We start from the raw sequence: 40,923 nt of genomic DNA, 5'->3' as shown, positions 1-40,923 counted from the left end.
CATCTTGTCTGAAAGACTAGATTAGTAGAGGTAGATAGCCATCGGCCGGATTCGGATATCTGGGTATCCGATCTTGAAGTCCGATTCATCGACATCTTTCTCTAATAGTTCGGACGCACCAGAGGTTATCTGCCTCAGGAATCGCCGCCTCTGTTGTCGCGATTCTCTATCGTTGCCGGGCATCAAGTCAATGATATCTATCAACCACTCTTCCTCATTCTCTTCGAATATATATTCTACTCTACCAAGAACGTAATATTCTGTATAGGAGGTGGTGAAGTCGTCTAATTCGTCGTTCGAGGAAAATATAATATCTGAATCAATTTCATCAGAGGCGTTCATCCGGTAGATATCTTCTCCTGCACCTAGTTGATCAAGGAATTCCTGTATTTCAGATAGCGTAAATTCTTCCCCATCTTGTTCAAATGACGAATCGAGATCAAGCATCTCAAAATATGGAAGGAAATCATCTATCTTATTTTGCAACTCGGAAATTGGCGTAGAGGTTATCTTATTTCTAGTCTGGATGAATTCTCCCTCTGAGAGGTCATCGCGCTCTTCAAGTGAGAGCTGATCGAATTCTATTACCTCATCATCGTCTTGTAGAATCCGATGGAGGATAGCAAATTTACCGATTGAATCTAGCTCGCGAATCAGCTCTTGCTCCTCTTCATCTGAGGATGTGCTGGAGTAGCGTAGTTGAAGGATCTTGTCAATCCCACCGCCCTTCTCGGTGCCTTCTGAATCCAGCGTTCGCTCAACGACTTCCTGTATTTGTCCCTCGTTCAGGTAAGAGAATAAGCGATCAATTAGCTCATCATTCGTGTATACGACCTCGGGAACTTCTGACAGTGATACCATATGACTACATTCGCACATGCACTGATAAAGGATAGCTAAGCGTAGTGAAAGTGAAAGTGGCGTCCCTGCAGCCCAGATATCGCTGATTTGATTGAGCCGCGATTCATTCATTCCACCATCATCTCTCCTACCAGAATATTCTCTCTGAAGAGGTTAGAGTCGATACTTGCCGATTTGAGCCGCGTTGACTGCTTTTCGATCATCCCCGTTGCTCCGGGGGGCGAATACTCATCTCCGCTGCGCTCAGTTCGCCTGAGAGCAAATCAGGGAGTCTGCTTCCTCGAGCCTCGGATATTGACCTCGTAGGTTCACGTCGCAGTGACGGATTAAGCGTATATCTACAGAATGACAGGACGCCGATGACGAAGAGCAAGACCGATTCGCCCGGTGGGGCGGACGAGGACGCGACCGAAGAACTGACCGAGCAACCATACCCGGAGCTAATGAACGTCGCTCGAAGCGCCAGAGAGAATCATGAGGTCGATATCAGCACCGACGCACCGAAGAAGCCAGAATTAGTCGATCGGATGGCCGAAGAGGGAATTCATCTCGATAATGGGATCTGGATGGTCGGCGACGAAGAGATCGATCGCCTCGAGTCGAACCCCTCCCCGGACCGAGATGGTCCAAGCGAGCCCCAGCCAGAAGTGGTCCTCTATGCTCAGACTCGAGCGGGAGCGACCAAGGATCGGATCGAGGAGATCGAGGACGCCCTTGGGGAGATCGGATACAAGCTTCGAGATAATGATCGGAGCGATAATCTGAGTATCATCGTCCCGCCGGAATCGGAAGAGGAACCGATCGATCCTGAAGAGGTCACGCGCGATGAGGTCTATGAGATGGCTAAGGATCTGGATATCGATGGTCGGTCAGATATGAGTAAGCAGGAGCTTGTCGAAGCAGTCGAAGCCGAACGATAGTTCTTCCTCTCTTTTCACCATAAGAGCAATTATTGCAGAGATTACAGTATACCGGATATGACCACTCCATTCGAAGTGGGCGAGACATATCATCGAATCGAAGACATTCACGATGAATATGGGGGGAATCGGTATAGTGGGATATCACCCTGTTCCGAATATCCCTATGTCTTCATTTTCTATGGGGAGTCTGGCGAGTGGCATGGGTACGAGGATGAACTCAAAGAAGACGGCCGCTTCCTCTACACGGGCGAGGGGCGAGACGGAGATATGACGATGGACGGTGGGAATGCCGCCATTCGAGATCATGCGGCCAAGGGGAACGAACTGCACGTATTCGAGATTAACGAGGGAGCATGGCAGGTCACCTATGTCGGTGAGTACGAATATGATCACCATGTGTGGACTCGCCTTCCGGACCGAAATGACATGATGCGAGATGCGATTCGCTTTGAGTTGGTCCCAGCTGGCGGTCTGACGATGGAGGTCGATAGTGACGTTGATAGAATGTCGGAGGAGGAGCTGTATGAGCTGGCCAAGCAAGCTGTATCAGGCGAGAATAGGTCGAGCACTACTACGACAACTCGAACCCAGATGAAACGGTCTGAGGCGGTCAAAGAGTATGCCCTCTATGTCGCAGATGGAGTATGCCAAGGCTGTGGGGATGCAGCTCCCTTTAATGGCAAAGACGGGGAGCCATTTTTGGAAGTCCATCATCTCCACCGTCGAGGCGATGGAGGGGCAGATCATCCAGATAATGTGATTGCCCTATGTCCGAATTGCCATCGTCGGGTCCACTATGGAGAAGACGGGGACGAATTCAATCAGGAATTGATAGAGGAAACAGGAAGGAGCTGATACTGGCTTGTAGGCCTCTTCTGGTCCATATTATTCCTCTCGCTACTGAGAGCTAGTCTTCGCCATTCTAAGCTGCGTTCGTCTCGAGCCGATATTTCCCGTTGCCTCACAGACAGGAATCACTCAGAGCCGCCTTCTCGCTCCTCAGATTCGATTCTGGCGAGACAGAAAGGACAGGAACCAGGAATCACTTCGAGAATCGGGGGAGATCGGGGCTTAGATGTTCTCGAGATAGCCTCGTCTCTGTTCGACTTTCACCTCCTCGCCCCGTTTGTCATAATGCTTATCGAGGACGTCCTGTCCTACGTCCATTCGATCAGAGACGACCTTCTCAGGGACATCTTCGGTCAGGAAGTGGGTTATTGAGCCCCTCCGGATCGAATGAGGACTAACGCTCGAGGGGCATTTGCTTCGATATCCATATCTGGTAGCCTCGCAGTCGTTTACGCTCCTATCATGAGGGCAGTCCTTCCCGTAATAGCAGGGACGAGTGACCGAATAGACTCGTTCCCTCATGGTGGAAATCGTGAGTCGTCCTTCCTTTGAAGTGAAAAGGGGTTCCCGACCATGCTCATCAAGGACGTCCGGCCGATTATGCTCAAGCCAGTCATCCAGAACCTCACAGACATGCCGACTGAGAGCGATCATTCGCTCCCCCTCAGATTTGTTCTTGAGTGCAGTTTCCGTATCTGGTCGGTGAGTCAATTCGAGGCGCTCTTCCTCAGGATCATAGTCCTCGATATCCAGTGAATAGACCGCTCCGATTCGAAGTCCAGTATGCCAGAGGAGCTCGAGCAGAGTATGGGAGCGAGAGGCATACTCGAATCGCCGGAGGTATTCAAGAACCTCCTCGGCCTGTCCTGTCCGAAGAGTCTCTTCTCGGCGCTCCTCTTCCTTTGATGGCGTCGGAAGCAGGATCTTCTCATGGAGTCCCTCTTCGACGGCATCGATGGACTCGGCCCACTTGATGAAGACCCGGAGCGATTTCAATTGCGTTCGGAGACTGACCTTGTTTAGATCTCCATCCTCTTTCCGCCAGAGACGGAATTTATGGAGAGTCCGGCCCGAGAGGTCATTCAGATTGTCGATGCCATTCTCTTCTGTCCAGCGGATGAAGTGCCGGAGTCGATAGTCATCTGCCTGTACCGTTCGTTCCGCGACTTGGCCATGCCGATCAGCCAAGAACATATCCTTGGCTTCTGTCGGCGTAAGGGGTTCGAGATTCTTCGTCATGGGGTTGCTCGAACCACCAGAGGGTAGAGGGATAGGGAGATTTTTTCTCCGACTTGCCCCCCGTTCAAATCGGGGAGGGCGGATTGATTTTCCGCGAACCGTCGAACGGAGTGAGACCGTGAGCGGAAAGCACGTCCAACCGGGCCGATTTGAGCCTGGAAGTCACAGCCCGCGCAGCGAAGCGAGCAGGAATGTCTTCCTCCGTTCGAATCGGGGAGGGCGGGCCTCCTTTCGACCGATTCACAGTGCAGAGTGGCGGTGATCGCCGCGATTCGGTTCTGTCCGCGCCGTGGTGGCCTGCTGGTCACCCTCGTTCGGTCCGTTCGTCCGACACCACGTCCACCAGTGCATCCCGATGAAACGCGACGGCCTTGGCCCTCCCGACAGGAGGGTACCGCGGATTAGTTACGACGCCAGCGGAGTCCACGGCACTCTCGGCGATGGCAGCGGCCCGATGTGCCGGACGGACCGATGGATAGGGTCTGACGGCTGTGTATCCGTCCCTGAACGCCTGCCGGAGTGGGACGGGATCGCCGACGTACCAGTCAGCCACGAGGTACTCGGATTTCGCCGCGGAGAGCGCTGGCGGGGCCGCAAGTGGCGCTTCCCAGTCCAGCACGGCCGTAACTGACCCGTCGGCGACGAGCGCGTTGCCGGGACGAAAGTCCCAGGGGAACAGTCGCGCGGTGGGGGCCGCTTCGGCCGGTGGGTCCTCGAACAGCGCACGCAGGTCGTCACACACCGGATCGAACGCCTCCGGGAGCCGCTCGACAGCCCGGAGACCGTACTGCCGGAACCACGACGGCCAGTCGTCGTGGCCCGGCGTGAACACCCCCTCCGAGAGGGCGAGTCGTCCGTAGCCGTCGAACTCGAACGCCTCGTGCAACCGACCGAGCGCTTTCCCGAACCAGGAGGCAAGCTCGCGTCGCGTCTCCGCGTCGACCGCCGTGAACCGTTCGTGAAGATCCGCCCCGCCCACGAGTGCCGTAAGCATGTACGCGACGCCGTCGTGCGAGCCCGTCGCGAGTACCGGCGGAACGGGGACGAACGTGCGCTCTCTGATCTCGCCCAGCAGTGCTGCCTCCGTCCGGAGCCACGTCGGCTCCTCGCAGACCTGTACCACGACGGGATCGCGCTCGGCGAAGCTGGCGATAGCGGTCCGCTTGCGGTTGCCGCGATGGATCGGTTCGACGTCGATCGCCCGTTCGTCAATGGTGGCGAGCGCGGCGTCGCCCGCGGCGCGGAGCGGTTCGACCTCGAACACGTCCCCCAGTTGTGTGTTAGGCATCGTCTCTCCTCAGAATGGACGGCACGTCGCTCAGCGATTCGAGAACGTACTCCGGATCGTACGTACCGACGGGTGTCTCGCTGCGCAGCCATGCGGCGGCGAGTCCGGCGTTCTGTGCCCCGGCAACGTCGTACTCCAGCGTGTTGCCGACGTAAAGTGTGCGCTCGGGTGTCACACCGAGGTCGTCGAGCGCGCGCTCGAACGGCAGGGTGTGCGGTTTCGATCGCGGAAGCTCCGCGGCACAGACTACCGTATCGAACCGATCACCGATACCGAGCGCGTCGAGTTTGGTTCGCTGGCTGTCCGTCGGCCCGTTCGTGACGACGCCGACCGTCCCGATCGCGGCCGCGGCGTCGAGCGCGTCGACAGCACCGGGGAGCAACGCGACATCGCTGTCGTCGATGACCGAGACCAGTTCGCGGGCGAGCGCGAGCACGTCCGCGTCGGATCGGTCGTACCGGGCGGCGACCCGGGCGAACCCGGCTCCGTAGTAGCCGATCGGGTCGTCGTGGTCCGGCGGTCCGGAAAGCGCCGTCCAGAGGTCGTCGGGGTCGCCGAAGGGTTCCTCGCTGGCCCGCTCGAAAACCCGTTCGTACATCGCCTCGGTATCCTGCGTACGACGGCAGAGCGTCCCGTCGAGATCGAACAGGACGGCGTCGAATTTCACCACGATCGGGAGTTAGTCCCGGCAGTCAAAAACCCCGCGTCGGGGGTGAGACCGAGATAGGTTCGTTACCTGCCGAAAATCGGGATGGAGAACGTGTTCTATAACTCCGATCGGCGCGCTTTGAAAAGCGGAGCCACAGCCCGGAAGCGTGACAGAGGCGACAATCGACGAATATCCCGGCGGGTTCGGATCGAAGAGGGCGGATTTTTGCGGCGAACTCGAGCGAGGACCGAAGCGATCCGATTACCGACCCGAATTGTTTGTGGAAAATCGTTATATATCTAGACGTCGAACTGTAGTTGGGGTAGGTGGTGGTGACGGTTTCCCGGCGGAGTGGAAACCGAGGCGGAGTCGAGCTGGACGGCCCCGCCCTCGCCGGCCGGCCGTTTTTGATCGGGCTCGTCGTACGGCCTCGCATGAGTGAGGACGGACCGAGTCGCGACCGCGCACAGGATCGGGCCGAACAACGCAAGTCCGAACGGGCCGACAACGCCGAGTCGATCCTCGAGGAGGTCGAGCGCGACCTCGGTTCGCTCGAGTACCCCGTCTCGAGCGAGGAGCTCGCGACCGAGTACGGCAGCGAGCCGATCGACATGCCCAACGAGACGGAGTCGCTCGGCAGCGTCTTCGACCGCCTGGCCGGCGAGCAGTACGACTCACCCGAGGAGGTCCGCGAGGCCGTTTACGGCGAACTCACCGGCGAGGCCGGCGACGCCAGCGAGGCCAACCCCGAACGGGACCTCGAGGGGCTCGACGAGGAGGGACGGGGATCGGTCAGCGAGAGCGGCGGCGACGCCCTCTGAGCGCCGAATTCGGACGCCGGCTCCGAGAGCAGAACGGATTTACGTCAGCGACGTTTGGACTCGAGTATGGATTACGAATCGAGTCTCGACCGAGCGATGGACGAGGTTCCGGACATCGGCGGCGACGAGAGCCGACTGGAAATTCCGGACCCCCACGCTCAGAAGGACGGTGCGTTTACGCGGTTTACGAACCTCGGCGATATCGCCGACGTCCTCTCGCGGGAGGACGAACACCTCCACCGGTTCGTTCAGCGAGAACTGGGAACCAGCGGCAAGTTCGAGAGCGGCCGCGGCCGGTACAACGGGACCTTCTCCGAGCAGGACTTCAGCGCGGCGGTCGACGCCTACGTCGACGAGTACGTGCTCTGTTCGGAGTGTGGACTGCCCGACACCCGCCTCGTCCGGGAGAACCGCACCCCGATGTTGCGCTGTGACGCCTGTGGTGCGTTCCGCCCCGTGACCAAGCGCTCGACGAGCAGCCAGCAGCAACAGCAGGCCGACGCCGTCGAGGAGGGCCAGACCTACACCGTCGAGATCACCGGCACGGGCCGGAAGGGCGACGGCGTCGCGGAGAAGGGCAACTACACGATCTTCGTCCCCGGCGCCGAGGAGGGCGACGTCGTCGACATCTACATCAAGAACATCTCCGGCAACCTGGCGTTCGCTCGAATCGACTGAGGGGCCACCGTACTCCTGCCCAGGTACATCTGGATGGCGGAACAGGAGTGTGTGCCGGCTCCGGCACACGGCAGTCCGCTCGACCGGTTTCGGCTGAACGTTTTTGTCGTCGCTCCCACCTTGCTGTAGTATGCACGTTCCTCCGGCGGAGTTCGAGCGACGGCTGTCCGATATCCGATCGCGGCTCGAGGAGATCGAGGCCGACGCTGGCCTCTGGTTCGGCGCGACGAGCATCGAGTACCTGACGGGCTTCGACCACATCCAGACGGAGCGCCCCGTCGCGCTCGCGGTGACCGACGAGCGGATCGCGATCACCGTCCCGCGACTCGAGGTCGAACGCGTCGAGGAGAACCCGCGGATCGATCTGGTCTCTCATTATCGGGACTACCCCGGCGGCCGCCCGATCGAGACCGTCGTCGGGATGCTCGAGGACCTCGGGGTCGACCGGGTCGCGGCCGACGCCGACGGCGCGCCGGGAACGATGGGGTACCAGGGGCCCGCGCTGAGCGAGTTTCTCGAGGTCGACACCCAGAGCTGGGTCGCTCGCCTGCGCTGGGAGAAATCGGACGCGGAGATCGACCTCATCCGGGAGTCCGCGAAGTGGGCGAACCTCGGCCACCGCTACCTCGCCGACTACACCGGGCCCGGCATCCACCCCGCGACGGTGAGCCAGCGCGCCTCCACCGACGCCTCGCGGGCGATGCTCGATACGCTGGGCGACCGCTACGTCCCCCGAACCCGGGGGTCGGGTCCCGTCAGTGCAGGTTACATCACGGGCGAGCAGAGTCGGCTCCCCCACGGTCACACGGCGAACCGACGATTGGAGGACGGCGACGTCCTCGTGACGGGCGCGACGGCGAACGTCGACGGCTACCACTCCGAACTCGAGCGGACGATGTTCGTCGGGGAACCGAGCGACGAGCAGGTCCATTACTTCGAGCTCATGAAAGAAGCCCAGGAGATCGCGATCGATGCGCTCGGCCCCGGGGTTCCGATCGCCGACGTCGACCGCGCCGTCGAGGCGTACTTCGAGGAGCAAGGGGTCGCCGACCTCGCCCAGCACCACGTCGGCCACAACATCGGTCTCGCTGGTCACGAACCGCCCTACATCGACGAGGGGTGGGGCGACCACTGCGAAAGCGAGCATACGAGCTACGACGACGAGGACGCCGTGATGCGACCCGGCCACGTCTGGACGATCGAGCCCGGGCTCTACACCGACACCTACGGCTACCGCCACTCGGACACGATCGCCGTCACCGACGAGGGAATCGAGTGGCTCACCTACTACCCGCGTGACCTCGAGTCGAACATTGTCGGACTCGAATAACCGCCGCCGACCGCGAGAGTAAAGTCAGCTTGTGCTAGTTACGCGAACGTGGCAGTCTCGTTCGACCTCTTCGGTACGCTCGTCGACGTCGATCAGCCCGCGACGCCAGCCGAGGCCGTCGCCGACGAACTCGAGTCCCGCGGCGTCGGCGTTCCCTCCGACTGGGCCGACGTCTACGCGAGCCCGCACGTCGATCCCCCCGAGCACGCGGAGGTACCGCTTCCGGCCCACGTCAGCCGCGCGCTCGCGAGCCGCGGGGTCGAGTTCGAGAACAACGTCGTCAGACGCGCGGTCGTCGCGGCGTTCGATCCCGTAGTCGAGACTCGAGAGGGAGCGCTCGAGGCCGTCGCGGCTGCCCGCGACCGCGGCCCCGTGGCGATCTGCTCGAACTGCAGCGTCCCCGAACTCGTCGCCCGGACGCTCATCCGTGCCGACCTCGATCGAGACGGGTTCGACGCCGTCGTCACGAGCGTCGCCTGCGGCTGGCGCAAACCTGCGCCGGAGATCTTCGAGCTGACCGCCGACGAGCTCGGGGTCTCCCCGTCGGAGCTCGTCCACGTCGGCGACGACCCACGAACCGACGGCGGGATCGAGGCCGTCGGCGGCACCGCGATTCTGCTCGAGGACGTCTCCCTCCCCGACGTCCCTGAAAGGCTAGCGAGCCTCGAGGAGGGTGCGGAGCCGTGACCGCGAGCACGAAGACGAATACGACCGCGAACGACCACCCAACGACCCCACCTGTATGACGCTGACGACGGCCGCGCTGGTCGGGTTCGCCCTCGGCCTCGATCGGCTGGTCGGCGAGCCGCCGAACGCGGCCCACCCGGTCGCGTGGCTCGGCCGCCTCGTCGGCGCGCTCGATCGCCCCTGGAGCGACGACGACCGCGTCCAGCGGCTGCTTGGCGTCCCGATCGCGCTCGTCGTTCCGCTGGTTCCCGCCGTCGCCGCGGGCGGGGTCGTCCTCGCCGCAGCGGCCGTCCACCCCGTCGCGAGCGCGGTCGTCGCCGGACTCGTCCTCTACCTCTCGACCAGCCTGCGGATGCTACTCGAGCTTACGACCGAGGTCGTCGCGGCGACTGCGGACGACCTCGAGACGGCTCGCGACCGAATCCGCGGACTCGTTGGACGCGACACCTCGGACCTCACGCCTGCCGATCTCCGCAGCGCGGCCGTCGAGAGCGCGGCCGAGAACCTCGCGGACGGGCTGGTGGCGACACTGCTTCCCTTCGCCGTCCTCGCTCCGTTCTCGCTGCCTGCCGCAGCAGCCGCGGCCGCCTGGGTCAAGGGCGTCAACACGCTGGACTCGATGCTCGGCTACCCCTCGAAACCGCTCGGCACCGCGAGCGCGCGTCTGGACGATCTCGTAATGTGGTTCCCCGCCAGGCTGAGCGCCGTCGCGATCGCCCTCGCCGCAGGCGACCCCGGGGCGCTCGTCCGCGCCCGGATGTGGGCCCGAACGCCCCCGTCGCCGAACTCCGGGTGGCCGATGGCGACGCTCGCCTGCGCGCTCTCGGTTCGGCTCCGCAAGCCCGGCGGCTACGATCTGAATCCCGGCGCCGCGCTCCCGACGCTCGAGGACGGCGAGCGAGCGACGGGACTCGTCTTCCGCGCGGCGCTGGTCGCGGCCGTCCTCGCGGTCGCGGTTGGAGCCGCGCTCGAGGCGCTCCTGTCGACCGCGGGGGTGGTCGCGTGAGGACGTGGCTCGGCGCCTGTCGGGGCGCGCTCGCCTTCCTCACGCGGCTCCCCGTCGGCCACCGCGAGGGCGACTGGGACGCGTTCCGCTCGCGGCCGGCGACGTTCCCGATCGTTGGCCTCGTCGCCGGCACGCTGGCCGCGATCCCGCTGCTCGCTGTCGACGTCCTCGCGGCGCCGACGGTCGCACTGGGCTACCTGCTCGCCGTCTACGCCGTCGTGGGGATCCACAACCTCGACGGCGTCGCGGACCTGGGCGACGCGCTGGTCGTCCACGGCGACCGCGAGCGCCGACGGGAGGTGTTGAAGGATACGACCACCGGAGTGGGCGCGCTCCTGGCCGTGTCGTTGACCGTCGCGGCGCTCGCACTCGGCGCTCTCGGCGTCGCCGAGCTTCCGCCAGTGACGGCCGTCGGCGTCGCCATCGCCGCGGATGTCGGCGCCAGACTCGGGCTGGCCGCGATGGCCTGCTTCGGGACCGCGAGCCACGAGGGGATGGGTAGCCAGCTGACCGAGGCGACGGCCCCAGGTCAATTCATCGCGCCCGCGGTCTTCGTCCTCGGAGCCACAGTACTCCTTTGGCCACATCCCGCAGCGCTTGCCGTCCCGGGGGCGCTCGTTGGGGTCGCGCTCCCCTGGTACTGGGCGCAGCGCAACCTCGGCGGTGTCAGCGGCGACGTCTTCGGCGCGGCCACCGAGATCGGACGCGTCGTCGGACTGCACGCGGGGGTGATCGCGTGGACGCTCTCCTGATGTGCGGCGGGAGGGGAACCCGTCTCGAGGGACCCCAGGAAAAGCCGCTGCACCCGATCGCCGGGACGCCGATGGTCGACCGCGTGCTGGCTGGCCTCGAGGCGAGCCGGATCGAGACGGCCTTCGCGGTCGTCTCGCCGAACGCCCCCGAGACGGCCGCCCGACTCGAGCGAACCGACGCCGTCCGGACGATCGAAACCGAGGGTGAGGGGTACGTGACCGACCTGCTCTCGGCGCTCGAGCACCCCGTGGTCGAGCCGCCCGTGCTGTCGGTCGCGGCCGACCTCCCGCTGCTCGAGGCCGCGGTCATCGATCGGGTCCTCGCGATCCACGGGGAGAGCGAGGCCTCGCGGACCGTCTGCGTCCCCGCGGCGCTGAAGCGCCGGCTGGGCGTCGGTATCGACACCCGCCTCGAGGACGCCCCCCACCTCGCGCCGACCGGGGTCAACGTCGTCGGCACGACGAAGGAATCCATGACACAGGTGAGCTACGACCCGCGACTGGCGGTGAACGTGAATCGACTCGAAGACGCCCGGATCGCGGAGGACCGATGCGAGTAGTCCTGGCCGCCGGGGCGACCGAGACGGCGCTGATCGACGGCATCAGCGCCGCGGGCGCCGCGCCGGAGCTGATGGCCCACACGCCCGCGGCCGACGCCGAGATCCTCGCGTACGGCGAGCCGACCGCGGCACCCGTCGTCCCGGTGAGTCCGACAGGCTGTCCGACGCCCGCGGCGGTGACCCGCGCGGTTCGGGAGGCCGTCGGCTTCGAGCTGGCGGTCGTCGACGCGGGCCTCGCAGAGCCGACCGCCGTGCCGACGGTCGACCTCGAGGCCGGGCCCGGAGCCGACGTCCGCGAGTCCGTCGCCGTCCCCGAGGCCGAACGACTCCTCGAGCGCGCACGGGAGTACGGCCGGGGACTCCCCGACGACGAACTCCTGCTCGGCGAGACGATCCCGGGTGGGACGACGACCGCCCTCGGGGCGCTGACCGCGCTCGGCGAGCCCGCTGGGGTATCCTCCTCGCTACCCGAGAACCCTCTCGAGCGAAAGCGCCGCGTCGTCGAGCGCGGCCTCGAGGCGAGCGGGCTCGAGCCGGGCGACTGCGAGGACGACCCTCTGCGAGCGATTCAGGCCGTCGGCGATCCCGTCCAGCCCGTCGTCGCCGGGATCGCTGCGGGGGCGCTCGAGGACGGCACTCGGGTGATCCTCGCCGGCGGGACCCAGATGGTCGCGGTCGCCGCGCTCCTCCGACACGCCGGGATCGATTCACCGCTCGAGGTCGCGACGACCTCCTTCGTCGCCGACGAGCAGGGCGAAGCGCTCCCCGAAGCGTGTGCTCGCCTCGAGTGCGAACTGACCGTCACCGACCCCGGCTTCGACGGGCACGATCACGTCGCGATGGCACGCTACTGTGCGGGCGAGGCCAAGGAGGGCGTCGCGATGGGCGGCGCGCTCTCGCTGGTTCCCGACGGCGAGATGAGGGCGGTACGGGATCGGCTCGAGGACGTCTGCCGGCGACTCGGTGTCGACGAGCGCGCCGACGGGTCGACCGATGAACGGGGCGACCAACCGGAGGGAACGTATGGATCCTGACGCGATCCGTACCGCCGAGCGGGTGCCCCACGGCGGCGAGCCCGACCGAGAGATCCTGGACTTCTCGGCGAACACGAACCCCGAGACGCCCGACGGGACGGAACGGGTCTATCGGGACGCCCTCGAGGCGAGTCGCCGCTACCCCGACGACACCTATCCGGACTATCGGGCGGCCGCAGCGCGGTTCGTCGGCTGTGATCCGGAGCGCGTAATCCCGACTCCCGGTGGGTTGGCGGCGATCCGTCTAACGATGGAGTGCGTCCTCGAGCCCGGCGACAGCGCGCTGGTCCCCTACCCCAGCTTCGGCGAGTACGCCCGCGAGGTCCGGCTGCAGGGCGCGACGCCCGCCTTCGTCCGCGTCGACGATCTGCTCGAGGTCGGGACCGACGCGCTCGCGGACTGCGCGCTGGCGGTCGTCTGCACGCCGAACAACCCCACGGGGGAAGCGGCCGATCCCGACGCGCTAGAGGCGTTCGCCGCCCGCTGTGGCGAGGCCGGAACGACGCTGCTGGTCGACGAGGCGTTCCTCGGGTTTACCGACCTCCCGTCGGCCGCAGGGTTCGACCGCGACGACGTCGTCGTCGCGCGCTCGCTCACGAAACTGTTCGGGCTTCCCGGGCTGCGGGCGGGGTTCGCGGTCGCGAGCGGGGACCTACGAGCGGACCTCGAGACGGCCCGCCGGACCTGGTCGCTCGGCACGCCTGCGGCCCGCGTCGGTGCCCACTGTTTACGGCAGGACGAGTTCGTTCGGGAGACCCGCACTCGGGTCGCCCGCGAGCGCAATCGCATGGGGGAGGCGCTGTCGACCCGCTTCGAGGTGGTCGCATCGGACGCGCCGTACCTGCTGTGTGACGTCGGCGACCGAAACGTGGCGGAGGTTCTCGAGCGCGCTCGCGACAACGGAGTCGCGATCCGAAACGCGACGACGTTCCGGGGACTGGACTCCCACGTCCGGGTGGCGGTCAAGGACCGCGACGCGAACGACCGACTGCTCGAGGCGCTGGGGTGCCCGCCGTGAGCGACGGGCCCCACCTCGAGAGTCGCAGACGGGACGGTGTCTTACAGGTCGCTCGTTCGGGTGCGGAGTGGCTCTCGACAGGGTGGAACGGCGGCCGACAGCGAGCCGACTGCGCCTATAACGTCTCGGTCCCCGAAGGATGGGGCCGAACCGACCTCGGAGCCTACGCCGACGAGCGCCTCGAGCGGGCCGGCTTCGAGGATCCCGGTCCCGTGCTGTTTACGGGCGTCGACGTCGCCGACGCACGGGGCGCACACTGCGGCCCGGTGACGGCCTATGCGACCGCGGGGATCTCGAACCCAGCGGCGCTGCCGATGGAGCCATCGGGTGGCTCACTCGGTTCCTCGAGCGACGACGGCTCGGACGCCGACTCGCCCGCCGGAACCGTCAACGTCGTCGTTTACGCCGACCGCCGACTCGCCGACGGCGCGCTGGCGAACCTCCTCGCGGTCGTCGCCGAGGCGAAGGCGGCGACGCTGCTCGCCGAGACCGGGTTTCCGGGAACAACGACGGACGCCGTCGTCGTCGGTCACGATCCCGACGGCGAGCCAGCGGCGTTTTCCGGAAGTGCGACGCCCGTCGGCGCGGCGACTCGAGCCTGCGTTCGCGACGCCGTTCGCGCCTCGCTGCGGGCCCACTACGGATCCGACAGCGACGTCGAGCGGCCCGACTCGCTCGAGGACGCGGCCTACGGCGTCTCGACCGACGTTCGGGCGCGGGTGCTCGAGCCAAGTGATAGCGAGCGGTCGATGGAGGACTAACAGCGACCGTCCGTTCCTCTTCGACCCTGCTGCAACATCGCGTTGTTGCTGTCCTTCTCTGTGTGGTATGGGTGTCGGTACTACGCGAGCCGGAGGAACCGCCGATCGTCCTCGCGCTCCTCGGTCGCGGGGTACATGATCACGAAGTTGCCCTCTGTGAGCCGGGAGATGCGCTTGGGGAGCGTCTGCAACTCGGGGTGCCAACCGGGATCGTCCCGCCGGGAGCTCACACAGACGACGAGGTCCTCGGCCCGCACGTCCTCACGCAGCCGCGAGCGCAGCGCGGTCCAGTCGGCCACCGACTCGATCGCCCCGGAGCCGTCCGGCTCGACGGCGGCGACCAGCTCCTCGAGCCGTTCGGGGTCGTCCTCGAGCGCGAGGACGCGGATCGGGGCTCCGGTTCGCTCGGCGACGAGTTTCGCCGTATGGACCGCCTCCGGGAAGCCGTCGTTGCGGTCGATCCCCGGCGGGAGAACCAGAACGATCCGACGGGTCGTGTTGAGCGGTTCGCGGACCCGCCCGACCAGCGTCAATTGCGTGGTTCGGCGCAGCACCTGATCGATCGTGTGGCCGAACACTCGCTGTTCCCGCGAGCGGGCGCCGTCCCAGCCGATGACGAGCGTCGAGATCCGGTTCTCCAGCGCCGAACGGACGATCCCCGAGGCGACGTTGTGATCGATCCGCGCGCGACCCTCGAGGGGAACCTCCGCGCCCGCGGCGTACTCCTCGAGGGTCTCGATCCGGTCCTCGGCCGCGTCGACCCGGGATCGGGTTCGCGCGACCGACTCCGGGCGGACGACCGAGACCGCGCGCACCGGTTCTCCGACGCGCGCGTCGCGGATCGCGAAGGCGAGATCCAGCAGGGATTCGGCGTGTCGCGACTCGCTCGACACCGGAACGAGGATCCGCTGTGGCGTCTCGCTGGGATCGTAGGGTCGCTGCTCGCGGTTCCGGGCGAGGACGCCGCCGGAGCGCTCGACGACGGCGGGGCTGACGAGGGCGACGACGAGGATCATCAGTACGACCGCGTTGATCATCTCGAGTCCGAACCCGGGGACGCCGGCGTCGAAGCCGATCTGGACGATCGCGAGCGCAGCCGCGGCCTGACCGACCGAGAGGCCGAACATACTCGCGATCTCGTCGCCGTCGTAGCCGTAGAGCCGTCCGGTCGCCCACGCCGCGGCGTACTTCGTCGTAAAGACCATGACGATCAGCGAGCCGGCGATGGCCAGCGTGTCGGCGCCCGCAAGGAGGACGCGGGCGTCGACGAGCATCCCGACCGACAGCAGGAAGAAGGGGATAAACAGGGCGTTGCCGACGAACTCGATACGGTTCATCAGCGGACCCGTCTCCGGAACCAGGCGGTTGAGCGCGAGCCCGGCGAGGAAGGCGCCGACGATGTGTTCGACGCCGACGAGTTCGGCCAGAAACGCACAGAGAAAGAGGACGGCCATCACGAACAGGAACTCGAAGTAACTCTCCTCGGCGTGGCCGCGGAAGAACCACCGTCCGAGCCGGGGGACGAGCAGCCAGACGCCGACGAAGAAGACGGTCAGTCCGACCCCGAGCTGCAGCCAGAACGCGGCGTCGAGCGCCCCGTCGGTGGAGGCGACCACGACCGCGAGCACGAGCAGGGCGAGGGTGTCGGTCAGGATCGTTCCGCCGATCGTCGCGGTTACCGCCTCGTTGGACGCGATTCCGAGACGGTTGACCACGGGGTACGCGAGCAGCGTGTGTGAAGCGAAGATAGCGGCGAACAGCGACGCCGCCGCGACGGTCAGATCGAGGAGGTAGACGCCCACGACCGTGCCGACGGCCTGCGGGATGAGAAAGGAGAGCAGCCCGAAGACGATGCTGCGGTCCTTGTACTCGACGAACTGGTTGAGATTGATCTCGAGGCCCGCGACGAACATCAGGTAGACGAGCCCGACCTCGCCGAGCAGCTGGATCGTCGCGTCGCGCTCGAGCAGGTGGACGCCGTTCGGACCGATCGCGGCGCCGACGAGGATGATCCCGACGATCCCCGGTAGCCGGTAGCGTTTGAGTACCAGCGGCGCGACCAGGAAGATCACCATCGCGAGTCCGAAGATAAGGATCGGATCGTCGAACGGGATCGCGATCGGCGACTCTCCCGCGACGGCGACGGCACTCAACTCGCCTGCGTCCCGCAGCCCTTCCATCGTCCGGACCGTTACCCGCCCGACACATCAAGGGCTAGCTATTCCATTGCCGGGTCGGGTCGAGCGGATCGATCGCGGCCACGAAGCGAGGGCAACCCGCCGCCGTTAACACTGCCGGATCCGTACTACGGATCGATGACAGCCGATGCGGACCCGTCGGCGATTCGCTCGATCGCCGTCTCGAGAGACGACGTGGTCGACGCCTTCGTCTACGGACGCGAGAATCCCGGAGCGGCGGTCCTCCGCATGACGCCGCCGTTTCACGGTCGAATGCGGGCCCGGATTCACGTCTACCGCGCCGACGACACTCGCGTTACCGGCGCCGTCCACGTCCAGCCCGAGACGCTCCTCGAGGACGAGACAGTCGCGAACTACCCCATTCTCGAGGACGAACGCGAGGACGTGCCGTCGGACGAAACCGAACGAGTTCGAAAGCGCCACGCCGAGGCGGTCGACACGTGGCGGGAGCGAGCGCGGACCGCGATCGCCGAGACGGTCGCGCTCGAAACACCCGACGGCTCGACGACCGTTTCGGTCAAACCCCTCGAGTAGCTCGCCGAGCCGATCGAATTCGACGCCCGATCCGACCTCCCGTACTTTCACTTTCACTCCGGACGGCTCGGATTGACGTTCCGTCCGCCCGATCGATAGGTATGTCCCAGACCGTACTGCGGATCGACGCCCGGAGCCAACGAACCGAGCCGACCGACGCCGCTGCGACGGTCGAGGCACCCAGACGCCGAGTCGACGTCTCCTCGCTTCACCTCGACGAGATCCAGACGTACGTCGACGCGAACCTCGAGACCGACCGCGTCTCCCTCGAACGCCGCGGCGCTCGAACGTTCCTTCTGGTCGAACGCTGACGGTCGCTCGGTGGCCGCACGCGACTACAGCTTCGAGACGTCGGCAGCGTCCTCTGCAGCCTCGCGGACCGCCTCGACGGTCGCGTCCGGCGCGGTCGCCGCGACGGCCGCGTTGAGTGCTCCCTCGAGGACCGGTGCGTCCGCGACGACCGCCTCGTCGACGGCGGCCTCCTCGAGGGCCAGCTCGGCGTTCATCACGGCGCTGCCGAGATCGACGAGGACGACGACCCCCTCGCCGCTTCCGTCAGCCGCCTCGACCGCCTCCCGGATCGGCCCCGGCGTCGTCCCGATTCGGCCGTCCTCGGTTCCGCCGACCGCCTCGATCCGGGCGTCGCCGCCCATCTCCCGGGCGATCTCGCGGATCCCCTCGGCGGCTCGTTCGCTGTGTGAGACCACGACGATCCCGACCATCAGGGGCCTCCGCCGCCGTTCCCGTCGGCGGCGGCTTCCTCGAGCTCCTCGGGGTCGACGTCGGCTTCGGCGTCGATCTCGACGTCGCCGTCAAGGTGCTCCTCAGCGACCGCGAACAGCTCCTCGAGCAGGTAGAGGGTACTGGTCGCACCGGGATCCTGGTGGCCGACGGACCGCCAGCCGAGGTACGACGCCCGCCCCTTTTTCGCGCGTATCGGCGTCGTAAACGCGACGCCGCGCTCGGCCGCGTCGACGGCCTTCCCCAGCGCCTCGAGGGGGTCGTGGTCGTCGACCTCGATCGCCTTCTTGTAGGTATGGACCGCGGGCGTGATCGCGTCGACCATCGTCTTGTCCCCGACGGAGGCTTTCCCCCGTTCCTCGACCGTCTCGAGGTAGCGCTCGGCGAACGCGACCGACGACTCGGCGGTGACGCCGTCCTCGAGCTCCCCGCTCGCCTTCATCAGCGATCCGCCGTACAGCGGGCCGGCGGCGCCGCCGACCTCCGAGACGAGCGCGACACCGACGGTCTTGACGAGGGTGGCGGGATCGTCGTCAGCGTCCTCGAGTCGCTCCAGGGCGGCCTGAAATCCACGGTTCATGTTCGCGCCGTGGTCGGCGTCGCCGATCGCGGAGTCGAGGTCGGTCAGGAAGGATTTCTCCGCTGCCATCCGGTCGGCCATCGCCGCCGTCGCCTCGCGGATCGCCTCGGACTGGGTTGCTCGATCCATCCCGCGTTTAGCCCTCCGTTACGGTCAATCCGGGCGTCTCGGCCGGGTACGCGAGTAGCTCCTTCAGCTCGTCGTCGAGTTCGAGCACCGTGATCGAACACCCCATCATGTCCAGCGAGGTCATGTAGTCGCCGACCCGAGCGTTCCAGGTCTCGAGCCCGCGATCCTCGAGTAGCGCCTGGAGCCGGCGGTTGACCACGTACAGCTCCATCAGCGGCGTTCCGCCCATCCCGTTGACGATCGTCGCGACCTCGGTACCCGACTCGAGCTCGAGGTCTTCGAGGACGGCCTCGGCGAGGTGGTCGGTGATCTCGTCAGCGGACATGACCTCGGTGCGTTCGGTCCCCGGTTCGCCGTGAATGCCGATTCCGAGCTCGATCTCGTCCTCGCCGAGATCGAACGTCGGCTCGCCCTTCTCGGGCGTGACACAGGAGGTGAGCGCCGTCCCCATCGTTCCGACGCAGTCGTTGACCTTCTCGGCGACGCGTTCGATCTCCGTCAGGTCGGCGCCCCGGTGGGCCATCGCGCCGGCGGCTTTGTGAACGAAGATCGTCCCGGCGACTCCGCGACGGCCGGACGTGTACAGCGAGTCCTCGACGGCGACGTCGTCGTCGACGACGACGTACCCGACGTCGGTGTCGGCCTCCATCTCGGCCATCTCGATCGCCGTCTCGAAGTTCATCACGTCGCCCTCGTAGTTCTTGACGACGCAGAACACCCCCTCGCCGCCGTCGCAGGCCTGGATCATCTCGCTCAACTGGTCGGCCGTCGGCGAGGTGAACACCTCACCCGCGGCCGCACCGTCGAGCATCCCGTCGCCGATGTACCCCGCGTGGGTCGGCTCGTGGCCGCTGCCGCCCCCCGAGACAATGCCGACCTTTCCCTCGACGGGCGCATCGGCCCGGACGACCGCTTCCGTTCCCTCGAGTCGCCGCAGGTTCGGATGCGCCGCGACCATCCCCTCGAGCATCTCGTCGACGACCGCGTCCGGTTCGTTGATGAGTTTCTTCATACTCCTCACGGGAATTGTAGACACATAGCACGATAACGCTTGCTCGTCCCCGCGTCGAGCGAAAAGTGGGGCCGAAGCGTAGAGAACGGCGACGATTCCGCCGCCGGTCAGCGACCGCGGTCGGATCAGACCGGGAGCGGGACCCAGCCCGAGGTCGGGAAGACGCCGACGAGCGCGAGGATCGCGATGACGAACGTCGTCGCGACGATGCTGGTCGCGGGCGGATCCCAGTGGGTGTCGCCGTGCATGTAGAAGATCCGCTGGGAGAGTTCACCGAACAGAGCACCGAGAACGCCGAAGATCGCCCCGAGGACGATCGCCTCGGCCAGCAGGAGCTCCGCCTGGGCGGCGCTCGGGGTGGCGTCGGCCAGCGTCAGACCGGCGTAGGCCATCGGTGCCGTCGCCGCCGGGAGCGTGATATGGTGCGTGACGGGCACCGGCACCTGGAAGATGGCGAAGTCGTCGGTGATACTGAGGTTGAGAAAGACCAGGCTGGCCGCGCTGATCCCGAACGCCAGGTACGGACTGCCGGTCGCCCAGAACGTGAGTCCCCCGAGGACGCCGAACGCGAACCCGATGATGGTGACGCCGGACCACCGGTAGAACCACGGCAGCCACGGCTCGACGTCGAGTCGGGGATTCGGCTCGCCGGCCTCACCCTCGGTCTCGTGGTCGTCCTCGCGCTCGAACGGGGAGACGTCGAGGAGCCCGTCGGCACGAACGTCCCCGATCGCACCGTACCCCAGCGCGAGTCGGTGTGCGAGCGCCGAGATTACGACACCCATCGCGATCGGATCCCAGGGCAGTCCGAGACCGTCGGAGACGAAAAACACCAGGAAGCCGAGAACGCCGAACGCACCCCCGACGAGCAACACGTCGTCGTGTTTGCCGGCGAACGCGATCAGGATGTTCTTCCCGTCGTGGTAGCCCCAGTTCCCGCCGAATCCCGGCTCCATGTACCCCTTCTTCGCGGCGTACGCGCTCGCGGCGGCACCCGCCGCGAAGGCGATGTGCGGACCGAAAAAGGCGCCGAAGGCGATTTCGGCAGTGACGGCTCCTGCGGGATCTCCGAGACCGAACCCCTCCTCGAGGGAGACCATCCCGGCGATTCGGGCCATCTCGCCCGTGACCACCATGAACCCGGTGAACACGAACGCGGGGAGCGCCCCGAGCGCCGCGCCGAGAACACCGCCGGCGAACGCGGCGACGAGCATCGCAAGTAACAGCTCGATCGGCCAGCCGAACACCTGGAGGACGACGACGTCCGCCCCCAGCGTCTCAACCGGCACGGAGTATCACCTTCGTTTTCGACCGAATCGCTGCTGGTGTGCTCGTCGCCCGTCTCGAACCGGATCGATCTCCACCGTTCGTCCCGTCCCATCTCGGGTTCGCCGTGCCGGCTGTCTGTGCTACGGATCGCGTACCGGTACTGATCGGACCATCGCCCATCGTAGTGCCCTCTCGTACTCGCTTCGATCGACGTCCGAAGCGAGCCATGTGATGACACCACAACCAATCAGTAATAGTTTCCTCACGGGTTGGGGAACGTTCCGGGGGCGTGAACGAGAGGATGAGCAGCTCTAGAGTTCGCCGGTTACGGCGGGAGAGAAACACCGTTCGGTGATTTCTGTACGGTATCTGATATTGAGGTCACCGACGACACAGACAGACGGGGACGTCCGACCAACGGAACGTCGTTCCGAGAGGCTGGGCGGAAGCAATGTGGAGGGAGGTCAGTTCGGTCGGATCCACTCGAGCAGGGCCCACGGGAGCGCGTCGCGCGTCTCCGGAGCCACCTCGAAGAGTACGATGTCCGCGCGCGACCGCACCCGCTCGAGAAACGGGTCCGAACCGCTGGCCGCGATCGCCGCGAGGACCGGCGTCCCCGAGTCGAGTGCGCGCCGCGTGGCCGCGACGAACCGATCGCTCTCGAGTTGCATCGGCGCGATTTCGTCGATCACGACGCAGTCGCGGTCGTCGACGGTCGTCGAGAGCGCCGCCCGGGATAGCCGATCGACCGTCGCGACGTCGACCCCATACCTGCCGACGGCGGGGCCATCGATGTCGACGTGTGCCATCACGTCCCGCTCGCCGGTCGCCAGATTCACGATCTCGAACCCGACCCGCTCGCCGTCCTCGCGAAGTTCAGGACAGACGAGCCCACCCACGTCGTCCCCGTCGTCTCGAAGCGCGGTGATCGTGCGCTCGAGTGCGGTCGTCTTCCCGCTTCGCGGCGGACCGGTAACGAGGGCGTTTCGTGGCATCGGTCGTCTCGTTAGTAGTGTGGCGGTGTAGCGGTACCGGCTCGAGTCCGACAGTCGTGGCGTGACGGGTCCCCACAACGACCGACCCCCCGAGCGTTTTCACGCTGCTCGTCGGACAACCCCTATGACTCCCGCTCGAGACGACGGCGGCTCGACCCGGACAGACTCGCGAGCGGCCGCAACGTCGGCCGCGACGGGACGAGGCACCGCTCCCTCGTCGGACGCGTCGGGTTCGACGAACGACGGTGACCGAACGTCGTCCGACCGGGAACCGGTACGACGCCGCGTCCTCGAAGGAGCCGCCGGGGTCGTCGCTGCCGGGACGATCGGAACGACGGGATCGGTCGGCGCGACGGCGGACGAACCGGGCGACGAAACCGCCGATCGGACCGTCGTTCGACGGGCGGCCGACGAGTTGCCGCTGATCGACGGCCACTCCCATCTGATTCCCGAAGAAACCCTCGATAGAGAGCCACTCGGTGCGGATCAGCTGGTGGCATGGATGGACGACAACGGGATCGATCGGGCCGTCGTCCTCGCGCTCGACTCCCCCGAGGCCTACCCCGTGCTCGCCTCGAGTCCGTGGCTACTCGACCAGGTCGAGGCCTACCCCGATCGATTGATCCCGTTCTGTACGATCGATCCGCGAACCCTCGTGTACGGCGAGGACGCCGCCGAGGACCTGCTCGAGCGATACGTCGAGCGGGGCGCTCGCGGGTTCGGCGAACTGAAGGCCGGCGTGGCGATCGACGACCCCCGCGCCGAACGGATCTACGAACTGTGTGCCGAGTACGAGCTCCCGATCCTGTTTCACACCGACGAGAAGGCGATGATGGACGAGGTCGGACTTCCCCGACTCGAGGACGTGGTCGCCTCCTTCTCGGAGGTGGACTTTCTCGCGCACGCCCACGGCTGGTGGGCCCACGTCGCGGCCGACGTCGAGGAGGCCGATCTCGGCGACTACCCCGACGGCGAGATCGACGAACCCGGACGCGTCCCGGAGCTACTCGGGAGATACGACAACCTCTACGGCGACATCTCGGGGATCTCGGGCTGGAACGCCCTCACTCGCGACCCCGCGTTCGGGCAGGCGTTTCTCGAGGCCCACTCGGAGCAGTTGATCTTCGGCACCGACTACATCTACCCCGGTCAGGAAGTCCCCCAGCTCGAGCTGTTCGACCGCTTCGACCTCGAGCGCTCGGCACAGGAAGCGATCCGGTACCGCAATCTCGCAGGCGTACTCCGCTAAAATAGCGAGCCTGCCACTTCGTCGCCAACGTATATCCGTTCGCACGGTGGGTACACGTACATGGCAGAGAAGACGGACTACGAGGAGGACGTCTCGCGCGACGAAGCAGCCGACCTGCTACAGGACCTCGCCCGAGAGATCCGCGGACAGGGAGCGGGCCCGATCGACGTCCAGGTCGGCAACAAGACGCTGGCGCTGACCCCCTCCTCGACGCTCGAGTACGGGATCGAGGTCGAGGAACGCTCGCCGATGCTCGGGGGCGACCGCGAGGAGATCACCGTCACGCTCGAGTGGGAAGTCGACGACGAACCCACCGAGTAGTCCCGGTGTAGCCGACTCGTTGCGCCCAGCCGGTGCTCGAGCGAGGGGTGCTCGAGTCGCCGGTAGCAGTCTCGAACAACGAACCCGCCTCAGCGGCCCACAGAGCCGAATTCGCGCAGTTCTCACGCCCCACTCGAGGACCGAGTGGGGCGACGTCCGCGCGTCGGTCCCGCTCTCGAGGGGAAGTGCTCCCCCGCTCGCGGGTCACGTCCGTTCCCCACTCGCTTTCCAGGAGCATTTCGCTTCGCTCAGTCGTTCTCCCCCTGCTCGCGGGTCACGTTCGTTCCCCGCTCGCTTTTCTGAGGGTTCATTCGTTACACTCACTCACCCTCGCCTTTCTCGCGGGTCGCTTTCGCTCCCCGCTCGCCTTTGGGAGAACTTCGCGCTGCTCAGTTCTCCCCCTTCTCTATCGGCGCCCGAATCAAATTCCCCCACTCGGTCCAGGAGCCGTCGTAGTTGTGCACGTCCTCATAGCCGAGCAGCTCGTGCAGGGCGAACCAGGCGATCGCCGAGCGCTCGCCGACCCGGCAGTAGGTGACGACCGTCTCGTCGCCGTCGATCCCCGAATCGGCGTACAGCTCCTCGAGTTCGTCGGGCCCCTTGAATCGGCCATCGTCGCGCAGGTTCGTCTTCACCGGAACGTTCGAGGCGCCGGGGATGTGCCCGCCGCGCTGGGCCGTCTCGCGGAGTCCCTCGGGGGCGATGATCTCACCGGAGAACTCCTCGGGCGAGCGGACGTCGACCATCGGGATGCCGGCCTCGCGGGCCTTGTCGACGTCGTCCTGGTAGGCACGAATGCTCTCGAAGGGCCCCTTCGCAGTGTACTCGACGGCGTCGAAGTCGGGCTCCTCGTCGGTCAGCGGGTAGTCCTCGTTGACCCAGTAGTCCTTCCCGCCGTCGAGGACCCGGGCGTCCTCGTGGCCGTAGTACTTGAACTCCCAGTAGGCGAACAGCGCGAACCAGTTGGGGATCCAGCCGTTGCCGTAGAAGACGACCGTCGACTCCTCGCTGATGCCACGGTCGCCGACGACCTGCTCGAAGTCCTCCTTCTTGAGGATGTCCCGCTGGTCCTGATCGGAGAGGTCCTCGTCCCACTGCATCCCGATCGCGCCCGGAACGTGGCCCTCGTCGTACCTCGAGGGGAAGTCGCCCTCGTCGGGCGACTCGGGGCTGTTCACTTCCACGAGACGGTAGTCGGGATCGTCGGCCTGGAACTCCTCGAGGTGGTCTTCGACCCAGTCGGCCGAGACCAACACGTCGGTGTCGTACTCGCTCATGCGAAGCGTGCTCCGACGAGCAGCGGGAAAAGCGTAACACGGCCCGAGCCGACACGTCCGAATCCAAACCGGTAGAGCTACGCGGCTGGACGCGAGACCGCCGACAATGCGACTTGCACGGATCGACACATCGGACGGACCGGTAACCGGCGAGTACGAGGACGGCGTCGTTCGCGCCGACGGCGCCGAGTACGAGGTCGGCGTCGACGGCGACCTCCTCCCGCCCTGCGACCCATCGGCGATGTACTGCGTCGGACGCAACTACGCCGAAACCCTCGACCAGATGGAGTACGAGCGCCCTGAGGAGCCCGACTTCTTCATCAAGCCGCCGGCGTCGCTTTTGGCCCACGAGGACCCCATCGAGTACCCCGAGTTCACCGAGGAGCTGACCTACGCCGGCGAGCTCGCCGCGGTCATCGACGAGCGCTGTCACGACGTCTCCGAGGAGGAGGTCCCCGACGTCGTCCGTGGCTACACCATCATGAACGACGTCGACGCGCTCGACCAGCAGGGCCGCACGGCGCGAAAGGCCTTCGACGGCTCCGGTCCGCTCGGACCGTGGCTCGAGACGGATCTCGACCCGCGGGGGATCGACATGCACACCGACATCGGTGACGAGCGACGCCAGGACGCGAACACGGAGCTCATGCTGTTCGACCCCTACGAGATCGTCTCCTACCTCTCGAAGCGCTTTACGTTCCGCCCCGGCGACGTCGTCGCGTTCGGCAGCCCCGCGAACCCGGGGCTGGTCGAGCCCGGCGACACCGTCGAGATCACCTACGAGGGCGTCGGCACGCTGCGAAACGAGATCGTCGACTCGAGCGAGTAGTCGCTCGCCCCCGTTTCGCAACTGCGTGTCGGAGAGCCTACTCGAGGTCCTCGCCGTCCATCAGCGCGGCGGAGATCAGGTTTCGCATCCCGCGTCGGAGCCGACCGCTCATGGCCGTCGAGGAGAGCCCGATCTCGTCGGCGATGTCGCTCAGGGCCATCTCTCGAGGCTCGCAGAAGTAGCCACAGTCGTAGGCCACCGTCAGCGCCTCGACCTGTTCCTCGGTCAGTCCGTAGGCGACGCCGGTCTCGTTGCGAGCCCGGCCGTACACCTCGACGATGTCGAAGCTCACGTCGTCCTCCTCGGAGTACTCCCAGATCGTGGTCAGGGCCTCCCGGTCGGGGAGGTGGAGGGTGACGAACCAGCCCCGGCACTTCGTCTCGGCGCAGGACATGAACCCGTTTACCTGCGTGACGACGGGGCTCAGGAGCTTCGTCTCCGCCGAGTGCTCGATGTAGTAGATGTGGGTGTCCTCGCCCTCGTCGACGAGGTGGTAGTCGTCGACGGTCGGATCCGCCTCGAGAAACGTCTCGAGGTCGCCGACGTCAGCGTACTCGATGAGAAACGGAAAGACGTGCGATCCCGGGTCGGTGTTGGCCTGCGTGAGGACCTTGATCTCGAGGTCGTCCGCTCGTCGCAACGTCGGCACCAGCGCGAGGTGCTCGTGTTCCGCGTACGCTTTGACTGTGATCGACATCGCTCAGCGGTCGGACCGATCGTGGGGAGGGCGTTCGTGGACGACGCGGCTGCTCGAAGAACCGTCGCTGATGAGTCGAGTGGTCATGTCACACACTGCTCATGGGAGTCCCATAAGCTATTCGTCGTCGGTCCCCAGGCCACTCCGTCCGAGAGCGACCGAAATTACCGGCCGTCGGTCGCCCGAACGGTCCGAATCGCGGCGTCGCTCTCGGCGACGTCGTGAACGCGGACGACGTCGGCGCCGCGCTCGGCCGCCATCGTCGTGACCGCGACCGTCGGCGGGAGGCGATCCCCGGGCTCGCAGCCGATCCGTTCGAACATCGATTTGCGAGAGTGACCGACCATCACCGGACAGCCGAGCGCCCGAAACTCGTCCAGTCGGGAGAGTAACTCGAAGCACTCTGTTGGGTTCTTGCCGAACCCGAACCCGGGATCGACGACGATCCGATCGCGATCGAGGCCGGCCCGCTCGGCCAGTAGGACCGTCTCCTGGAGGTCGTAGACGACCTCCTCGACGACGTCGTCGTAGGCGACGTCCCGATCGGGGTCGACAGGCGTGTCCAGGCTGTGCGTGACGACGAGGGTGGCGTCGTGGTCGGCGGCGATGAACCGCATCTCGGGGTCCTCGAGCCCGGAGACGTCGTTGACGATCTCGGCGCCCGCCTCGAGGGCCGCGTCGGCGACGTCGGCCTTCCGCGTGTCGACCGAGACGGGAACCTCGAGGTCGGCGAGCGCTTCGATCACGGGGACGACGCGGTCGATCTCCTCGGCGACGGGGACGGGGTCGGCGCCCGGCCGCGTCGACTCGCCGCCGACGTCGACGACGTCGGCGCCCGCCTCGACCATCGCCTTCGCGCGAGCGACGGCGTCCTCGAGGGCGTCGTACTCCCCGCCGTCGTGGAAGCTGTCGGGGGTGACGTTCAGGACGCCCATAACAGCGGTTTCCCGGTCCCAGGGAAGCGGTCCGCCGTCTCTCCTACGGTCGGCGTTGTCGACGATCCGCCGGAGCTGACTCGAGACGTGAGCCAGCCCGAGTTCGTCGTCCTCGAGTTCGTCGATCAGCTCCCGAAACTGGGCGTACGTTCCCGAGAGCACCGTCGTTACCCGACGGGTGGAAGTCTCGGTCGGCGAGAGCGTACAGCTCCCGCCGATCGCCTCGAACACCCCGTGGATTCGATCGGCCTGGGGTCCCCGCAGGTACGTCTTGACCGTTCGGCTGACGGCCCGTTCGGCGGTTGTCGCTACGGTCGATTCCTCGAGGCCCATTCCCCGAAGAACCGATCGGGCCTCTGACTCCGTCTCCGTCCGTTTGGGGATCTGGAGTCGGGACCACCGATCGCGCGCCTCGGCGACCGCGTACAGCGAGCCGGTGACGAGCACGATGTCGTCCTCGTCGGCCCGCGAGAGCGCACGCTCGGTCGCCTCGAGGACCGACCCCGAGCGGTCGATCCGACCCGCCCGTCCCTCGAAGGCATCGGCGAGAACCGAGAGCGACTCGGCTCGCGGGACGTTGGGCTGGCAGAGAAAGACCGAGTCGGGGTCGGGAAGGGCCTCGACCATCCCCTCGTGGTCCTTCTCGGTCATCGCGCCGAAGACCAGGTGGAGCTCGTCGTACGCGTAGCGCTCGAGGAGATCCGCCAGCGTCGCGCAGGCGCCAGGGTTGTGCGCGCCGTCTAACACCGCGATCGGCGCCCTCGAGACGACCTCGAAGCGGCCGGGCCAGTGAGCCTTGCGGAGCCCGCGTGCGATCATCTCGGGGTCGACCGACGCGAGCTGGTCGGCCAGCACCGCCGCGACGCCGGCGTTGGTCGCCTGGTGGGTGCCGGGAAGCGGGAGGTTCGTCTCGACCGACCACTCCGGCGCCGTTATCGAGATCGCGCTCTCGACGGGCGAGTCCAGCCCGTGTTCGGTCGCGACCACGTCCGCACCGTCGCCGCCGACCGAGATCGCGTCCGTCTCCGTCCGGATCGCCTCGAGGGCCGCCCCGTCGGCGCCGGTGACCAGCGGCGCGTCGGCGGGCGCGACCTGGGCCTTGTCCCGGGCGATCTCCTCGATCGTCTCGCCGAGGAGGTCCGTATGCTCCAGGCTGACGCTGGTGACCGCGCTTGCGATCGGATCGACCGCGCTCGTCGCGTCGTAGCGCCCGCCGATCCCGACCTCGAGGACGGCGACGTCGACCGACTCGGCGGCGAAGTGTGAGAGCGCAAGCGCCGTGAGCACCTCGAAGTACGTCGGCGCGTCCCCGTCCTCTCGGAGCCGTTCGACCGCATTCTCGATCTCGTCGACGAACGAGCAGACTCGCTCCTTCGGAATCTTCCGCCCGTCGACGAGGATCCGCTCGCGCACGTCGTCGAGGTCCGGCGAGGTGTAGAGCCCGACGTCGTGGCCGTCCTCGCGGAGCACTTGCTCGAGCATCCGCGCCGTGCTCCCCTTTCCGTTCGATCCCGCGATCTGGACGCAGTCGATCTCCTCGTGCGGTCGGCCGAGCTCCGAGAGTAGCGTCGCGGTCGTCTCCGTCCCGAGTTTCGGTCGCCGTCGTTGCAGCGACTCGAGGTAGTCGACCGACTCGTGGTACTCCATACCAACCGTGGTGCCGGGCGCCATTATGAAAGTACTGACACCGCCCCGCACGGTTATGACTGCGCGCGCCGATGCTCGTGACGATGACACCGGACGCCACCGGGAGCCGCGCCGCCGCGGAGCCCTACGTAACGGAGTTCGAGACGAGGGTACGAGCAGTCGACGGAACCGACGTCAGACTCGAGGAGACGTACTTCTACCCCGAGGGCGGCGGCCAGCCGGCCGACGCGGGAACCATCGGGGACGCCGAGGTGACTGACGTCCAGACCCGTGACGGCGAGGTCGTCCACACGCTGGCGTCGGCCCCCGACTTCGAACCCGGCGAGTCGGTCGTCGGCTCGATCGACGAGGAGTTTCGCACCTACTGTATGCGGGCTCACACCGCCAGTCACCTGCTGTACGGCGCCGGCAGGCGGCTGCTCGAGGACCACGGCTACGGCGGGTTCGACATCGGAACCGAGAAGTGTCGGATCGATTTTAAGACGAGCGAGCCCGAGGCGATCGACGCCCTCTCGCTCGAGCGGCTGCTCGCCGAGGCGGTCTGGGACTCCCGGCAGGTAACCTGGCGGGAGATGGACATCGAACGGGCCAGGGCGGACGACGAGATCGTCTTCAACCTCACTCCTGAGGCCGAGCGGGCCGACACCGTTCGGATCGTCGAGATCGAGGACTGGGATATCGCGGCCTGTGGCGGCACCCACGTCCGAAACACGATCGAGATCGGTCCGATCGCGGTGCTGGATATCTCGAACCCCGGCGCGGACCTCGTCCGCGTCGAGTACGCGGTCGGGCCGGCCGCGATCCGGGCCGAGACTGATCGCACGCGGGCAACGAAGCGGGCCGCGCGGGCCCTCGATACCAGCGTCGAGGAACTGCCCGAGCGGGCGAGCGCCGTCGCCGAACGCAACGCCGAACTGGAGGCCGAGCTCGACGGGCTTCGAGAACGGCTGCTCGAGAACCGGCTCGAGACCCTCGCCGACGACGCGGTCGCGCGGGACGGCCAGGAGTGGGTCGTCGGCACCGTCGGCGTCGACGGAATCGGTCCGAACGACGCGTCCGAACGGGCCCAGGAGAGCGTCGGACGAGTCAGCGACGTCATCGTGCTGACGGGCGTCGACGGAAGCGCATTCGTCGTGGCGGCGACGACCGGCGAGACGGACGCGAGCGGGATCGTCGAGGACGTCACCGCGGAGTTCGGCGGAGGCGGCGGCGGGGGCGAGACGCTCGCCCAGGGCGGCGGGCTCGACGCCGAACCCGCCGCCGTCGTCGACTACCTCCGACGAGAGCGCTGAAGCGACTCGGTAGCGAGCGTTCCGCGGCCTCTCCTCCGCTCGGCCGATTTCGATACCATTTCGTCTCGAGCAGTCGGCTGATCGACGACTCCAACCACATCCTCTTGGGGACCGAACAGGTTCTGTTTCGTGTTGTTCGTCGCGCCTCGAGGCGCGGAGAATGCGTCTCGAGGGGCGTCCCGATCCGCACGAACCCGTACCCGCGGCTCTCGAGTGAGCCACACGTCGACGAAAATAGCTGCGAGAGAGCGTTACTCGACCGTCGCGATCGCTTCGACCTCGAGGGCCGCCCCCTTCGGGACCTCGCCGACCTCGAGGGCGCTTCGGGCCGGGGGTTCCTCGTCGAAGAACTCGCTGTAGGCCTCGTTGAACTCGTCGAAATCGTCGATATCGTTCAGGAAGACGGTCATCTTGAGGACGTCCTCGAGGGAGCCGCCTTCGGACTCGAGGATCGCCTCGACGTTCTCGAGACACCGTCGGGTCTGGTCGCCGACGGACTCGTCGTCGAGGAGCTCTCCGTCTGCCGTCATCGGCAGCTGACCGGCCGTAAACAGGACGTCGCCGTTCGTCGTCGCCTGGCTGTACGCGCCGACCGCCTCCGGTGCGTCGTCGGTGTGGATCGTTCGTTTCACGCCCCGACATACTGGTCGGGGTGTCTTAAAATTCGGCTCCGGCTCCGCGAGCGTGGTGGTTCAGCGGCGAGAACGGCCGCCGCGACCAAAGTTACAAGCGGGGGCGCTGGCTCCATCGGGTATGGAACACGAGACCGTCTCCCACTCGGTGAGCGAACGCCCGCTCGCTCGGCTCCCGTCGGGAACGGACGTCTCGGTGACCGTCCACCGCTACGAGGGCGGTCCCGGGCCAACGGTGTACCTGCAGGCCGCACAGCACGGGATCGAACTGAACGGAACCGCGGCGCTGCGTCGGCTCCACGAGCGGCTGCTCGAGGCCGAACTCGCAGGAACCGTGATCGCCGTTCCGGTGGTCAACAGCCTCGCGTTCGATCACGGCTCCTACGTGACGCCCCAGGCCGTCGACGCGGTCAACCCGAACTTCAACAGGGTGTGGCCCGGAAACGACGACGGTACGCTTCAGGAACGGATGGTAACCTCCCTCTGGGGGCTGATCCAGGCCGCCGACGTCGTTATCGACCTCCACAGCGGCACCGCGGATATGCTCGAGCACGTCCGCTTCCAGAACGGCGAGCACGACTCTCGACGGCTCGCGTCGGTGTTCGGTTCCGACTACCTCATGACCGACCCGAAGCCGGATCGTTCGCTCGAGGAGTACCGTGGAACGTTGCGAACGGCCGCGCGGCTGGCGGGAACGACGGTGATCGTCCCGGAGCTCTCGAACAGCCGGCAGGTCGACCACGAGGCGGCCCGACGGGGCGCCGACGGTATCGAGAACGTCCTGGGCGAGCTCGGACCGCTCCGGACGGAGCCACCCGACCCCCCATCACAGACGGTGCTGTACGACGACGGGGGGCGGGTCGGTGCCGACCGATCGGGACTGTTCGAACCCACACCGGACGTGGCGGTCGGCGACCGCGTCGCCGAGGGAGACGAACTCGGGACGCTGTACTGTCCCGCTACGTTCGAGGAGCGCCAGTCGGTCACCGCCACCACCTCGGGCGTGATCTACTCGCTGACTCGCGAGTCGTCGGTCACCGCCGGCGAGAAGCTGGCCGGAATCGCCGACCTCGAGTGAGCGGCGGCGTAGGGGAGCCACACGTCTCGTCGGCGTCGGAGATCGGAACGGGTCGGAGCCTCGACGCGTCCCCGCGAGCCGGCTCGTCGGCAGACACCGGCTCGAGCAGCTCGTCCTTCCGTCCTCGTTGTTGACTGAGCTGCTCCGGAAACCGGCCGAGCGACGGCGTCTCAGACTCCTATAAAACACGTTCCGGAGTGTGCATCGGAAGTGCACGACCGGCATAGGGACATGGACCGATCGGTCGTAGCCGAGTACGTATGACGCTCAACCGATCGGAGCCGATAGACAGACGACGTGTGATTCGAGCGCTCGGTGCTGGAGGGGTAGTCGCACTCGCCGGCTGTGCGGGAGACGACGACGCTGACGACGAGATGGACGACGAGGGCGATGATGAGGACGTCGATGACAACGAGATGGACGACGAGGAAGAAGAGGAGGATGCGGAGGAACTCGCGAGTCTCGAGGAGACGCCGACCGGTGAATCGCTTTCGGAGGAGGACATCCAGGCGCTCGTCGACGCCTTCGACGATCAGCCGATGAACGAGGACCAACACGAGGTCGAGGGCGACGGACGCAGCTACACGCCCCGACACGTCTGGAAGTGGGTCAGCGACGAGAACCTGATCGGCCTGCATTTCAACGAGCCGAACCCGGAGGAGGCGACGGAGCTCGATTACATCACGATCGGGCAGAAGGGACTGTTCACCGAGGAGAGCCAGCCCGACGAGGAGTTTACACACTTCCATCAGCACACGGCCGACAGCTGGGAGGGTGGCCACGGCGGCGAAACCGGCGACGAGGGGTACTGGCTCACCCACATTGCGGTTCGGGAGATCGAGTACCCGTTCCACGACGAGCCCATCGAACCACAGGTCGACTACGGATTCATGCCGACCCCGCCCGAGGAGGGAAGCGAGGGCCACGACGTCGACTGGGAGGCCCCCGACGGCGGCGAGGACGATCTCGACGACGACGACCGCGACGAACTCCTCGAGATCTTCGACGATAGCTGGACGACCGGGCAGGACGACGCTCCACACGGCACGCCCGCACACGTCTGGAAGTGGGTCAGCGAGGAGACGTTCATCTTCCTCCACTGGGACGAGCCTGCCGTCGAGGAAGCCGAGAACCTGATCTACTTCGGAATGGGTGTCCGCGGTCAGTTCACGAGCGACGACATTCCCGCCAGCCAGGAGGACGAGTTCACGCACTTCCACAAACACGAGGCCGACAGCTGGGAGGCCGGCCACGGCGCCCAGGACCCCGAGCAGTGGGGCACGTGGCTCGTCCACCACGCGACCCGCGGCCACGAGATGCCGTGGGGCGACGTCGAAGTCGGTATCGATCGGGAGTTCATGCCCACGCCCGTCGAGGAGTAACGATCGATGGACGACCGAGCACCGAGTCGTCGGCGGGTGTTGGTCGGCGCGGCGAGCGCCGGCGCGGTCGGGCTCGCCTCCCTCGCCGGCTGCGTCGGCGACGAGGAAGCCGACGACGAGGACGCAGGAACCGACGGCGACGCGGAAGCCGATGACGCGGAAACCGACGAGGACGTCGTCGAGATCGAGACCCGCGAGGGCGAGGACGGCGAGCCGAACTTCGTCTTCGATCCGTCGATTGCGGAACTCGAGCCCGGCGATACCGTCCGGTGGGTCAACACCGACGGCGTCTTCCACACGGTCACGTCGACGGACTCCCTCGAGACCCGATCCGAGAGCGGCGAGTTCAACGAGGAGCTCGCCGCAGAGGGCGATACCGTCGAGTGGACCCCGGAGGAGGAGGGGCTCCAGCACTACTACTGCGAGCCCCACGTCGGCTTCATGATCGGCACGCTGGCCGTCGGCGACGTCGACGACGAGGAGTTCGAGGACGCCGAGGAGATCCACGAGGATCCCGAAGGTGTCGACGAGGACGCTGACGATGCGGATGCCGACGACGAGGACGCTGACGACGAGGACGAAGCCGTCGACGAGGAGTTCGTCGACGTGACTGGCGAGGACGTCGTGACGGTCGAGACCCGCCAGGGCGAGGACGGCGAGCCCGACTTCGTCTTCGACCCCGCGTTCGTCACGGTCGACGAGGGGACGACGATCGAGTGGGTCAACACCGACGGCGTCTTCCACACGGTCACGTCGACCGACGACATCGAGGTCCGGAGCGGCGGTGGCGAGGTGTTCGATTCGACGATCTCGAGCGAGGGAGCGACCGTCGAGTGGCAGGCAGACGAACCGGGAACCCAGGCGTACTACTGCTCGCCTCACGCCGGCTTCATGTACGGTGCGATCGAGATCGAGTGAGGAAGGGAACACACTTCCGCGCTCGACTCCTCCCCGCTGACGTGAGCGCCGACGCTCCCCCTCGCGTCGAGGTCTATCCGGACCGCGAGGTCGTCGTCGAGTTCGACCCCGAGCTGACCTTCGAGTGCGTCGACGACTGCACCTGGTGCTGTCAGCACGGCGTCTTGCTGTACGGCGACGACCTCCTCGAACTCGCAAAGCGGGCGAACCTCACCGAAACGACGACCGACTTTCGCGGCGAGAAGTTCGTCACTCGCGAGGAGAAAAATCGCGACGACCACGTCGCCGACGACGGCTGTGCCTGTGCCTTCCTCCGAGAGGACGGGCTGTGTTCGCTGCACCTCGAGGAGGACTGGAAACCGACCCGGTGTTCGGTGTTTCCGCTCGGCGTCTGGCGGGAGGACGGCGACCTCCACGTCGACATCCGAGACTCGGCCCACGACCACTGCGAGGGGCTAAACGTCAGCGACCGGGTCGTGATCGACAACCTCGATGCCTTCCTGCCGGAGCTGCTGTGGGACCTCGAGAACCCCGATTCCGAGCGGGAGCTGTGAGATCGGGACCCACGGCACTGCGTCTCGCCAATCATTTAAACGTATGGCCGTCGTAGATAGCCTGTGTCAGAAAACTCCGGGCGACGGAACCTCCGTATGCCCAACGACGATGAAGTATTCGCCGTTGTGACCGAACACCTCGGGGGCAACCACGTCCAGCTCCAGTGTGCCGACGGCGAGGAACGGCTCGGCCGCATTCCGGGACGAATGAAGTACCGAACCTGGATCGAGCAAGACGATATCGTCGTCGCCGAACCCTGGGACTGGCAGGACGAGAAGGCGACCATCGAGTGGCGCTACACCAGCCAGGACGCCGATCAGCTTCGCCGCGAAGGTCACATCGACTGAAATTTTCATCGCGGAGTTCCCCTCGCCTCCCAGTGGCGTCGCCGCGACTCTCGACGGCGGGGCTCGAGCGGTGGCTCCGTCTCGGATTGCTCGTGCAACACCAACGGTTGTACGGTTTGATCACGGCTGTCCGTGTATGTATATTAGGGACGGAAGTGCGAAGGCGAAGTTCGACGAACACAGCGAGGACGACGTCGAGTACGTCGGTTCGACCGCCGAGGGAACGCCGATGTTTTTCGACACGGCGAGTCGGGCCGTCTTCGAGGGCGAGTACGACGACGGGGAGACGATCGTCGACAGGCCGGGAAGCGAGCGCGAACTCGAGAATCAGGCGTCGATCGCCGAGGCGATCGAGATGCTGGGCGACGAACTCGGCTGGGAGTCGCTGTCGGAGTTCGGCCGGGAACACACCCGGGACGACGAGAACGGCGAGTAGCTACCGCGTCGCCTGCTTCCACTCCCGAAGACCGAGAACGGACCCGTCGAGGTCGTCGGCCGGCGCGTCGGTCGCGCCCCAGACGAACATCCCCGCGACGTCGTCGGGATCCCGCCCACTCCCACCCGAGAGCCGGGTCTCGACCTGGCCCGGATCGAGACAGCCCACGACGTGGTCGGTGTCGGCCGCGAACCCGCGCGCGACGGCCTCCGCCGTCGCCTTCGAGATCGCGTAGGAGCCGTACCCCGATTTTCCCTTCCGTGCGACCGCCCCGGTCGGGACGAGTATCCGCGCTCCCCCGTTCAGGTGCGGCAGCGCCTCCCGGATCGTCGCGAACACGCCCCGACCGTTGATCCGCCAGTGATCGTCAAACGCCGAGTACGACTCTCCGTCGGTCGGCGTCGCGCCGGCCTCGCCGTGGTAGACGCCGGCCGCGGCGACGACGACGTCGATCCCGCCGTTCGATCCGGCTCTCGAGGCGGTCTCGACCAGCCGTTCGACGTCGAACTCGTCGCGGACGTCCGTTCGGACGCCCGCGGCCGTCGCCCCGCTCTCCTCGAGGTCGTCGACCGTCTCTGCAACCGCGTCGCCGTCTCGAGCGCCGACGACGACGGTCGCACCCTCGCTTGCGAACGCCTCGGCGGCGGCCCGTCCGATCCCGCGGGTGCCGCCCGTCACGACGACTGTCAGTTCGTCCATGGGCGCCGTACGGACCGGGACCACAGGAACCCATCGACGGCGGACGTCCGGAAATCCGCGCGGGAAGGACGTACGTTTATCACCGCGCCGACGTTCAGGGAACGTATGCAATCGCTTGACGGAGAGTCCGTCGTCGTGATCGGCGCCGGAGTCGGCGGCCTCTCGACGGCCTGCTATCTGGCCGACGCGGGCGCCGACGTGCGGGTCATCGAGAAGAACGAACAGCTCGGTGGTCGCGCGAGCCGGCTCGAGCGCGACGGGTTCCGGTTCGATATGGGGCCCTCCTGGTACCTGATGCCCGACGTCTTCGAGCGCTTTTTCGAGCACTTCGATCGGACACCGAGCGACTACTACGGGCTGACCCACCTCGACCCCCACTACCGGATCTTCTTCAAAGACGGGGACGAGGTCGACGTCACGCCCGATCTCGAGCGCACCAAGCGGCTCTTCGAGTCCTACGAGGACGGCGCCGGGGAGGCTCTCGAGCGCTACCTCGAGAAATCCCGGGAGAACTACGAGGTCGGGATGGAGCACTTCGTCTACGAGGACCGCTCGAAGCTCCGGGACTATCTGGATATCGACGTCGCCAGACAGGCCCGGGGGCTCTCGCTTCTGGGGTCGATGCAGGGCCACGTCGAGGACTACTTCGATCACCCCAAACTGCAACAGATCATGCAGTACACGCTGGTCTTCCTCGGTGGGTCACCGAAGAACACGCCCGCGCTGTACAACCTGATGAGCCACGTCGATTTCAACCTCGGCGTCTGGTACCCCGAGGACGGGATCGGCGGCGTCATCGACGGGATCACCGAGATGGGCCGAGAGCTGGGCGTCGAGTACGAGACGAACCGCCCCGCGACCGGGATCAAGGGTCGGGAGGGAGCCTTCCTCGTCGAGACCCCGGAGGGGCCGCTACGGCCGGATCTGGTCGTCAGCAACGCCGACTACAACCACACCGACCAGGAGCTGCTGCCGGACGAACGGCAGGGGTACGACGCCGACTACTGGGAGTCGCGCACGTACGCCCCCTCCGCGTTCCTGCTGTACCTGGGCGTCGAGGGCGATGTCGACGAACTGGCCCACCACACCCTCGTCTTGCCGACCGACTGGGAGGAGCACTTCGATCAGATCTTCGAGGACCCAGCCTGGCCCGACGATCCCGCCTACTACTGTTGTGTCCCCTCCGAGACCGACGACGACGTCGCCCCCGACGGCCACAGCGCCCTGTTCGTGCTCGTCCCGATCGCGCCCGGACTCGAGGACACTCCCGAACAGCGGGAGCAGTACCGGGAGCTGGTCCTCGACGACCTCGCCGACCACACCGGCACCGACCTCCGGGACCGGATCGTCCTCGAGGAGCGCTTCTGTATCGAGGACTTCGCGGACCGATACAACAGCTACGAGGGGACGGCCCTGGGGCTGGCCCACACGCTCCGACAGACTGCCCTCTTCCGGCCGCCCCACCGCGCCAAGCGAGTCGAGGGGCTCTACATGGTAGGCGGGGATACGACCCCAGGAATCGGCGTCCCGATGTGTCTCATCAGCGGCGAACTGACGGCCGAGGCGGTGCTCGAGGATCACGGGTGAGCCGGATGCGAGACGTCGCAGGAGGGACACCTCAGTGATGACCGACGACTCGAACTCCGCCGACGCGGTCAGCGCGCACGGGCGTGTCGTCGACGAGCTGTCGTACCTGCTCGTCCTCTCGCGACCACGGTTCTGGCTCTACCTGGCCGGTCCCGTACTCGTCGGGGTGGCCTACGGTGCCTCGTCGGTCGAGGAGCTGTTCGGCGCGGGGGCGGTCGCGCTGTTCGCGTACTTCCTGGTGCCCGCGAACGTCTTCCTCTACGGCGTCAACGACATCTTCGACCGCGACGTCGATGCGGCGAATCCGAAGAAAGAGGAGAGGGAGGTCCGATACCGGGGCCAGCGGACGGTCCCTCCAGCGGTCGCGCTGACGGGTGGGCTCGGGCTCGCGCTCTTCGCTCTCGTGCCGAGAGCCGCCTGGCCCTGGATCGCGGGCTTTCTCGTCCTCGGGGCGGCCTACAGTGCCCCGCCGCCGCGGTTCAAGACGACGCCGCTGCTGGACTCGGTCTCGAACGGCCTCTACATCATGCCGGGAGCAGCGGCCTACGCCGCGGTTGCCGGCTCGCAGCCGCCCGTACTCGCCGTGCTCGGAGGTTGGCTGTGGGCGATGGGAATGCACACCTTTTCGGCGATTCCCGATATCGAACCCGACCGCGAGACTGGGATTCGGACGACGGCGACGGTACTCGGCGAGAAGCGGACCTACGCCTACTGCGGCGCGTGCTGGCTCGCGAGCGCGGGCGCGTTCGCCGCGCTCGATCCTCGTCTCGGCGCGGCGATGGCGGTCTACCCGCTGCTTGTCGTCGCGATCGCGACCTCGAGCGTGGCCGTCGATCGGGCCTACTGGTGGTTCCCGGCGATCAACACGGTCGTCGGTGCAGCGCTGACGATGGGCGCACTCCGGGTGATTTTGCATGGATGAGCTGACGACGGGCCGACCGACCGAGTGGAACCGAGCCGACCTCCAGCGGCAACTCGAGGACGTCATCCGCGAGAACCGGTTTACGATCGCGGTGGTGTTCCCGGCCATCGGCGCGCTCACGCTGGTGGCCAGCGCCGAGGGACTACTGCCGGAGCCGCTGGCGTACAACCCGCTGTTGATCCTCTTCGGGACGGCCGTGATGCGATCGCCGCTGGTCGTCGGCCTCCTCCCGCGGATCGGCTGGTGGGCGGCGGGCTGTCTCGGCGTCCTGACGGCGTACACGTACGCGATCGAGATCGTCGGGGTACGGACCGACTGGCCCTACGGCGCCTTCGAGTACACGATCCAGCTCGGGCCGATGCTGCTCGGCGAGGTACCCCTGGCGCTGCCGCTGTTTTTCATCCCGCTGGTGCTCAACGCCTACCTGCTGACGCTGCTGGTACTCGGCGGACGGGCCGACAGCGCCCTCGTCCGGATTCCGGCAGCGATCGCCGCGGTCGTCGCGATCGACCTCGTGCTCGATCCCGCGGCTGTCGCGATCGGGTTCTGGGCGTTCGAGTCGGGCGCGTACTACGGCGTCCCCGTCTCGAACTACGTCGGCTGGGTGATCTCGGGCACCGTCGCCGTCGTCCTCGTCGATCTCGCCTTCGACCGGGCGGCGCTGCTCGAGCGCGTTCGCTCCTGCGTGTTCATCCTCGACGACCTGGTCAGCTTCGTCCTGCTATGGGGGACGATCAACTTGCTCTACGGCAACTGGATCGCCGCGGGGGTCGCCGGGTTGTTCTGTCTGGGACTGTTCCGGACCGACCGCTACGACCTCGAGATGGTTAGAACGGCGCTCCCGGGCGGGAGCTGATCGGGTCGGCGCGAGAACGGCTTCGGTGTCGGACCGGCTCAGACGAAAACGGCGCTGATCGCCGGTCCGAACAGGATCAGTACGATGATCGCGAGGACCGTCAGGGCCAGCCAGATGGCCAATCCGGTCGCGGCGAAGCGGGCGTTCTCCTGGTCGAGCTTGAGAGGGTCGTGTTGTGTGCTCATGACTCATCGTTCGAGCTTGTGGACAACGAAATCACAGTCCCGATATCGGGGGCATTTAAGTTGTCGGCAGCTGGTGATACGAGTTCGTTCTTCGGAGGAGGGCGTGGAACCCACGGTCAATACAGGTGAAATAGGTAACGGCGCAGTGATCGATTCCTCCGGTAGCTGTCAAGAGATGCCTGCTGAATATAGAGCGAGAGTGCAGCAATACAAATTCATTTGTTTCGGTCTATCTCCGCAAAATCTCCAAACTGACGGTCTCCCACAGTAGTTCGTTACTCTCTTTCGCTCCCTTACAGCATCGTCAGCTTATTCGACCTGGATCTCCCCTCGCATTGTGTCTGGATGTTGCCGACAGACGTATTCGGCCATTTCATCAGTAGCTTCGAATTCGAAGATATCGTCTTCACCGGGGTCGTCGGTGACTTCGGTTTCATGCTCGTCGACGACTTCGTCATCCTCGTCGACGAGTTCGAGATTATGGGACGCACCATCGCCCTGCTCCCAGCCGATCTCGTACTCTTCACCCTCTTCGAGGACGAGCGTGGGATTCTCTTCTCCTTCTATTTCTTCGGGTTCCGCGCCTACCCAACCTGACCTCTCCCCTTCAAATATGATCGTGATACCGGTTTCAATCTCGATTCCATCGTCTGATTCATCATCGGTATCGTCGTCCCCGTCGTGGTGGTCGTCTCCGTCATGATGATCATCGTCATTATGGTGATCGTCGCCAGCCGCGGGCGCAATCATACCGAACGCACCCACTGTGACTACGATAGCTTTCACTACTGTTCGGCGCAAGATGCCGTCATCTGTGGAGGCAGTATCTGTCATTCTCTTTCTCCCGTCCGCTGCTAAGCTCTCAGCCGGGGAATGCACGTCAACATACTATATATAATTCGTCCGTACCGCCTGACTAAATCCCACTCTAACTACGGATCAAAACACGATACATTCGCGCTCTGTATTCAGCACGGCTCTTTCACCATCTCTATTAGCTGATCGAAGAGGTGGCATTAGGTTTGCACTTGCAGGTATCACGCAATCCGGCTGATTTTGGGAGTGGCTCCGAGTACTGAAACCGCACTGCTATCGCGTCGGGACGCGGTCGCCGTGCTCCGGGCCGCGTCGATCCGGCTCGAGGGCTGGGATCGCGGACACCCGG

45 protein-coding genes (1 of these 45 only partly in view) are annotated in these 40,923 nt (G+C 65.9%); 27 read left to right on the top strand and 18 right to left on the bottom strand.

Annotation, left to right across the window (positions count from 1 at the left end; genetic code table 11):
- Window positions 1-21: 21 nt before the first annotated feature.
- Window positions 22-861 (bottom strand): hypothetical protein, encoded by an 840-nt coding sequence (locus QA609_RS06840; RefSeq protein ID WP_278301839.1) that lies wholly within the window; start codon window positions 859-861, stop codon window positions 22-24.
- Between the two features lie 443 nt (window positions 862-1,304).
- Between QA609_RS06840 and QA609_RS06835 the strand changes: the two genes are divergently transcribed.
- Both QA609_RS06835 and QA609_RS06830 read left to right on the top strand, forming a co-directional pair.
- Window positions 1,305-1,781 (top strand): Rho termination factor N-terminal domain-containing protein, encoded by a 477-nt coding sequence (locus tag QA609_RS06835; protein WP_278301838.1) that lies wholly within the window; start codon window positions 1,305-1,307, stop codon window positions 1,779-1,781.
- 57 nt (window positions 1,782-1,838) lie between these two features.
- Complete coding sequence (locus QA609_RS06830; RefSeq protein WP_278301837.1) at window positions 1,839-2,639, top strand: HNH endonuclease signature motif containing protein; 801 nt, start codon at window positions 1,839-1,841, stop codon at window positions 2,637-2,639.
- Between the two features lie 216 nt (window positions 2,640-2,855).
- Here the strand turns inward: QA609_RS06830 and QA609_RS06825 are convergent, their stop codons facing one another.
- The 3 genes from QA609_RS06825 to QA609_RS06815 form a co-directional block, all read right to left on the bottom strand.
- Window positions 2,856-3,872 carry a tyrosine-type recombinase/integrase gene (locus QA609_RS06825; RefSeq protein ID WP_278301836.1) on the bottom strand — a complete coding sequence of 339 codons (1,017 nt, stop codon included), beginning with the start codon at window positions 3,870-3,872 and terminating at the stop codon, window positions 2,856-2,858.
- 304 nt (window positions 3,873-4,176) lie between these two features.
- Window positions 4,177-5,160, bottom strand: a complete 984-nt coding sequence (locus QA609_RS06820; RefSeq protein WP_278301835.1) for a phosphotransferase — start codon at window positions 5,158-5,160, stop codon at window positions 4,177-4,179.
- Entirely contained in the window at window positions 5,153-5,830 is a 678-nt protein-coding gene (locus tag QA609_RS06815) for an HAD family hydrolase (RefSeq protein ID WP_278301834.1), read from the bottom strand. Before QA609_RS06815 ends, QA609_RS06820 begins: the two co-directional genes overlap by 8 nt.
- Window positions 5,831-6,243: 413 nt before the next feature.
- Between QA609_RS06815 and QA609_RS06810 the strand changes: the two genes are divergently transcribed.
- The 10 genes from QA609_RS06810 to QA609_RS06765 all read left to right on the top strand — a co-directional run bounded on the left by QA609_RS06810 (window position 6,244) and on the right by QA609_RS06765 (window position 14,456).
- The gene (locus QA609_RS06810) at window positions 6,244-6,630 is read left to right on the top strand and encodes a hypothetical protein (protein ID WP_278301833.1); all 387 of its coding nucleotides are present in this window, start codon (window positions 6,244-6,246) and stop codon (window positions 6,628-6,630) included.
- A 66-nt stretch (window positions 6,631-6,696) separates the two neighbouring features.
- Window positions 6,697-7,308 (top strand): translation initiation factor IF-2 subunit beta, encoded by a 612-nt coding sequence (locus QA609_RS06805; RefSeq protein WP_005556647.1) that lies wholly within the window; start codon window positions 6,697-6,699, stop codon window positions 7,306-7,308.
- A gap of 130 nt (window positions 7,309-7,438) precedes the next feature.
- A complete protein-coding gene (locus tag QA609_RS06800; RefSeq protein ID WP_278301832.1) occupies window positions 7,439-8,638 on the top strand; it encodes a Xaa-Pro peptidase family protein in 1,200 nt (399 codons plus the stop codon).
- Window positions 8,639-8,686: 48 nt separating this feature from the next.
- The gene (locus tag QA609_RS06795) at window positions 8,687-9,325 is read left to right on the top strand and encodes an HAD family hydrolase (RefSeq protein ID WP_278301831.1); all 639 of its coding nucleotides are present in this window, start codon (window positions 8,687-8,689) and stop codon (window positions 9,323-9,325) included.
- A 55-nt stretch (window positions 9,326-9,380) separates the two neighbouring features.
- Window positions 9,381-10,331 (top strand): adenosylcobinamide-phosphate synthase CbiB, encoded by a 951-nt coding sequence (gene cbiB / locus QA609_RS06790; protein WP_278301830.1) that lies wholly within the window; start codon window positions 9,381-9,383, stop codon window positions 10,329-10,331.
- On the top strand, window positions 10,328-11,083 hold the full coding sequence (gene cobS, locus QA609_RS06785) for an adenosylcobinamide-GDP ribazoletransferase (RefSeq protein WP_278301829.1): 756 nt from the start codon (window positions 10,328-10,330) through the stop codon (window positions 11,081-11,083). The genes cbiB and cobS overlap by 4 nt, the downstream gene beginning before the upstream one ends.
- The gene (locus QA609_RS06780) at window positions 11,083-11,643 is read left to right on the top strand and encodes an NTP transferase domain-containing protein (RefSeq protein ID WP_278301845.1); all 561 of its coding nucleotides are present in this window, start codon (window positions 11,083-11,085) and stop codon (window positions 11,641-11,643) included. Before cobS ends, QA609_RS06780 begins: the two co-directional genes overlap by 1 nt.
- Window positions 11,634-12,677, top strand: a complete 1,044-nt coding sequence (gene cobT, locus QA609_RS06775) for a nicotinate mononucleotide-dependent phosphoribosyltransferase CobT (protein ID WP_278301828.1) — start codon at window positions 11,634-11,636, stop codon at window positions 12,675-12,677. Before QA609_RS06780 ends, cobT begins: the two co-directional genes overlap by 10 nt.
- Window positions 12,667-13,695: a threonine-phosphate decarboxylase CobD gene (cobD, locus tag QA609_RS06770; protein ID WP_278301827.1), complete on the top strand. Its 1,029-nt coding sequence runs from the start codon at window positions 12,667-12,669 to the stop codon at window positions 13,693-13,695. The genes cobT and cobD overlap by 11 nt, the downstream gene beginning before the upstream one ends.
- A complete protein-coding gene (locus tag QA609_RS06765; RefSeq protein ID WP_278301826.1) occupies window positions 13,683-14,456 on the top strand; it encodes an adenosylcobinamide amidohydrolase in 774 nt (257 codons plus the stop codon). Before cobD ends, QA609_RS06765 begins: the two co-directional genes overlap by 13 nt.
- An 80-nt stretch (window positions 14,457-14,536) precedes the next feature.
- Here the strand turns inward: QA609_RS06765 and QA609_RS06760 are convergent, their stop codons facing one another.
- Window positions 14,537-16,531, bottom strand: a complete 1,995-nt coding sequence (locus tag QA609_RS06760; RefSeq protein WP_278301844.1) for a cation:proton antiporter — start codon at window positions 16,529-16,531, stop codon at window positions 14,537-14,539.
- A gap of 240 nt (window positions 16,532-16,771) precedes the next feature.
- Between QA609_RS06760 and QA609_RS06755 the strand changes: the two genes are divergently transcribed.
- Both QA609_RS06755 and QA609_RS06750 read left to right on the top strand, forming a co-directional pair.
- Window positions 16,772-17,188: a hypothetical protein gene (locus tag QA609_RS06755; RefSeq protein WP_278301825.1), complete on the top strand. Its 417-nt coding sequence runs from the start codon at window positions 16,772-16,774 to the stop codon at window positions 17,186-17,188.
- A gap of 101 nt (window positions 17,189-17,289) precedes the next feature.
- A complete protein-coding gene (locus QA609_RS06750; protein WP_278301824.1) occupies window positions 17,290-17,499 on the top strand; it encodes a hypothetical protein in 210 nt (69 codons plus the stop codon).
- Between the two features lie 24 nt (window positions 17,500-17,523).
- Here QA609_RS06750 and dhaM read toward each other — a convergent pair whose 3' ends face one another.
- The 5 genes from dhaM to QA609_RS06725 form a co-directional block, all read right to left on the bottom strand.
- Window positions 17,524-17,910, bottom strand: coding sequence for a dihydroxyacetone kinase phosphoryl donor subunit DhaM (gene dhaM / locus QA609_RS06745; protein ID WP_278301823.1), 387 nt, complete (start codon window positions 17,908-17,910; stop codon window positions 17,524-17,526).
- Entirely contained in the window at window positions 17,910-18,638 is a 729-nt protein-coding gene (gene dhaL, locus QA609_RS06740) for a dihydroxyacetone kinase subunit DhaL (protein ID WP_278301822.1), read from the bottom strand. The genes dhaM and dhaL overlap by 1 nt, the downstream gene beginning before the upstream one ends.
- Window positions 18,639-18,645: 7 nt before the next feature.
- Window positions 18,646-19,650 carry a dihydroxyacetone kinase subunit DhaK gene (gene dhaK, locus QA609_RS06735; protein ID WP_278301821.1) on the bottom strand — a complete coding sequence of 335 codons (1,005 nt, stop codon included), beginning with the start codon at window positions 19,648-19,650 and terminating at the stop codon, window positions 18,646-18,648.
- Window positions 19,651-19,775: 125 nt separating this feature from the next.
- Complete coding sequence (locus QA609_RS06730; RefSeq protein WP_278301820.1) at window positions 19,776-20,939, bottom strand: hypothetical protein; 1,164 nt, start codon at window positions 20,937-20,939, stop codon at window positions 19,776-19,778.
- 444 nt (window positions 20,940-21,383) lie between these two features.
- Window positions 21,384-21,914: a nucleoside-triphosphatase gene (locus tag QA609_RS06725; RefSeq protein ID WP_278301819.1), complete on the bottom strand. Its 531-nt coding sequence runs from the start codon at window positions 21,912-21,914 to the stop codon at window positions 21,384-21,386.
- Window positions 21,915-22,038: 124 nt separating this feature from the next.
- Between QA609_RS06725 and QA609_RS06720 the strand changes: the two genes are divergently transcribed.
- Together QA609_RS06720 and QA609_RS06715 are read left to right on the top strand one after the other, a co-directional pair.
- The gene (locus tag QA609_RS06720) at window positions 22,039-23,163 is read left to right on the top strand and encodes an amidohydrolase family protein (protein ID WP_278301818.1); all 1,125 of its coding nucleotides are present in this window, start codon (window positions 22,039-22,041) and stop codon (window positions 23,161-23,163) included.
- Between the two features lie 60 nt (window positions 23,164-23,223).
- Window positions 23,224-23,484 carry an amphi-Trp domain-containing protein gene (locus QA609_RS06715; RefSeq protein WP_278301817.1) on the top strand — a complete coding sequence of 87 codons (261 nt, stop codon included), beginning with the start codon at window positions 23,224-23,226 and terminating at the stop codon, window positions 23,482-23,484.
- Between the two features lie 389 nt (window positions 23,485-23,873).
- Here QA609_RS06715 and QA609_RS06710 read toward each other — a convergent pair whose 3' ends face one another.
- The gene (locus QA609_RS06710; RefSeq protein ID WP_278301816.1) at window positions 23,874-24,761 is read right to left on the bottom strand and encodes a sulfurtransferase; all 888 of its coding nucleotides are present in this window, start codon (window positions 24,759-24,761) and stop codon (window positions 23,874-23,876) included.
- A gap of 106 nt (window positions 24,762-24,867) precedes the next feature.
- On the opposite strand from QA609_RS06710, the gene QA609_RS06705 reads away from it, so the two are divergent.
- On the top strand, window positions 24,868-25,590 hold the full coding sequence (locus QA609_RS06705; RefSeq protein WP_278301815.1) for a fumarylacetoacetate hydrolase family protein: 723 nt from the start codon (window positions 24,868-24,870) through the stop codon (window positions 25,588-25,590).
- Between the two features lie 37 nt (window positions 25,591-25,627).
- Here the strand turns inward: QA609_RS06705 and QA609_RS06700 are convergent, their stop codons facing one another.
- Entirely contained in the window at window positions 25,628-26,287 is a 660-nt protein-coding gene (locus tag QA609_RS06700) for a helix-turn-helix domain-containing protein (RefSeq protein ID WP_278301814.1), read from the bottom strand.
- Window positions 26,288-26,451: 164 nt separating this feature from the next.
- A complete protein-coding gene (gene folP / locus QA609_RS06695; protein WP_278301813.1) occupies window positions 26,452-28,869 on the bottom strand; it encodes a dihydropteroate synthase in 2,418 nt (805 codons plus the stop codon).
- An 83-nt stretch (window positions 28,870-28,952) separates the two neighbouring features.
- Here folP and QA609_RS06690 point away from each other — a divergent pair, with 83 nt between their 5' ends.
- Window positions 28,953-30,161, top strand: coding sequence for a DHHA1 domain-containing protein (locus QA609_RS06690; protein WP_278301812.1), 1,209 nt, complete (start codon window positions 28,953-28,955; stop codon window positions 30,159-30,161).
- A gap of 251 nt (window positions 30,162-30,412) precedes the next feature.
- On the opposite strand, the gene QA609_RS06685 is transcribed toward QA609_RS06690, so the two are convergent.
- Window positions 30,413-30,793, bottom strand: coding sequence for a Rid family detoxifying hydrolase (locus QA609_RS06685; RefSeq protein ID WP_278301811.1), 381 nt, complete (start codon window positions 30,791-30,793; stop codon window positions 30,413-30,415).
- A gap of 121 nt (window positions 30,794-30,914) precedes the next feature.
- On the opposite strand from QA609_RS06685, the gene QA609_RS06680 reads away from it, so the two are divergent.
- The 6 genes from QA609_RS06680 (at window position 30,915) to QA609_RS06655 (ending at window position 35,509) form a co-directional block, all read left to right on the top strand.
- Window positions 30,915-31,871, top strand: coding sequence for a succinylglutamate desuccinylase/aspartoacylase family protein (locus QA609_RS06680; protein ID WP_278301810.1), 957 nt, complete (start codon window positions 30,915-30,917; stop codon window positions 31,869-31,871).
- A 260-nt stretch (window positions 31,872-32,131) separates the two neighbouring features.
- Window positions 32,132-33,253, top strand: coding sequence for a hypothetical protein (locus tag QA609_RS06675; RefSeq protein WP_278301809.1), 1,122 nt, complete (start codon window positions 32,132-32,134; stop codon window positions 33,251-33,253).
- Between the two features lie 6 nt (window positions 33,254-33,259).
- Window positions 33,260-34,171, top strand: coding sequence for a plastocyanin/azurin family copper-binding protein (locus QA609_RS06670; RefSeq protein ID WP_278301808.1), 912 nt, complete (start codon window positions 33,260-33,262; stop codon window positions 34,169-34,171).
- A 41-nt stretch (window positions 34,172-34,212) separates the two neighbouring features.
- The gene (locus tag QA609_RS06665) at window positions 34,213-34,725 is read left to right on the top strand and encodes a hypothetical protein (RefSeq protein ID WP_278301807.1); all 513 of its coding nucleotides are present in this window, start codon (window positions 34,213-34,215) and stop codon (window positions 34,723-34,725) included.
- Between the two features lie 63 nt (window positions 34,726-34,788).
- Window positions 34,789-35,073 (top strand): translation initiation factor eIF-1A, encoded by a 285-nt coding sequence (locus QA609_RS06660; protein ID WP_083909307.1) that lies wholly within the window; start codon window positions 34,789-34,791, stop codon window positions 35,071-35,073.
- Window positions 35,074-35,209: 136 nt separating this feature from the next.
- Window positions 35,210-35,509: a hypothetical protein gene (locus tag QA609_RS06655; protein ID WP_278301806.1), complete on the top strand. Its 300-nt coding sequence runs from the start codon at window positions 35,210-35,212 to the stop codon at window positions 35,507-35,509.
- Here the strand turns inward: QA609_RS06655 and QA609_RS06650 are convergent, their stop codons facing one another.
- Window positions 35,510-36,208, bottom strand: coding sequence for an SDR family oxidoreductase (locus QA609_RS06650; RefSeq protein ID WP_278301805.1), 699 nt, complete (start codon window positions 36,206-36,208; stop codon window positions 35,510-35,512). It lies immediately after the preceding gene.
- Between the two features lie 105 nt (window positions 36,209-36,313).
- Here QA609_RS06650 and crtI point away from each other — a divergent pair, with 105 nt between their 5' ends.
- The 3 genes from crtI to cruF are packed head-to-tail and all read left to right on the top strand — an operon-like array spanning window position 36,314 to window position 39,573.
- Window positions 36,314-37,795 (top strand): phytoene desaturase family protein, encoded by a 1,482-nt coding sequence (gene crtI / locus QA609_RS06645; RefSeq protein WP_278301804.1) that lies wholly within the window; start codon window positions 36,314-36,316, stop codon window positions 37,793-37,795.
- Window positions 37,796-37,832: 37 nt separating this feature from the next.
- The gene (locus QA609_RS06640) at window positions 37,833-38,717 is read left to right on the top strand and encodes a prenyltransferase (protein WP_278301803.1); all 885 of its coding nucleotides are present in this window, start codon (window positions 37,833-37,835) and stop codon (window positions 38,715-38,717) included.
- The gene (gene cruF / locus QA609_RS06635) at window positions 38,710-39,573 is read left to right on the top strand and encodes a bisanhydrobacterioruberin hydratase (RefSeq protein ID WP_278301802.1); all 864 of its coding nucleotides are present in this window, start codon (window positions 38,710-38,712) and stop codon (window positions 39,571-39,573) included. Before QA609_RS06640 ends, cruF begins: the two co-directional genes overlap by 8 nt.
- Window positions 39,574-39,611: 38 nt before the next feature.
- On the opposite strand, the gene QA609_RS06630 is transcribed toward cruF, so the two are convergent.
- From QA609_RS06630 to QA609_RS06620, 3 genes are all read right to left on the bottom strand, one after another.
- A complete protein-coding gene (locus tag QA609_RS06630) occupies window positions 39,612-39,758 on the bottom strand; it encodes a hypothetical protein (RefSeq protein ID WP_278301801.1) in 147 nt (48 codons plus the stop codon).
- 309 nt (window positions 39,759-40,067) lie between these two features.
- On the bottom strand, window positions 40,068-40,592 hold the full coding sequence (locus QA609_RS06625; RefSeq protein ID WP_278301800.1) for a plastocyanin/azurin family copper-binding protein: 525 nt from the start codon (window positions 40,590-40,592) through the stop codon (window positions 40,068-40,070).
- A gap of 255 nt (window positions 40,593-40,847) precedes the next feature.
- A protein-coding gene (locus QA609_RS06620; RefSeq protein ID WP_278301799.1) for a phytoene/squalene synthase family protein crosses the window boundary here: on the bottom strand, window positions 40,848-40,923 show its 3' portion. 875 nt of this gene lie beyond the right edge of the window; only the last 76 of its 951 coding nucleotides appear in the window; its start codon lies off the right edge, out of view; its stop codon occupies window positions 40,848-40,850.

The organism is Natronococcus sp. A-GB7, assembly GCF_029688865.1.
Taxonomy (GTDB): domain Archaea; phylum Halobacteriota; class Halobacteria; order Halobacteriales; family Natrialbaceae; genus Natronococcus.
This window is presented reverse-complemented; position numbering and strand designations above follow the sequence as displayed.

Coding starts and splice junctions, on each gene's coding strand:
- QA609_RS06840 (WP_278301839.1), bottom strand. CDS start 861: ATGGTATCACTGTCAGAAGTTCCCGAGGTCGTATACACGAATGATGAG.
- QA609_RS06835 (WP_278301838.1), top strand. CDS start 1,305: ATGAACGTCGCTCGAAGCGCCAGAGAGAATCATGAGGTCGATATCAGC.
- QA609_RS06830 (WP_278301837.1), top strand. CDS start 1,839: ATGACCACTCCATTCGAAGTGGGCGAGACATATCATCGAATCGAAGAC.
- QA609_RS06825 (WP_278301836.1), bottom strand. CDS start 3,872: ATGACGAAGAATCTCGAACCCCTTACGCCGACAGAAGCCAAGGATATG.
- QA609_RS06820 (WP_278301835.1), bottom strand. CDS start 5,160: ATGCCTAACACACAACTGGGGGACGTGTTCGAGGTCGAACCGCTCCGC.
- QA609_RS06810 (WP_278301833.1), top strand. CDS start 6,244: ATGAGTGAGGACGGACCGAGTCGCGACCGCGCACAGGATCGGGCCGAA.
- QA609_RS06805 (WP_005556647.1), top strand. CDS start 6,697: ATGGATTACGAATCGAGTCTCGACCGAGCGATGGACGAGGTTCCGGAC.
- QA609_RS06800 (WP_278301832.1), top strand. CDS start 7,439: ATGCACGTTCCTCCGGCGGAGTTCGAGCGACGGCTGTCCGATATCCGA.
- cbiB (WP_278301830.1), top strand. CDS start 9,381: ATGACGCTGACGACGGCCGCGCTGGTCGGGTTCGCCCTCGGCCTCGAT.
- QA609_RS06780 (WP_278301845.1), top strand. CDS start 11,083: ATGTGCGGCGGGAGGGGAACCCGTCTCGAGGGACCCCAGGAAAAGCCG.
- cobT (WP_278301828.1), top strand. CDS start 11,634: ATGCGAGTAGTCCTGGCCGCCGGGGCGACCGAGACGGCGCTGATCGAC.
- cobD (WP_278301827.1), top strand. CDS start 12,667: ATGGATCCTGACGCGATCCGTACCGCCGAGCGGGTGCCCCACGGCGGC.
- QA609_RS06760 (WP_278301844.1), bottom strand. CDS start 16,531: ATGGTGATCTTCCTGGTCGCGCCGCTGGTACTCAAACGCTACCGGCTA.
- QA609_RS06755 (WP_278301825.1), top strand. CDS start 16,772: ATGACAGCCGATGCGGACCCGTCGGCGATTCGCTCGATCGCCGTCTCG.
- QA609_RS06750 (WP_278301824.1), top strand. CDS start 17,290: ATGTCCCAGACCGTACTGCGGATCGACGCCCGGAGCCAACGAACCGAG.
- dhaM (WP_278301823.1), bottom strand. CDS start 17,910: ATGGTCGGGATCGTCGTGGTCTCACACAGCGAACGAGCCGCCGAGGGG.
- dhaL (WP_278301822.1), bottom strand. CDS start 18,638: ATGGATCGAGCAACCCAGTCCGAGGCGATCCGCGAGGCGACGGCGGCG.
- dhaK (WP_278301821.1), bottom strand. CDS start 19,650: ATGAAGAAACTCATCAACGAACCGGACGCGGTCGTCGACGAGATGCTC.
- QA609_RS06725 (WP_278301819.1), bottom strand. CDS start 21,914: ATGCCACGAAACGCCCTCGTTACCGGTCCGCCGCGAAGCGGGAAGACG.
- QA609_RS06720 (WP_278301818.1), top strand. CDS start 22,039: ATGACTCCCGCTCGAGACGACGGCGGCTCGACCCGGACAGACTCGCGA.
- QA609_RS06715 (WP_278301817.1), top strand. CDS start 23,224: ATGGCAGAGAAGACGGACTACGAGGAGGACGTCTCGCGCGACGAAGCA.
- QA609_RS06710 (WP_278301816.1), bottom strand. CDS start 24,761: ATGAGCGAGTACGACACCGACGTGTTGGTCTCGGCCGACTGGGTCGAA.
- QA609_RS06705 (WP_278301815.1), top strand. CDS start 24,868: ATGCGACTTGCACGGATCGACACATCGGACGGACCGGTAACCGGCGAG.
- QA609_RS06700 (WP_278301814.1), bottom strand. CDS start 26,287: ATGTCGATCACAGTCAAAGCGTACGCGGAACACGAGCACCTCGCGCTG.
- folP (WP_278301813.1), bottom strand. CDS start 28,869: ATGGAGTACCACGAGTCGGTCGACTACCTCGAGTCGCTGCAACGACGG.
- QA609_RS06690 (WP_278301812.1), top strand. CDS start 28,953: ATGACACCGGACGCCACCGGGAGCCGCGCCGCCGCGGAGCCCTACGTA.
- QA609_RS06680 (WP_278301810.1), top strand. CDS start 30,915: ATGGAACACGAGACCGTCTCCCACTCGGTGAGCGAACGCCCGCTCGCT.
- QA609_RS06675 (WP_278301809.1), top strand. CDS start 32,132: ATGACGCTCAACCGATCGGAGCCGATAGACAGACGACGTGTGATTCGA.
- QA609_RS06670 (WP_278301808.1), top strand. CDS start 33,260: ATGGACGACCGAGCACCGAGTCGTCGGCGGGTGTTGGTCGGCGCGGCG.
- QA609_RS06655 (WP_278301806.1), top strand. CDS start 35,210: ATGTATATTAGGGACGGAAGTGCGAAGGCGAAGTTCGACGAACACAGC.
- QA609_RS06650 (WP_278301805.1), bottom strand. CDS start 36,208: ATGGACGAACTGACAGTCGTCGTGACGGGCGGCACCCGCGGGATCGGA.
- crtI (WP_278301804.1), top strand. CDS start 36,314: ATGCAATCGCTTGACGGAGAGTCCGTCGTCGTGATCGGCGCCGGAGTC.
- QA609_RS06640 (WP_278301803.1), top strand. CDS start 37,833: ATGACCGACGACTCGAACTCCGCCGACGCGGTCAGCGCGCACGGGCGT.
- cruF (WP_278301802.1), top strand. CDS start 38,710: ATGGATGAGCTGACGACGGGCCGACCGACCGAGTGGAACCGAGCCGAC.
- QA609_RS06630 (WP_278301801.1), bottom strand. CDS start 39,758: ATGAGCACACAACACGACCCTCTCAAGCTCGACCAGGAGAACGCCCGC.
- QA609_RS06625 (WP_278301800.1), bottom strand. CDS start 40,592: ATGACAGATACTGCCTCCACAGATGACGGCATCTTGCGCCGAACAGTA.